Origin of the sequence: Halarchaeum grantii (genome assembly GCF_014647455.2) — an archaeon.
Classification (GTDB): Archaea; Halobacteriota; Halobacteria; order Halobacteriales; family Halobacteriaceae; genus Halarchaeum; species Halarchaeum grantii.
Genome location: NZ_BMPF01000001.1, coordinates 494,491 through 547,878, shown reverse-complemented (window position 1 = coordinate 547,878; position 53,388 = coordinate 494,491). Strand labels below are relative to the sequence as shown.

Annotated in this window: 60 protein-coding genes and 1 tRNA gene (2 of these 61 cut by a window edge); 34 read left to right on the top strand and 27 right to left on the bottom strand. The window is 70.7% G+C overall.

Annotated features, from left to right (window positions below; genetic code table 11):
- Positions 1-1,717: the 5' portion of an adenine deaminase C-terminal domain-containing protein gene (locus tag IEY12_RS02865; RefSeq protein WP_229870877.1), read on the bottom strand. 95 nt of this gene lie to the left of the window's left edge; only the first 1,717 of its 1,812 coding nucleotides appear in the window; the start codon lies at positions 1,715-1,717; the stop codon falls past the left edge of the window.
- A gap of 25 nt (positions 1,718-1,742) precedes the next feature.
- Here IEY12_RS02865 and IEY12_RS02860 point away from each other — a divergent pair, with 25 nt between their 5' ends.
- The 3 genes from IEY12_RS02860 to IEY12_RS02850 all read left to right on the top strand — a co-directional run bounded on the left by IEY12_RS02860 (position 1,743) and on the right by IEY12_RS02850 (position 4,185).
- Positions 1,743-1,982, top strand: a complete 240-nt coding sequence (locus IEY12_RS02860) for a DUF7553 family protein (RefSeq protein ID WP_188878480.1) — start codon at positions 1,743-1,745, stop codon at positions 1,980-1,982.
- A gap of 39 nt (positions 1,983-2,021) precedes the next feature.
- A tRNA-Val gene (locus IEY12_RS02855) sits at positions 2,022-2,096 on the top strand.
- Positions 2,097-2,328: 232 nt separating this feature from the next.
- Complete coding sequence (locus IEY12_RS02850) at positions 2,329-4,185, top strand: SLC13 family permease (protein ID WP_188878477.1); 1,857 nt, start codon at positions 2,329-2,331, stop codon at positions 4,183-4,185.
- Positions 4,186-4,215: 30 nt separating this feature from the next.
- On the opposite strand, the gene IEY12_RS02845 is transcribed toward IEY12_RS02850, so the two are convergent.
- The 4 genes from IEY12_RS02845 to sucC all read right to left on the bottom strand — a co-directional run bounded on the left by IEY12_RS02845 (position 4,216) and on the right by sucC (position 7,820).
- Complete coding sequence (locus tag IEY12_RS02845; protein WP_188878468.1) at positions 4,216-5,259, bottom strand: DNA-methyltransferase; 1,044 nt, start codon at positions 5,257-5,259, stop codon at positions 4,216-4,218.
- Positions 5,260-5,300: 41 nt separating this feature from the next.
- Positions 5,301-5,612, bottom strand: coding sequence for a hypothetical protein (locus IEY12_RS02840; protein WP_188878462.1), 312 nt, complete (start codon positions 5,610-5,612; stop codon positions 5,301-5,303).
- Between the two features lie 154 nt (positions 5,613-5,766).
- A complete protein-coding gene (gene sucD, locus IEY12_RS02835) occupies positions 5,767-6,636 on the bottom strand; it encodes a succinate--CoA ligase subunit alpha (RefSeq protein ID WP_188878459.1) in 870 nt (289 codons plus the stop codon).
- Entirely contained in the window at positions 6,633-7,820 is a 1,188-nt protein-coding gene (gene sucC, locus IEY12_RS02830; RefSeq protein WP_268246000.1) for an ADP-forming succinate--CoA ligase subunit beta, read from the bottom strand. The genes sucD and sucC overlap by 4 nt, the downstream gene beginning before the upstream one ends.
- A gap of 149 nt (positions 7,821-7,969) precedes the next feature.
- On the opposite strand from sucC, the gene IEY12_RS02825 reads away from it, so the two are divergent.
- The 7 genes from IEY12_RS02825 (at position 7,970) to IEY12_RS02795 (ending at position 15,629) form a co-directional block, all read left to right on the top strand.
- A complete protein-coding gene (locus IEY12_RS02825; RefSeq protein ID WP_188878451.1) occupies positions 7,970-8,347 on the top strand; it encodes a DUF8059 family membrane protein in 378 nt (125 codons plus the stop codon).
- A 42-nt stretch (positions 8,348-8,389) separates the two neighbouring features.
- Complete coding sequence (locus IEY12_RS02820; RefSeq protein ID WP_188878449.1) at positions 8,390-9,349, top strand: NADPH:quinone reductase; 960 nt, start codon at positions 8,390-8,392, stop codon at positions 9,347-9,349.
- Between the two features lie 89 nt (positions 9,350-9,438).
- Positions 9,439-10,767 carry a sodium-dependent transporter gene (locus IEY12_RS02815; protein ID WP_188878443.1) on the top strand — a complete coding sequence of 443 codons (1,329 nt, stop codon included), beginning with the start codon at positions 9,439-9,441 and terminating at the stop codon, positions 10,765-10,767.
- 134 nt (positions 10,768-10,901) lie between these two features.
- The gene (locus tag IEY12_RS02810) at positions 10,902-12,341 is read left to right on the top strand and encodes a sodium-dependent transporter (RefSeq protein ID WP_188878441.1); all 1,440 of its coding nucleotides are present in this window, start codon (positions 10,902-10,904) and stop codon (positions 12,339-12,341) included.
- 65 nt (positions 12,342-12,406) lie between these two features.
- Positions 12,407-13,951: an acyl-CoA carboxylase subunit beta gene (locus tag IEY12_RS02805; protein WP_188880337.1), complete on the top strand. Its 1,545-nt coding sequence runs from the start codon at positions 12,407-12,409 to the stop codon at positions 13,949-13,951.
- 1 nt (position 13,952) lies between these two features.
- A complete protein-coding gene (locus IEY12_RS02800; RefSeq protein ID WP_188878439.1) occupies positions 13,953-14,210 on the top strand; it encodes a DUF8022 family protein in 258 nt (85 codons plus the stop codon).
- Between the two features lie 81 nt (positions 14,211-14,291).
- Positions 14,292-15,629: an FAD-dependent oxidoreductase gene (locus IEY12_RS02795; RefSeq protein ID WP_188878437.1), complete on the top strand. Its 1,338-nt coding sequence runs from the start codon at positions 14,292-14,294 to the stop codon at positions 15,627-15,629.
- Positions 15,630-15,686: 57 nt separating this feature from the next.
- Here IEY12_RS02795 and IEY12_RS02790 read toward each other — a convergent pair whose 3' ends face one another.
- Positions 15,687-16,595: an alpha/beta fold hydrolase gene (locus tag IEY12_RS02790; protein ID WP_425433161.1), complete on the bottom strand. Its 909-nt coding sequence runs from the start codon at positions 16,593-16,595 to the stop codon at positions 15,687-15,689.
- Positions 16,596-16,669: 74 nt separating this feature from the next.
- Between IEY12_RS02790 and IEY12_RS02785 the strand changes: the two genes are divergently transcribed.
- The 3 genes from IEY12_RS02785 (at position 16,670) to IEY12_RS02775 (ending at position 19,997) form a co-directional block, all read left to right on the top strand.
- A complete protein-coding gene (locus IEY12_RS02785) occupies positions 16,670-16,981 on the top strand; it encodes an antibiotic biosynthesis monooxygenase (RefSeq protein ID WP_188878423.1) in 312 nt (103 codons plus the stop codon).
- Positions 16,982-17,077: 96 nt separating this feature from the next.
- Positions 17,078-18,880: an acetyl-CoA carboxylase biotin carboxylase subunit gene (locus IEY12_RS02780; protein ID WP_188878421.1), complete on the top strand. Its 1,803-nt coding sequence runs from the start codon at positions 17,078-17,080 to the stop codon at positions 18,878-18,880.
- A gap of 172 nt (positions 18,881-19,052) precedes the next feature.
- Complete coding sequence (locus IEY12_RS02775) at positions 19,053-19,997, top strand: biotin--[acetyl-CoA-carboxylase] ligase (protein ID WP_188878419.1); 945 nt, start codon at positions 19,053-19,055, stop codon at positions 19,995-19,997.
- Between the two features lie 26 nt (positions 19,998-20,023).
- Here IEY12_RS02775 and IEY12_RS02770 read toward each other — a convergent pair whose 3' ends face one another.
- Complete coding sequence (locus tag IEY12_RS02770; RefSeq protein ID WP_188878412.1) at positions 20,024-21,043, bottom strand: amidohydrolase family protein; 1,020 nt, start codon at positions 21,041-21,043, stop codon at positions 20,024-20,026.
- 24 nt (positions 21,044-21,067) lie between these two features.
- Positions 21,068-22,312 (bottom strand): HD domain-containing protein, encoded by a 1,245-nt coding sequence (locus IEY12_RS02765; protein ID WP_188878387.1) that lies wholly within the window; start codon positions 22,310-22,312, stop codon positions 21,068-21,070.
- A 94-nt stretch (positions 22,313-22,406) separates the two neighbouring features.
- Here IEY12_RS02765 and IEY12_RS02760 point away from each other — a divergent pair, with 94 nt between their 5' ends.
- The 7 genes from IEY12_RS02760 to asd all read left to right on the top strand — a co-directional run bounded on the left by IEY12_RS02760 (position 22,407) and on the right by asd (position 27,753).
- The gene (locus IEY12_RS02760; RefSeq protein ID WP_188878385.1) at positions 22,407-23,150 is read left to right on the top strand and encodes a DUF7537 family lipoprotein; all 744 of its coding nucleotides are present in this window, start codon (positions 22,407-22,409) and stop codon (positions 23,148-23,150) included.
- A 46-nt stretch (positions 23,151-23,196) separates the two neighbouring features.
- On the top strand, positions 23,197-24,189 hold the full coding sequence (cofD, locus tag IEY12_RS02755; RefSeq protein WP_188878384.1) for a 2-phospho-L-lactate transferase: 993 nt from the start codon (positions 23,197-23,199) through the stop codon (positions 24,187-24,189).
- The gene (locus IEY12_RS02750; protein WP_188878381.1) at positions 24,186-24,935 is read left to right on the top strand and encodes a tRNA-dihydrouridine synthase; all 750 of its coding nucleotides are present in this window, start codon (positions 24,186-24,188) and stop codon (positions 24,933-24,935) included. Before cofD ends, IEY12_RS02750 begins: the two co-directional genes overlap by 4 nt.
- Positions 24,925-25,818: a triphosphoribosyl-dephospho-CoA synthase gene (locus tag IEY12_RS02745; protein ID WP_188878378.1), complete on the top strand. Its 894-nt coding sequence runs from the start codon at positions 24,925-24,927 to the stop codon at positions 25,816-25,818. The genes IEY12_RS02750 and IEY12_RS02745 overlap by 11 nt, the downstream gene beginning before the upstream one ends.
- The gene (locus tag IEY12_RS02740) at positions 25,815-26,429 is read left to right on the top strand and encodes a DUF447 domain-containing protein (RefSeq protein WP_229870860.1); all 615 of its coding nucleotides are present in this window, start codon (positions 25,815-25,817) and stop codon (positions 26,427-26,429) included. The genes IEY12_RS02745 and IEY12_RS02740 overlap by 4 nt, the downstream gene beginning before the upstream one ends.
- A gap of 65 nt (positions 26,430-26,494) precedes the next feature.
- Positions 26,495-26,674, top strand: coding sequence for a 30S ribosomal protein S17e (locus IEY12_RS02735; protein ID WP_123075753.1), 180 nt, complete (start codon positions 26,495-26,497; stop codon positions 26,672-26,674).
- Between the two features lie 47 nt (positions 26,675-26,721).
- The gene (gene asd / locus IEY12_RS02730; protein WP_188878370.1) at positions 26,722-27,753 is read left to right on the top strand and encodes an aspartate-semialdehyde dehydrogenase; all 1,032 of its coding nucleotides are present in this window, start codon (positions 26,722-26,724) and stop codon (positions 27,751-27,753) included.
- Positions 27,754-27,757: 4 nt separating this feature from the next.
- Here the strand turns inward: asd and IEY12_RS02725 are convergent, their stop codons facing one another.
- Positions 27,758-28,000, bottom strand: a complete 243-nt coding sequence (locus tag IEY12_RS02725; RefSeq protein WP_188878367.1) for a hypothetical protein — start codon at positions 27,998-28,000, stop codon at positions 27,758-27,760.
- Positions 28,001-28,175: 175 nt separating this feature from the next.
- On the opposite strand from IEY12_RS02725, the gene IEY12_RS02720 reads away from it, so the two are divergent.
- The gene (locus tag IEY12_RS02720) at positions 28,176-28,352 is read left to right on the top strand and encodes a DUF7987 family protein (protein ID WP_188878365.1); all 177 of its coding nucleotides are present in this window, start codon (positions 28,176-28,178) and stop codon (positions 28,350-28,352) included.
- 67 nt (positions 28,353-28,419) lie between these two features.
- On the top strand, positions 28,420-28,671 hold the full coding sequence (locus tag IEY12_RS02715) for a hypothetical protein (protein WP_188878363.1): 252 nt from the start codon (positions 28,420-28,422) through the stop codon (positions 28,669-28,671).
- A 388-nt stretch (positions 28,672-29,059) separates the two neighbouring features.
- On the opposite strand, the gene IEY12_RS02710 is transcribed toward IEY12_RS02715, so the two are convergent.
- Both IEY12_RS02710 and IEY12_RS02705 read right to left on the bottom strand, forming a co-directional pair.
- Entirely contained in the window at positions 29,060-29,803 is a 744-nt protein-coding gene (locus IEY12_RS02710; RefSeq protein ID WP_188878360.1) for a universal stress protein, read from the bottom strand.
- A gap of 3 nt (positions 29,804-29,806) precedes the next feature.
- Positions 29,807-31,249, bottom strand: a complete 1,443-nt coding sequence (locus tag IEY12_RS02705) for an APC family permease (protein ID WP_188878356.1) — start codon at positions 31,247-31,249, stop codon at positions 29,807-29,809.
- 108 nt (positions 31,250-31,357) lie between these two features.
- Here IEY12_RS02705 and IEY12_RS02700 point away from each other — a divergent pair, with 108 nt between their 5' ends.
- The 6 genes from IEY12_RS02700 to IEY12_RS02675 all read left to right on the top strand — a co-directional run bounded on the left by IEY12_RS02700 (position 31,358) and on the right by IEY12_RS02675 (position 36,327).
- Entirely contained in the window at positions 31,358-32,233 is an 876-nt protein-coding gene (locus IEY12_RS02700) for an aldo/keto reductase (protein WP_188878352.1), read from the top strand.
- Entirely contained in the window at positions 32,234-32,944 is a 711-nt protein-coding gene (locus IEY12_RS02695; protein ID WP_188878348.1) for a class I SAM-dependent methyltransferase, read from the top strand.
- A gap of 43 nt (positions 32,945-32,987) precedes the next feature.
- Complete coding sequence (gene hisD / locus IEY12_RS02690) at positions 32,988-34,262, top strand: histidinol dehydrogenase (RefSeq protein ID WP_188880336.1); 1,275 nt, start codon at positions 32,988-32,990, stop codon at positions 34,260-34,262.
- 38 nt (positions 34,263-34,300) lie between these two features.
- Positions 34,301-35,221: a hypothetical protein gene (locus IEY12_RS02685; RefSeq protein ID WP_188878342.1), complete on the top strand. Its 921-nt coding sequence runs from the start codon at positions 34,301-34,303 to the stop codon at positions 35,219-35,221.
- Positions 35,222-35,295: 74 nt separating this feature from the next.
- On the top strand, positions 35,296-35,661 hold the full coding sequence (locus IEY12_RS02680) for a HesB/IscA family protein (protein ID WP_123075775.1): 366 nt from the start codon (positions 35,296-35,298) through the stop codon (positions 35,659-35,661).
- A 27-nt stretch (positions 35,662-35,688) separates the two neighbouring features.
- On the top strand, positions 35,689-36,327 hold the full coding sequence (locus IEY12_RS02675; protein ID WP_188878340.1) for a hypothetical protein: 639 nt from the start codon (positions 35,689-35,691) through the stop codon (positions 36,325-36,327).
- A 164-nt stretch (positions 36,328-36,491) separates the two neighbouring features.
- Here the strand turns inward: IEY12_RS02675 and IEY12_RS02670 are convergent, their stop codons facing one another.
- The 7 genes from IEY12_RS02670 to IEY12_RS02640 form a co-directional block, all read right to left on the bottom strand.
- Positions 36,492-36,701, bottom strand: a complete 210-nt coding sequence (locus IEY12_RS02670) for a dodecin (RefSeq protein ID WP_188878337.1) — start codon at positions 36,699-36,701, stop codon at positions 36,492-36,494.
- A gap of 195 nt (positions 36,702-36,896) precedes the next feature.
- A complete protein-coding gene (locus IEY12_RS02665; RefSeq protein ID WP_188878335.1) occupies positions 36,897-37,556 on the bottom strand; it encodes a DUF2238 domain-containing protein in 660 nt (219 codons plus the stop codon).
- The gene (locus tag IEY12_RS02660) at positions 37,553-38,188 is read right to left on the bottom strand and encodes a hypothetical protein (protein WP_188878333.1); all 636 of its coding nucleotides are present in this window, start codon (positions 38,186-38,188) and stop codon (positions 37,553-37,555) included. The genes IEY12_RS02665 and IEY12_RS02660 overlap by 4 nt, the downstream gene beginning before the upstream one ends.
- Before the next feature lie 48 nt (positions 38,189-38,236).
- Positions 38,237-39,154 (bottom strand): metal-dependent hydrolase, encoded by a 918-nt coding sequence (locus tag IEY12_RS02655; protein ID WP_188878328.1) that lies wholly within the window; start codon positions 39,152-39,154, stop codon positions 38,237-38,239.
- A gap of 60 nt (positions 39,155-39,214) precedes the next feature.
- Positions 39,215-39,757 (bottom strand): mechanosensitive ion channel domain-containing protein, encoded by a 543-nt coding sequence (locus tag IEY12_RS02650; protein ID WP_188878323.1) that lies wholly within the window; start codon positions 39,755-39,757, stop codon positions 39,215-39,217.
- 63 nt (positions 39,758-39,820) lie between these two features.
- Positions 39,821-40,132 carry a DUF7116 family protein gene (locus IEY12_RS02645; protein WP_123075789.1) on the bottom strand — a complete coding sequence of 104 codons (312 nt, stop codon included), beginning with the start codon at positions 40,130-40,132 and terminating at the stop codon, positions 39,821-39,823.
- Between the two features lie 380 nt (positions 40,133-40,512).
- Complete coding sequence (locus tag IEY12_RS02640) at positions 40,513-40,752, bottom strand: DUF5816 domain-containing protein (RefSeq protein ID WP_188878321.1); 240 nt, start codon at positions 40,750-40,752, stop codon at positions 40,513-40,515.
- A gap of 91 nt (positions 40,753-40,843) precedes the next feature.
- Between IEY12_RS02640 and IEY12_RS02635 the strand changes: the two genes are divergently transcribed.
- Positions 40,844-41,245, top strand: a complete 402-nt coding sequence (locus tag IEY12_RS02635) for a universal stress protein (RefSeq protein WP_188878317.1) — start codon at positions 40,844-40,846, stop codon at positions 41,243-41,245.
- Here the strand turns inward: IEY12_RS02635 and IEY12_RS02630 are convergent.
- The gene (locus IEY12_RS02630; RefSeq protein WP_188878315.1) at positions 41,229-42,134 is read right to left on the bottom strand and encodes a mechanosensitive ion channel family protein; all 906 of its coding nucleotides are present in this window, start codon (positions 42,132-42,134) and stop codon (positions 41,229-41,231) included. The genes IEY12_RS02635 and IEY12_RS02630 overlap by 17 nt on opposite strands.
- Before the next feature lie 107 nt (positions 42,135-42,241).
- Here IEY12_RS02630 and trmB point away from each other — a divergent pair, with 107 nt between their 5' ends.
- A complete protein-coding gene (gene trmB / locus IEY12_RS02625; protein ID WP_188878310.1) occupies positions 42,242-43,309 on the top strand; it encodes an HTH-type sugar sensing transcriptional regulator TrmB in 1,068 nt (355 codons plus the stop codon).
- 3 nt (positions 43,310-43,312) lie between these two features.
- Here trmB and IEY12_RS02620 read toward each other — a convergent pair whose 3' ends face one another.
- The gene (locus IEY12_RS02620) at positions 43,313-44,167 is read right to left on the bottom strand and encodes an eIF2B alpha/beta/delta subunit family protein (RefSeq protein WP_188878304.1); all 855 of its coding nucleotides are present in this window, start codon (positions 44,165-44,167) and stop codon (positions 43,313-43,315) included.
- Between the two features lie 115 nt (positions 44,168-44,282).
- Between IEY12_RS02620 and IEY12_RS02615 the strand changes: the two genes are divergently transcribed.
- Positions 44,283-44,675, top strand: a complete 393-nt coding sequence (locus IEY12_RS02615) for a DUF7969 family protein (protein WP_188878300.1) — start codon at positions 44,283-44,285, stop codon at positions 44,673-44,675.
- Between the two features lie 18 nt (positions 44,676-44,693).
- Here IEY12_RS02615 and IEY12_RS02610 read toward each other — a convergent pair whose 3' ends face one another.
- From IEY12_RS02610 to IEY12_RS02600, 3 genes are read right to left on the bottom strand one after another with little or no spacing between them, the layout of a single operon-like run.
- A complete protein-coding gene (locus tag IEY12_RS02610) occupies positions 44,694-46,154 on the bottom strand; it encodes an RtcB family protein (protein ID WP_188878296.1) in 1,461 nt (486 codons plus the stop codon).
- 48 nt (positions 46,155-46,202) lie between these two features.
- Positions 46,203-46,643 carry an archease gene (locus IEY12_RS02605; RefSeq protein WP_188878292.1) on the bottom strand — a complete coding sequence of 147 codons (441 nt, stop codon included), beginning with the start codon at positions 46,641-46,643 and terminating at the stop codon, positions 46,203-46,205.
- A complete protein-coding gene (locus IEY12_RS02600; protein WP_229870853.1) occupies positions 46,640-47,419 on the bottom strand; it encodes a DUF502 domain-containing protein in 780 nt (259 codons plus the stop codon). The genes IEY12_RS02605 and IEY12_RS02600 overlap by 4 nt, the downstream gene beginning before the upstream one ends.
- A gap of 94 nt (positions 47,420-47,513) precedes the next feature.
- Here IEY12_RS02600 and IEY12_RS02595 point away from each other — a divergent pair, with 94 nt between their 5' ends.
- Genes IEY12_RS02595 through IEY12_RS02585 form a run of 3 tightly spaced genes read left to right on the top strand, consistent with a single transcriptional unit; the run spans position 47,514 to position 50,103 of the window.
- Positions 47,514-47,993 carry a GNAT family N-acetyltransferase gene (locus IEY12_RS02595; RefSeq protein ID WP_188878284.1) on the top strand — a complete coding sequence of 160 codons (480 nt, stop codon included), beginning with the start codon at positions 47,514-47,516 and terminating at the stop codon, positions 47,991-47,993.
- Between the two features lie 51 nt (positions 47,994-48,044).
- Positions 48,045-49,220 carry a DNA primase small subunit PriS gene (gene priS / locus IEY12_RS02590; protein ID WP_188878282.1) on the top strand — a complete coding sequence of 392 codons (1,176 nt, stop codon included), beginning with the start codon at positions 48,045-48,047 and terminating at the stop codon, positions 49,218-49,220.
- Between the two features lie 7 nt (positions 49,221-49,227).
- On the top strand, positions 49,228-50,103 hold the full coding sequence (locus IEY12_RS02585) for a hypothetical protein (RefSeq protein ID WP_188878276.1): 876 nt from the start codon (positions 49,228-49,230) through the stop codon (positions 50,101-50,103).
- Here the strand turns inward: IEY12_RS02585 and IEY12_RS02580 are convergent.
- The 4 genes in view from IEY12_RS02580 to IEY12_RS02565 are tightly spaced (at most 47 nt apart) and all read right to left on the bottom strand, a layout consistent with a single transcriptional unit that may run on beyond the window.
- Positions 50,100-50,570: a GNAT family N-acetyltransferase gene (locus IEY12_RS02580; RefSeq protein WP_188878268.1), complete on the bottom strand. Its 471-nt coding sequence runs from the start codon at positions 50,568-50,570 to the stop codon at positions 50,100-50,102. The genes IEY12_RS02585 and IEY12_RS02580 overlap by 4 nt on opposite strands.
- Before the next feature lie 47 nt (positions 50,571-50,617).
- The gene (locus tag IEY12_RS02575) at positions 50,618-52,438 is read right to left on the bottom strand and encodes an FAD-binding protein (RefSeq protein WP_188878251.1); all 1,821 of its coding nucleotides are present in this window, start codon (positions 52,436-52,438) and stop codon (positions 50,618-50,620) included.
- Between the two features lie 7 nt (positions 52,439-52,445).
- Positions 52,446-53,291: a succinate dehydrogenase/fumarate reductase iron-sulfur subunit gene (locus tag IEY12_RS02570; protein WP_188878245.1), complete on the bottom strand. Its 846-nt coding sequence runs from the start codon at positions 53,289-53,291 to the stop codon at positions 52,446-52,448.
- Positions 53,292-53,293: 2 nt separating this feature from the next.
- A protein-coding gene (locus IEY12_RS02565; RefSeq protein WP_188878243.1) for a succinate dehydrogenase hydrophobic membrane anchor subunit crosses the window boundary here: on the bottom strand, positions 53,294-53,388 show its end. 268 nt of this gene lie beyond the right edge of the window; only the last 95 of its 363 coding nucleotides appear in the window; its start codon lies beyond the right edge, outside the window — the gene reads right to left on this strand; the stop codon is at positions 53,294-53,296.

Genomic DNA, 53,388 nt, shown 5'->3' with positions numbered 1-53,388 from the left:
TCTGCACGCCGAGGAGCGGGCGCGCCGCGTCGATACCGAGTCGCCGCGTCGCCTCCTCGACGGCGGACAGCAACTGCGCCGTCTCCTCGACGTCGCGCGCGCTCGCGACGCCGCCGATCGAGTATGGGAGATCGACGAGCACCTCGCCGTCGCGGACGACCGCCCACCCGCCACCGAGTTCACCGACGTGTGCGACGGCCTGCCGGAGGTCCGCGTCGTTGACGCCGAGGCCGAGCACGCCCGGCGTCTCCCACGTCCCCGTCGTCGCGAGCGCGCCGCCCTCGATCCCGAACCCGGTGCAGAAACCGACGAACCCCGATTCGCCGTCGCGCCGGTCGAATAAACCGATTTTCGCGATATCGTTCGCGGGGTCGGCGCGCAACTCGCCGTTCTCCCGCGTCGGTTCGACCGTCGTCGGCGCGGAGAAGAGCCCCTCGTCGTACGCGATGGCTTCGACGCTGCTCCCGTCGGTCGCGTCGACCGGCACGCGCCACGCGTCCGCGCTCGGCGTCCGCACCGCGTCGTAGAACTCGTCGGGGTAGTCGTGCGCGCGCGGCCCGACGCGCAGGTCGTGGTTGTGGACGACGACGTCGCCGTCGGCGACGACGGACGCGACGTCCACCGTTTCGAGGTCCTCGAGGATCACGACGTCCGCGTCGCTCCCGGGCGCGAGCGTCCCCTTCCCGCCGAGACCGAAGTGGCGCGCGGGGTTCAGCGTCGCCATCCGGAGGGCGTCCACCGGCGCGATTCCGGCGTCGATGGCGCGTTCGACGACGGCGTCCATGCAGCCGTCGAGGAGGTCGCGCGGCCACACCCCGTCCGTGCAGAGCGAGAGCTCGCTCGCGCCGAGCGTCTCGTAGGCCTCGGCGAACGCGTCGAGGTCGTCGCGAATCGAGCCACAGCGCCCGATAGCGTGCACGCCGTGCTCGACGCGCGCTTCGACACCCTCGGACGTGATGGCTTCGTGGTCGTCGGTCACGGTGCCGGCGAACGCCTGCAGCGTCGCGCCCGAACAGCCCGCGCCGTGCCCGGTGACGGTCTTCCCGCAATCGCGTGCGTGCTCGTAGAGCCGCTCGGCGGGTGGCTCCCGGCCGACGACGTGGACCCACGCGCTCTCCCCGACGCCGACCACGCGCGGGTCGTCGAGGAGGGCTTCGAACGCGTCACCGCGCGCCTCCTCGGCGGGCCCGAACGTGTCGAAGAGCGCCTGCGGCGGGACGGTGGCCCGAACCGTCACCGGGAGGTCGGCGAGCGCGTCGAGGAGCGCCTCGACGCCGGCCGCGCCGAACGCCGTGCCGATCCCCGACGCCTCGGTGACGAACGACGTCGTCCCGCCGCGCAGGGCGTAGTGGTAGGCGGTGTCGAAGGACTGGTGGAGGTCGAGGTGGGTGTGCGCGTCCACGAACCCCGGGACGACGACGCGGTCCGTCGCCTCCACCACCGTCGTCTCCGGGCCGGTCACCGACGCGGCGTCCTCGGGGAGCGCCGCCACCGTCCCGTCGACGACCGCGACGGCCACGTCGTCGAACGTTCGCGTCTCCGGGCGGAACACCCGCCCGCCGCGCACCACGAGGTCCGCCGGCGCCTCACCGAGCGCCACCGCCTCGCGCCGATTCACGGCCGACCCACCGCCGTTCGCGTCTCCGTCGTCATAGTCGAGGCCACAGCCGACACCGACAAACCGCTTGCGGGAGACGCGTGGCGGCGACAGAGCCATATACTTCTGTCGCCTACGAAAGGACATGAACCGACACCTCGACGACGCCCGCTATCACCTCGGCCGCACCGCCTACCACGTCGTCGCCGGCGTCCGCACCGAAGCGACGCCCTACGAGACGCGCGTTCGCCACCTCCTCGGCCGCGACCACGAGCGCGAGCCCACCCCGAGCGAACGCGTCCAGCACTACGCCGAGCGCGCCCGGGGCGACGTCGAGAGCTACGTCACCGACGCCCGCAGCGTCCTCGTCCGCCGCGCCGAATAAGACAGCCTTAAGTCGCCGCTCCCGCTATCCGGTGGTAGCGGGTCGGTGGTCTAGTCTGGTTATGACGGCTCCTTCACACGGAGCAGGCCGGCGGTTCGAATCCGCCCCGACCCACTTCTGACGAACCGCAACGACGAGCGACAGTGAGGAGTCCGTTCGTCGAAGTGGGTCGGCGGATTCGAAACAGAGAGGAGCTTTGCTCCGACCGTGGTTCCCGAATCCGCCCGGACCCGTTCACTCTCTTTGTTCGTGACGGAGCCGTCGGTTTCGAGCGGGCAGGCTGACGGCTCGCGGTCGTCGGTCGGCTTCCACATCTTTTTCGCGGCGGGGTGATTCACCCTCAATGATGGTTCTCGAGTCGGTCTCCGTGGGGATGCTCGTCGTCTTCGCGCTGATCGTGGCCGCGCTGGTGTTGTTCGTGACGGAGGCGATTCCCTCCGACTTCACGGCCATCGGCGTGTTGGTGGCGCTGGCGGTGCTGGAGCCCTACACGGGGGTGTCGTCGTCGGAGGCGATTTCGGGGTTCGCGAGTTCGGCGACGGTGACGATTCTGGCGATGTACATTCTGAGCGCGGGCGTCCAGGAGACCGGTGTCGTGGAGCGGCTCGGCGTCCATCTGGCGCGCGTGACGGGCGGCGACGAGCGCCGGCTGCTGGCGGCGACGGTGGGGACGACGGGGCTCTCCGCGGGGGTCGTGAACAACACGCCGGTGGTGGCGGTGTTCGTGCCGATGGTGACGGGGCTCGCCGAGCGGGCGGGCGTCTCGCCGTCGAAGCTCCTCCTTCCGCTCTCCTATGCGGCGATGCTCGGCGGGACGCTGACGCTCATCGGGACGTCGACGAACCTCCTCGTGAGCGATTTCGCGCGCGAACTCCCGGGTCGGGGCGCGATCGGGATGTTCGAGTTCACACCGCTCGGAATCGTGGTCTTCCTCGTCGGCGCGGCCTACCTCCTGACGGTGGGGCGTCGGCTGACGCCGGCGCGCGTGCCGGTTGAGGCGGCGCTGACGGCGGCCTTCGACGTGGAGCGCCATCTCGTCCGGGTGGACGTCCCGGCGGAGTCGTGGGTGGTGGGGCGGCGTATCGAGGAGGTGCGCGAGGAGTTCGCGGCGCGCGACGCGCTCGACGTGGACGTCCTCCTCGTGGAGCGCGACGGCGAGGCGTTTCACGCGCCGGCGTCGGATCAGACGCTCGCGGCGGGCGACGTGGTGACGGTGCGCGCGAACGAGGCGACGACGGAGCGCCTGCTGGACCGCTACGGGTTGCGGCGGCGGCGCGACGAGGACGTCTCGACGGCGGACTTGACGACGGAATCGAGCACGCTCGCGGAGGTGGTGGTGCTCGCGGGGTCGCGACTCGCGGGTGAGACGGCGGCGAGCGCCCGCCTCGACGAGCAGTACGACTCGACGGTGTTGGCGGTCCAGCGCGGTGACACCCTCCTCGACGACGTCGACGGCGTCGAGTTCCGCGCCGGCGACTCGCTCCTCCTCTACACGACGCTCGCGGACGTCGAGCAGCTGGAGGACCGAGAGGGCGTCGCGCTCGCACACCTCCCGGAGGGGATGCTGGACGTCATCGAGCCGGAGGCGGACGAGGCGGCGGTGGCGCCGCTCAGCCCGAAGACGCTGCTCGCGCTCGGCATCATGGGCGGCGTGGTCGCGCTCGCGGCGCTCGGTCTCGTCCCCATCGTCATCGCGGCGCTCGGCGGCGTCGTCGCGATGGTCGCCACGGACTGTCTCTCCCCGTCCGACGCCTACGACGCGGTGAGCTGGAACGTCGTCTTCCTGCTCGCGGGCGTCCTGCCGCTCGGTGTGGCGATGGAGCGCACGGGCGGGGCGGCGTTCCTCTCGAGCCTGCTCGTCGGGTCGGCGGACGTCCTCCCGGTGCTCGGCGTGCTCGCGCTCTTCTTCCTCCTCACGGGCGCGTTCGCGAGCGTCGTCACGCCGGTCGCGAGCGCCGTCCTGATGAGCCCGATCGCGGTCGACACCGCGACGCGGATCGACGCCGCGCCGTTCTCCTTCCTGCTCGCGGTGCTGTTCGCGGCGTCGGCGGCGTTCGCGACCCCCATCGGCTACCAGACGAACCTGATGGTGTACGGGCCGGGCGGCTACACGTTCACGGACTACGTCCGCGTGGGCGCGCCCCTCCAGCTCCTCCTCTGCGTCGTCGTCACGCTCGGTATCGGCGCGCTCTTCGGGGTCTGAGGCATAGGCCACGTGGGTGGCGACGCGCGCCTACCGCTCGGCGTCGACGGGCGCGTGGCGGGCGCGGTAGCCCCAGTCCTCGCGTTCGACATCGCTGACGCGGTAGAGGCGGATGTCGCGTTCGCGCTTCGTCTTCACGGGGACGTCGTAGTGCGTGGCGTCGTAGCCGAACTCGCCGTCGCTCTCCGCGACGAACTCGCGGTGGCGCGCGAGGCGCTCGCGGGCGACGCGGTCGGTGAACGCCTCGACGTCCGTGACGCGGTCGGCGAACGCCTCGACGAGGCCCGCATCGAGTTCGTAGCCGACGGAGGAGCGCCCGCCGGCGAGCGCGGCGAGCGTCGTCGTCCCCGTCCCCCAAAAGGGGTCGAGGACGGTGTCGCCGCGCACGCTGAACATGTTGACGAGTCGATGCGGTATCTCGAAGGGATAGGCGGCGGAGCGCTCGCGCGCGCCGCGAGCGGCCGGGAGGCCCTGCCGCTCGCCTCGGACATCCGTCCAGACGTCGCTGAACCAGCGATTGCGCTCCTCCCAGAAGTAGGCCGAGGCGTAGCGGTCGGGGTCGTTCGGCGGGAACGAGCGGCGCTCGGCGCCGTTGCGGAAGACGAGAACGTGCTCGTGTTCGAGCGTGACGTAGGCGTTCGGCGGGAGCGTCCCGGAGCCCATGAACTTCGCCGCGCTGTTCGTGGGTTTGCGCCAGAGCACCTCGGGGAGCGGGTCGAGGCCGCGCTCGCAGAGGGCGTCCGCGACGCGCGCGTGGTTGCGATAGACGCGGAAGGCGTCGTCGAGCGTGCGGGTGGCGTCGCCGACGTCGACGCAGGCGATGCCGCCGGGGACGAGCACGCGCGCGACTTCGTCCCAGACCGCGTCGAGGACGCCGTGCATGGCCTCGTAGGCTCGCTCGCCGTCGCCGTCGTCGAGGGCGTTGCGGACGGCGGGGGCGGCGTCGGCGAAGAGGTCGTCCCACATCTCCACCATCGGATAGGGGGGTGAGGTGACGACGAGTTCGACGCTGTCGTCGTCGAGGGCGGCGAGGTCCCGCGCGTCGCCGGTGACGACGCGGTGGGTTGTCTCCATGCTCGGGGAGTCGCGCGGCCGCGGGGTTAATCGTTCGGGAGTTATCGGCGCGCGCCCGGCTCCGGTTTCTCCCGGTCGAGCACGCCGAGGACGTCCCGAAGGAGCCACAGGCCGACGAGGTAGGCGACGACGGCGACGATGAGTGCGACGCCGACGAAGGTGACGACGCCGCTCCACGCGAACAGCCGATACGCGAACGTGGGGTCGCTCGCGCGGAGGCCGACGCCCGCGCCGGCGAGGCCGAAGCCGGCGAGCCAGAGGACGGCGCCGACCGTGCTGACGACGGCGAGCGCGGGGTGTGCGAACCGGTAGAAGAACCCGGGTAGGCGGCGATTCGCGGACGAGTCCGGCATACTCGAAACTGGGGAAGCGAACACCTTCAACGTCCCGGACGCGCCGTGACGACGGCCGGCGGTTCGGCGCGGTATACGGTGCCGACGGCGTGTGCGACCACGAGCGCGGCCGCTGAGCGCTCGCCTCGCGAAAGAAACGAGAGATCGAAACCCGTTACAGGAGGTCTTCGACGTGGTCGGCGACCTCTTCGGGGGTGTCCCCGACGGGGACGCCGGCGTCGTTGAGGGCGTCGATCTTGGACTCGGCGGTGCCCGTTCCGGAGCCGGAGACGATGGCGCCGGCGTGGCCCATGCGCTTGCCCGGGGGCGCGGTGCGGCCGGCGATGAAGCCGACGACGGGCGTGTCCATGTTCTCGGCGATGTACGCAGCGGCCTCCTCCTCGTCCTCGCCGCCGATCTCACCGCACATGGCGATGACGTCGGTCTCCTCGTCCTGCTCGAACTCCTCGAGGGCGTCGATGAACGAGGTCCCGATGATGGGGTCGCCGCCGATGCCGATGGCGGTGGTCTGGCCGATGCCGCGCTCGGTGAGCGAGTCGACGACCTGGTAGGTGAGAGTCCCGGAGCGGGAGACGAGGCCGACGTTCCCCTCGGAGAAGATGTTCCCCGGGAGGATGCCGAGCTTCGCCTCGCCGGGCGTGATGATGCCCGGGCAGTTCGGGCCCTGCAGGCGCGTGTCGACCTCCTTCAGGCGCTTGTTGACCTTCGCCATGTCCTGCGTCGGGATGCCTTCGGTGATGGCGACGACGAGGTCGAGGTCCGTGTCGAGGGCCTCGAAGATGGCGTCGGCGGCGAACGCCGGCGGGACGAACACGACGGACGCGTCGGCGTCCTCCTCGTCGACGGCCTCCTCGACCGTGTCGTAGACGGGGACGCCGGCGACTTCCTGCCCGCCCTTCCCGGGCGAGGTACCGGCGACGATGTTCGTGCCGTACTCGATCATCTGCTCGGTGTGGAACTTGCCCTCGCCGCCGGTGATGCCCTGCACGACGACGCGGGTGTCTTCGTCGACTAGAATGCTCATTCTGCGTCCTCCGCGTATTCGACGGCGCGCTGAACGGCGCCTTCGAGGGTTTCTTCGACCGTGACGAGTTCGTCGTTGAGGATCTCGCGCCCCTCCTCGGCGTTCGTCCCGGCGAGCCGAACGACGACCTCCTTCGGGATCTCGTCGAACTGTTCGAGGGCCTCGTTGATGCCCTTCGCGACTTCGTCGCCGCGCGTGATGCCGCCGAAGATGTTGAAGACGACGGCGTCGACGTTCTCGTCGGAGAAGACCATGTCGAGGGCGTTCGCGACGCGCTCGGCCTTCGCACCGCCGCCGATGTCGAGGAAGTTCGCGGGCTTCCCGCCGTAGTAGTCGACGAGGTCGAGCGTCGTCATGACGAGACCGGCGCCGTTGCCGATGATGCCGACGTTGCCGTCGAGGCGGACGTAGTCGAAGCCGTACTCGTTGGCCTTCGCTTCGAGGTCGTCACCGGCGGCCTCGTCCTCCATCTCCGCGAGGTCGGGGTGGCGGAAGAGGGCGTCCTCGTCGATGTTGAGGACGGCGTCGGCGGCGATGACCTCGTCGTCGCCCGTGATCATCAGCGGGTTGATCTCGGCGTCGGAGGCGTCCGTGTCCTCCCAGAGGTCGTAGAGCGTCGTGAGGATGCTCGCGACGTCGCGAGCGACTTCCGCGGGGACGCCGGCGTCGTAGACGACCTTCCGGGCCTGATAGGGATGCATGCCGAACGCGGGGTCGATGTGCTCCCGGGCGATGGCGTCGGGGTTCTCCTCGGCGACCTCCTCGATGTTGACGCCGCCCTGCGTGGAGACCATGGCGACGGGCTTGCCCTCGCCGCGGTCCATCGTGACGCCGACGTAGAGCTCGTTCACGAAGTCGACGGCGCCCTCGACGAGCACCTTGTCGACCGTGTAGCCCTTGAGGTCCATACCGAGGATGTCCTCGGCGGCCTCGCGCGCTTCCGTCGCGTCCTCGGCGAGTTTGATACCGCCGGCCTTTCCGCGCCCACCGACGTGGACCTGTGCCTTCACCGCAACCGGGTACCCGATTTCCTCGGCCTGCTCGACGACCTCGTCGACGGTGGTCGCGAGCGCGGACGGGGGCGTCGGGATGCCCGCGTCGGCGAAGACGTCCTTCGCCTGGTACTCGTGAAGCCTCATTTGTGACTCGTGCCGTAGGTTCCCGAGAGGGTGAGTTAGTAGTATCGGAACGTGCCGAGCGAACGCCTCCCATTCGCCTCACCCGGGGCGCGTGCTCGGGCGCGCACCACCCCGGCGCCGTCGCGGGAATACGCGCCGCCAAGTCGTGTCGGTGGGGAAACCATTATGGTCGATTAGGAGAGACGGCCGGCCGCATGTCACGCCTACTCAAGATATCGGGGTTCGTCGGACTGACCGTGCAGATGCTCTGGGGGATGGGGAACGTCGCCGGCCACATGGTCAGCGTCCCGCCCTACTGGGGCCAACTCGTCGGCGCGCACGCGCACTTCGGCGTCCTCGGCATCCTCGCCGTCGTCACCGGCCTCGCCATCGACCACTACGGGACGTCGGGAACGCGCCGGAGCGTCGCCGTCTACGGTTTCGTCGTCGGCCAGTGGCTCCTGCCGGGGACGCTCGTCGTGCAGGCGACGCTCGGACTGCCACAGCTCGGTCTGCTCGCCTTCCTCTGGGGTATCTGCCTCGTCGCCTCCATGGCCGTCATGTCGCTCGAAGCGCTCGCCGAACCCGCCTGACTCCCTCCTACACTTATCCTCTCGCGTCGCCATCCACACACCATGCGCGCTGTCCGCTACCACGAGACCGGCGGTCCCGACGTACTGCGAGTCGATGAGGGCGTCCCGATACCGGAGCCGAAGGCGGACGAGGTCCGCATCGACGTGCGGGCGGCGGGCGTCAACCCCGTAGACACCTACTTCCGCGAGGGCGCCTACGAGCCCGCGACCCTCCCGATGATTCCGGGCTCGGACTTCGCGGGCGTCGTGGACGCCGTCGGCGGCGACGTCACCGAGTGGGCGGTCGGCGACCGCGTCTTCGGCACCGGCCTCGGGAACTGGAATCAGGGGTCGTACGCGGAGTACGCCGTCGCCGGCGCCGACGCCCTCGCGCCGCTCCCCACCGGCGTCTCCTTCGCCGAGGGCGCGGCCGTCGCGCTCGTCGGCGTGACAGCGTGGCGCGCGCTCCTCGACCACGGCAACCTCGAACCCGCCGCGACCTGTCTCGTCCACGGCGGCTCCGGCGGGGTGGGTCACGTCGCCGTCCAGCTCGCGGACGCCACCGGCGCGACCGTGACGACGACCGCGCGCGAGGCGTACCACGACCGCCTGCGGACGCTCGGCGCGGACGCCGTTCTCGACTACCGGCGCGAGGACCTCGCCGACGCCATCGTCGAGGCGGGCGCGCCGGACGTGATACTCGACCACCGCGTCGACGACTACGTCGGCCTCGACGTCGAGGTCGCCGCGCCCGGCGCGACCGTCGTCGCCATCGGAAACACCGACGCGGCGGCGACGCTCCCGGACGTCCCGGGCGCTCGCGCGAAGGAGCTCACCGTCGCGCTCATGAGCATGTACAACACGCCGGACTTCGGCGACGTGCTCGGCCGCCTCGCGCGACTGCTCGCGGACGGTCGGCTCGCGCCGGACGTCGAGCGGAGCTACGCGCTCGAGGAGGCCGCCGACGCCCAGCGCGCGGTCGTCGAGGAGTCCTTCTTCGGGAAGCTCGTCGTCGAGCCCTGAGTCGGGTCCGACGGCCGACACGTCCACGCATCCCGTACGTGTGCGAAACGCACGCTTATTAGGCCGGGCCTCACAGGGATTGAGTGGATATGGCACAACGAGAGACCTGGACGAGCCGCGCGGGGTTCATCTTCGCCGCGGTCGGCAGCGCAGTGGGGCTGGGGAACATCTGGTCGTTCCCGTTCCAGACAGCATCGAACGGCGGGGCCGCCTTCCTGGTGGTCTATCTGCTCGCCGTCTTCCTCATCGGCTTCCCGACGATGCTCATCGAGTTCACCATCGGGCGGCGCTCGAAACAGAACGCCGTCTCCGCGTTCGCTGAACTCGGCTACGGGGACTGGACGTTCGCGGGCGCCATCGGCGTCTTCGCGTCGTTCATCACCCTCGCCTTCTACTCGGTCGTCGGCGGCTGGGTCATCAGCTACATCGTCGGCAGCGTGACCGGCGCCTACCTCGGTGACGCCGGGGCCTACTTCGGCAGCGTCTCCTCCGGCCTCGTCGCCGTCGGCGCGCACGCCGTCTTCATCGCGGTCACCATCGGCATCGTCGCGTTCGGCGTCGCGGACGGCATCGAGCGCGCGACCAAGTTCATGATCCCGGCGATCCTCGTGTTGCTCGTCGGCCTCGCGGCGTGGGCGTCGACCCTCCCCGGCGCGGGCGCGGGGTACAGCTACTACCTCTCCCCGGACTTCAGCGTCATCGCGAGCAACTTCGCCGACATCGTGCCGGCGGCGATGGGGCAGGCGTTCTTCACGCTCTCGCTCGGGTTCGGCGTGATGATCGCCTACGCCTCCTACCTCGGACGCGACGACAGCCTCCCCGGTGACAGCGCCATCATCGTCGTGCTCAACACGATCGTCGCGCTCCTCGCCGGCTTCGCCGTCTTCCCGATCCTCGCCGCGACGAGCGGCGTCGGGGACGCCTCCGGCGGTGCCGGCACGGCCTTCATCGCGCTCGCCGGCGCGTTCGGCCAGCTGCCGGCCGGCCAGATCATCGGCCTCGTCTTCTTCGTCGTCCTCCTGTTCGCCGCGCTCTCCTCCTCCATCAGCCTCCTCGAGGCGCCGACGTCCTACGTCGTCGACTCGCAGGGCATGGAGCGCCGGACGGTCGCCATCGGCATCGGCGCCGTCGCCTTCGTGCTCGGCATCGCCCCGGCGTACGGCTACGTCGGCCTCTTCAACGACCTCGTGTTCAACGTCCTCCTCCCGGTCGCGGTGCTGTTCATCGCGCTCTTCGTCGGCTGGGTCGCCAACCGCGAAGCCGTCGACGAGCTCGGGCGCGGGTCCTCCATCGGCGAGGGCGCGACGACTATCTGGCTCTGGTGGGTGCGCATCGTCGTCCCCATCGCGGTCATCGTCACCCTCTACCTCGGCGTCACCTCCTTCTACACGGGACTGACGACCGGCGCGTACTTCTGACGCGCTGACGCCGCTTTCTCGACGGTTCTTCCGTCACCGTATCGACAATACGGCCGTCTCGCGGCCGATACTGCCGCGTTTCGGCGTTCGCCGATACGAAACCCTCTTGAACGACAGCGTGTTACCGGCTCGCAATGACACGCGAGACGTGGAAGACGCGCGCGGGGTTCATCCTCGCCGCCGTCGGCTCCGCGGTCGGCCTCGGCAACATCTGGCGGTTCCCGTGGATGACCGCGAACAACGGCGGTAGCGCGTTCCTCCTCCTCTACCTCGGCATCGTTCTCCTCGTGGGCGTTCCCGGTCTCCTCGGCGCGTTCGTGATCGGCCGACGCTCGCAGCGAAACCCCGTCGGCGCGCTCCGCGACCTCTCCGGCGGCTCCCGGCTCTGGGGCGCGTTCGGCCTCTTCGCCGTCGCGACGACGCTCCTCCTCGTCTCCTTCTACTCGGTCGTCGGGGGCTGGTTCGTCCGGTACACCGCCGCCTCCGCCACCGCGAGCTACTTCGGCCAGTCGGGCGCGTACTTCTCCGCGATCAGCCACGGGCCCGGCGCACTCGCCTTCGGGTTCGCGTTCCTCGCGGCCAGCGCCGCCATCGTCTACGGCGGCGTCGAGAAGGGAATCGAGCGCGCGACGAAACTGATGATGCCCGCCATCGTCCTCCTCCTCGTCGCGCTCACCGCCTGGACGTTCACGCGACCCGGCGCCCTCGACGGCGCGGCGTTCCTCCTCTCCCCGGACGTCGCCTACCTCCGCGCGAACGCCCTCGACATCCTCCCGGCGGCCGTCGGGCAGGCGCTCTTCACGCTCTCGCTCGGCACCGGGACGATGATCACGTACGCCTCCTACCTCGGCGAGGAGCGCTCGCTCCCGAGCGACGCCACCACCATCGCCGTCCTCAACACCGGCGTCGGCGTCCTCGCCGGCCTGCTCGTCTTCCCGCTCCTCTTCAGCTTCGGCCTCGACGTCGGGAGCGGCGGCCCCGGCGCCATCTTCGTCTCCGTCGCGAGCGCGTTCGCCTCCCTCGGGGTCTTCGGGCGCGTCCTCGGCGTCGCGTTCTTCGGCGTCGTCCTGCTCGCCGCGCTCTCCTCCGCCATCAGCATGCTCGAAATCCCGGTCGCGTACCTCGTCGACGAGCACGATGTCCCGCGCTCGCGTGCGACCGTCGGCGTCGCCGGCCTCGTCGCCGTCGGCACCGCCGCGTGCGCGCTCGACGCCTCGGTCTTCGGCCTGCTCGCGAACACGCTCGTCAACCTCCTCATGACCGCCGGCCTCGCGGGCTTCCTCCTCTTCGTCGGCTGGGTGCTCGGCCGGCGCGCCCTCGCGGAGTACGAGGCGGGCGCGGGCGAGTTCGCGCGCTCGCTCGGGACGCCGTGGCTCCTCTTCGTCGGCGTCCTCATCCCGATCTTCCTCCTCTTCACGCTCATCACCGGCCTCCTGCCCGTCCTCGGCGTCTCCGTCACCGAACTCGACGTGATGGGCGTCCGCGTGGCGTCCTCGACGCTCTCGCTCGTCGGCGCCGTCGTGGTCACGCTCCTCGCCGTCGCCGGCCTCCGGCGGCCGGACTCGATGCTGTAGCGTCGCACTCCGCCATCCGGTGTCCTTTTGACGACGACCGGTGAAACGGGATTCAACAGATGACGATGGACGAGCGCATCGAGGAACTGCGCGAGCGCAAACGCCGCGCCGAGAAGGGCGGCGGCGAGTCCCGCATCGAGTCCCAGCACGAGAAGGGCAAGATGACGGCGCGCGAACGCATCGACTACTTCCTCGACGACGGCACCTTCACGGAGTTCGACGCGCTCCGCACGCATCGCTCGCACAACTTCGGGATGGAGGAGAACACCATCCCCGGCGACGGCGTCGTGACGGGGTACGGCGAAGTGAACGGGCGGAAGACGTTCGTCTTCGCGCACGACTTCACGGCCTTCGGCGGCAGCCTCGGCGAGGTCTTCTGCGAGAAGGTCTGTAAGGTCATGGACAAGGCGATGGAGGTCGGCGCGCCCGTCATCGGCCTCAACGACTCCGCCGGCGCGCGCATCCAGGAGGGCGTCGAGTCGCTCGGTGGGGTCGGCGAGATCTTCCACAAGAACCAGCAGGCGAGCGGCGTCGTTCCCCAAATTTCGGCCATTATGGGGCCGTGCGCGGGCGGCGCGGTCTACTCGCCCGCGCTCACCGACTTCGTCTTCATGGTGAAGGAGACGAGCCACATGTTCATCACCGGCCCGGACGTCATCGAGACGGTCACCGGCGAAGAGGTCGGCTTCGACGAGCTTGGGGGCGCGACCGCGCACACCTCGACGTCGGGCGTCGCGCACTTCGCCGAGGAGTCCGAGGAGGACGCCCTCGACGACATCCGTCGCCTCCTCTCCTACCTCCCGCAGAACAACGTCGAGGACCCGCCCAGAGTGGAGCCGTGGGACGACCCCGAGCGGCGCCCCGAAGAACTGGAGAGTATCGTCCCGGACGAACCGCGCAAGCCCTACGACGCCGTCGACGTCGTCGACGAGCTGATGGACGAGGGCTCATTCTTCGAGGTCCAACCCGACTACGCGAAGAACCTCGTGGTGGGGTTCGCGCGCCTCGACGGGCGCTCCGTCGGCGTGGTCGCGAACCAGCCGCGGGTGAACGCGGGCACGCTCGACATCGACGCCTCGGAGAAGGCGAGCCGGTTCGTGCGCTTCTGTGACTCCTTCAACGTCCCCATCGTCTCCCTCGTGGACGTCCCGGGCTTCCTCCCCGGCACCGACCAAGAGCACGAGGGCATCATCCGCCACGGCGCGAAACTCCTCTACGCCTACTCGGAGGCGAGCGTCCCGCTCCTCACCGTCATCACGCGCAAGGCCTACGGCGGCGCGTACGACGTCATGGCCTCCAAGCACCTCGGCGCGGACGTCAACTACGCGTGGCCCACGGCCGAAATCGCCGTGATGGGGCCGCGCGGCGCCGTCAACGTCCTCTACCGGAAGGAGCTCTCGGAGGCCGAGGACCCGGACGAGCTCCGGGACGCGCTCGTCGAGGAATACAGAGAAGAGTTCGCGAACCCCTACACGGCCGCCGACCGGGGGTTCCTCGACGACGTCATCGAACCCGCAGAGACGCGCCAGCGGCTCATCTCCGACCTCGAGATGCTCGCGTCGAAGCGCGAGGACGGCCCGTCGAAGAAGCACGGGAACATCCCGCTCTGAGATGGACCTCACGATACCCGAGTCGGCGAGTGAGGCGGAGGCGGCCGCGATCGTCGCGGCCATCACCGCGCACCTGAGCGAGCGCCGCGCGCTCGCGGTCGCGGCGGCGCGCGACGCCGCGGACGAGTCGGCGTCGTGGGACGGCGAGAAGTGGCGCTTCGCCGGGCGCCTCGACGCCATCGGCGACACCGGGAAGCGCGTGCCGGACGGCGCGCCGACGGACGCGTGGAGCGCGGCCGGACGCGCCGAGCGCTTCTGATGGGATCCGTCCGCGAGTGGCGAGCGCGCGGCGATCTGCCACCTATTTCTGTCGCTGACGCGAACTGATCGCGTATAGAGAATGACGCTGGCCAGCATCGAGCGCTACGATCCCGAGCGGGTCGCGACCGTCGGCGAGCGAGCGGTCGTCGCGGGCGGCAGCGTCGCGGGCCTCTGTGCGGCCCGCGTGCTCGCCGACGCCTTCGAGGACGTCGTCGTGTTCGAGCGCGACGCGCTCTCCGAGGGGCCGGCCGCGCGCGACGGCGCCCCGCAGACCCACCACCCGCACGCGCTCCTCGAGGCGGGTCGGGCGACGCTCGCGGACGTCTTCCCCGGTTTCGGCGAGGACCTGCTGTCGGCGGGCGGCCTCCTCATCGACTCCGGGAGCGACATGACGTGGTACGACCGCGGCGGGACGCTCGCCGGGACGGACGCGCGCCTCCCGACCTACTGCGCGTCGCGCCCGCTCTTCGAGCACGTCGTCCGCGAACGCGTTCGCGCCGTCGAGAACGTCACGCTCCGGGGCGGCCACCGCGTCCTCGACTACGACCACGCCGACGGGCGCGTGAGCGGCGTCGCGGTCCGCGACGACGCGGGCGAGACGCGACACGTCGAGGCGTCGCTCGTCGTCGACGCGACCGGGCGCGCCAGCCACACGCCCGACTGGCTCGCCGAACACGGCTACCCGGCGCCGGAGAGCGAGGAGGTGACGGTGGACGTCGTCTACGGCTCCACGCGGATCGACCGGCCGGCCGACGACCGCCGGATGCTCCTCTGTGCGCCCCAGCCGGAGCGCCCGCGCGGCGCCGCGCTCATCCCGATCGAGGACGGCCAGTGGGAGGTCATCTTCCAGGGCGTCCACGGCGAACCCGTCCCGACCGAGCGCGACGCGTTCGTCGAGTGGGCGGCGTCCATCCCGGTCGACGACATCGGCCGTCTCGTCCGCGAGCGCCCGTGGACGGCCGACGGCGTGCGGCGCTACCCGTTCCCCGCGAACGTGCGCCGGCGCTACGACGCGCTCGACCGCTTCCCCGAGGGGCTGGTGGTGACCGGGGACGCCATCGCGAGCTTCAACCCCATCTACGGACAGGGGATGTCGGTCGCGGCGCTCGACGCGCTCTGCCTCCACCACGAACTCGCGGCCGGCCTTGAGGGCATCGGGCCGCGCGTCTTCGAGCGGGCGAGCGATATCGTCGAGGCGACGTGGCGCCTCGCCGTCGGCAACGACTTCACGTTCGCGGAGACGACCGGGCCGAAGCCGCTCGGGACGAACGCCCTCAACGCCTACGTCGGCCGCCTCGTCGAGCGCGCGCAGACCGACCCGTTCCTCTCCGAGACGTTCCTTCGCGTCTATCGACTCGAACGCCCCGCGACGGACCTGTTCCGCCCGCGCGTCCTGTGGCGCGCGCTCCGACCGTAGGACCCCCGCCCGCGCGACTCGCGTCGCCGCCTTTCGACACCGCGCCGTTCTGACACCTCAGCCGTCGAAGTGCTCGACGAACGAGTCGGCGACGCGCTCCGGGTACTCGTGGGGGAGCCAGTGCGTGGCCTCGGGGAACCGTTCGAGGCGGCCGTCCCGACAGTAGTCGAGGCTCGCGGCGGCGAGTTCGGGGAGGAGCGCCCGGTCGCGGTCGCCCCACGCGACCAGCGTCGGCGCGGTCACCGTCTCCCGCGGCGGGTCGTCGCGGTGGCGGAGGAGGGCGCGATACCAGTCGAGCATCGCGGTGAGCGCGCCCTCGCGCGACCACGCGCGGCGATAGCGGTCCACGTCCCCCGCCTCGAAGGCGCCCGGCCGTGCGTCCTCGACCATCGCGCGCTCGAAGAACGCGAAGCCGTCGCGGCGCGCGTACCACTCGGGGAGTCGCGGGAGTTGGAAGAAGAACACGTACCAGCTCCGCCGCATCTGCGCGGGGTTCGAGCGCAGGGCGGCCTCGAACGCCGAGGGATGGGGCACGTTGACGATTCCGAGCCTGTCGACGGCGTCGGGGTGTCGAAGCGCGACCTCCCACGCGACCGCCGCGCCCCAGTCGTGGCCGAGCAGGTGGGCGGACGTGCGGTCCTCGCTCTCGACGAGTCCGAGCACGTCGCGCGCGAGCGCGCTGGTGCGGTAGGCGCGGGCGCCGTCCGGTTTCTCGCTCAGGTTGTAGCCGCGCTGGTCGGGGACGAGCACGCGGTAGCCGGCGTCGACGAACCGGCCGACGTAGTCGCGCCACTCGTACCAGAACTCGGGGAAGCCGTGGAGGAGGACGACGAGCGGGTCGGCCGGGTCGCCGGCGGCGACGCAGTGCAGCGAGACGTCGCCGACGTCCCGAACGTCCGCGCTCGCCGACGGGACGCCCACCTCCGCGAGGTGGGCGGTGGTCTCGGTCGGTGGCACGACGATCAGTCGGGTGTCGACCACCAAAGGCGTTCGGCCGGGCACCGGTGAGGTTTTCCCGTCCGGCGGCCCTCCATCGCCGTATGATCGAGCGCATCTGGTACGCGCGAGCGACGCCCGAGAACGCCGACGAGTACGCACACCTCCTCGAGCACGAGATCGTCCCGGAGTTCGAGGCGAACGTCGACGGGCTCACGGGCTTCCGACTCGGGCGACGCGAGACCGCCGACGAGATGGTGGAGCTGGTGACGACGATGACGTTCGAGGACTGGGACGCCGTCGAGACGTTCGCGGGCGAGGACTACGAGGCCGCCCACGTTCCCGAAATCGCGCGCGACGTGCTCGCGGACTGGGAGCCGACGGTGCGCCACTACGAGTACGAGGAGTTCCTCTAGCGGCGGAGGCCGCGTCGCCCGCGTGGCGGGCGGATTCGACGACTGTCGCCCTCCCGGATCGACAGTATAACGTGCGCGGTCGCCGAATCCGGCGATATGTTCGAGACGGTTCTCGTCGCGAACCGGGGCGAGATCGCCGTTCGCGTGATGCGGGCGTGCGAGGACCTCGGTATCGAGACGGTCGCGGTCTACTCTGAGGCGGACAAGCACGCCGGCCACGTCCGATACGCGGACGAGGCCTACCGCGTCGGCCCGGCGCGCGCCGCCGAGTCCTACCTCGACCAGGAAGCCATCGTGGACGCCGCACTGGAGGCGGGCGCGGACGCCATCCACCCGGGGTACGGCTTCCTCGCGGAGAACGCCGAGTTCGCCGAGCGCGTCGAAGCGACCGACGGCGTGACGTGGGTCGGGCCGTCGAGCGACGCGATGGAGCAACTCGGCGAGAAGACGGGTGCCCGACGAGTGATGGACGGCGCGGACGTCCCCATCGTCCCCGGCACCACGGACCCCGTTGCGGACGCGGAGACGGTTCGCGAGTTCGGCGACAAGCACGGCTACCCCATCGCCGTCAAGGCCGAGGGCGGCGGCGGCGGGCGCGGGATGAAGGTCGTCACCGAGGAGAGCGAGGTCGACGAGCAACTCGAGGCCGCGAAACGCGAGGGCGAGGCCTACTTCGGGAACGACTCCGTCTACCTCGAGCGCTATCTCGCCGACCCGAAGCACATCGAGGTCCAGGTCATCGCGGACGAACACGGGAACGTCCGCCACCTCGGCGAGCGCGACTGCTCCCTGCAGCGCCGCCACCAGAAGGTCATCGAGGAGGGTCCGAGTCCGAGCCTCGACCCCGAGATGCAGGCTGAGATCCGCGAAGCCGCCCGTCGCGGCGTCGAGGCCGCCGACTACGTGAACGCCGGCACCGTCGAGTTCCTCGTCTCCGGCGACGAGTTCTACTTCCTCGAAGTGAACACCCGCATTCAGGTCGAGCACACCGTCACGGAGGCGCTCACGGGCGTCGACATCGTGAAGTGGCAGCTCCGCGTCGCCGCCGGCGAGGAGCTCGACTTCGCACAGGACGACGTCGAACTCGAGGGGCACGCGATGGAGTTCCGCATCAACGCCGAGAACGCCGCCGACGACTTCGCGCCCGCGACCGGCGGGAGGTTGGAGGTGTACGACCCGCCGGGCGGCATCGGCGTGCGCGTCGACGACGCCCTCCGCCAGGGCGACGACTTGGTCACCGATTACGACTCGATGGTCGCGAAACTCGTCGTCCACGGGAGCGACCGCGAGGAGTGCATCGCGCGCTCGCAGCGCGCGCTCGCCGAGTACGACGTCGAGGGCATCGTCACCATCGTCCCCTTCCATCGCCTGATGCTCGAGGACGAGACGTTCGTCGCCGGCGAGCACACCACGACGTACCTCGACGAGGCGTTCGACGAGACGCGCCTCTACGACGCACAGGAGCGCTGGGGGTCGACGGCGAGCGAGAGCGAGGACGGGGAGGAGACGCGCGAGCGCGAGTTCACCGTCGAGGTGAACGGGAAGCGCTTCGAGGTGAACCTCGAGGAGCACGGGGACGCGCCCGCGATTCCCGACCTCGACGTCGATACCGATACGTCGGCGAGCGCGCCCGGCCCCGCCGGCCCGGACGACGGCGACGACTCCGAGACGGTCGTCGAGGGCGGCGGCGAGACGGTCGAAGCGGAGATGCAGGGCACCATCCTCTCCGTCGACGTCGAGGAAGGCGACGTCGTCGAACCCGGCGACGTCCTCGTCGTCCTCGAGGCGATGAAGATGGAGAACGACGTCGTCGCCTCCCACGGCGGCACCGTCTCGCAGGTCGCCGTCGAGGAGGGCGACAGCGTCGACATGGGCGACGTCCTCGTCGTGGTGGAGTAACGCGCGACGTCAGGAGCGCGGAAAGACGAGCGGGGAGGGACGACCCGCGAGTAACGCGGCAACCGAAGGGCGCCGCGACACCACGAGCGGAGAGGAACGATCCGCGAGTAACGCGCTCTCGAGAGAGCGCGCGGAGGGAGGCGTTCTTATCGCTGGGTTCCGTACCCCGGGTATGAACGAGACGCGCCGCGCCGTCCTCGAACGCGTCGCCGACGGCCCCGTCTCCGGGCCGGCGCTCGCCGACGCGCTCGACGTCTCGCGGGCCGCCGTCTGGAAGCACGTCGAAGCGCTCCGCGACGCCGGCTTCGGCATCGAGAGCGACGGGGCGGGTTACGTCCTCGACTCGATTCCGGAGTACGGCGGGCCCGCCGTCGAGTACGGCTGCGAGGCGCCCTTCGAGGTCGAGTACCACGACAGCATCGCGAGCACGAACGACCGGGCGCGCGAGCTCGCGGCGTCGGGCGCGAGCGACGTCGTCGTCCTCGCGGACGAGCAGACCGGGGGGCGCGGCCGCCTCGAGCGCGCGTGGTCCTCGCCGCCCGGCGGCGTCTGGCTGAGCGTCGTCTGCCGTCCGGACCTCTCGCCGGCGCGCGCGACCCTCGTCACGATGGCGATGAGCGCGGCGGCCTGCGCGGCCGTCCGCGAGACGGGGGTCGACGCCGCGATCAAGTGGCCGAACGACCTGCTCGTCCCCGACGACGCCTACGCGCGCGGCGGTCGGAAACTCGCCGGCATCCTCACCGAGATGGAGGGCGAAGCCGGGCGCGTCGCGTGGGTGATCCCCGGCCTCGGGCTGAACGCGAACGTCCCGGCGGACGCGCTCCCGGACGACGCCACGAGCCTCCTCGTGGAGCTCGGCGAGGCCGTCGAGCGCCGCGTGCTCGTCCAGCGGATACTCGAGCGCTTCGACGCGCTCCGGGGCGACCCCGAGGCGACGCGCGAGGCGTGGCGCGCGCACGCCGCGACGCTCGACACCCGCGTCCGCGTCACGCTTCCCGAGGAGACGGTCGTGGGTGAGGCGGTGGACGTCACGGACGCCGGCGCGCTCGTCGTCGACACCGGACGCGAGGAGCGCGTCGTCCACGCCGGGGACTGCGAGCACCTCCGGCCCGTCTAGGCCGAACGCCGGTCGCGCGGGCGCGTTCAGGTCGAGTGGACGACGCGCTTCACGTCGCTGGTACTCGCGCGCCGGACGGCCGCCCGCACGGGGTCCCGGTAGCCCGCGAGGTTGTGCGAGTCGCCGTCGAGGACGAGGAGGTTCGCGTCCCGACCCGCCTCGACGAGGCCGTCGTTCCGGCCGGCGATTTCCGCGCCCGCCGTCGTCGCCATCCGCAGCACCTCGACGGCGGTCACGTCGTAGGTCTTCGCGGTGTACGCCATCTCGCGGAACATCGACGGCGAGTTCAGCATCACGTTGTCCGTGCCGAGCGCGACGGTGGTTCGCTCGAGGAGTTCGGGGACGTCCGGGAGGCCGACGTCCGTCACGAGGTTCGAGCGCGGGCAGACCGCGACCGGGATCTCGGCGTCCGCGACGCGGTCGAGGTGGACATCGTCCGCGTGCACCATGTGGACGAGCAGGTCGGGGTCGAGGTCGAGCGCGGGGTGGATGTCGCTGTCGTCGACCTCGCCGGCGTGGATGGCGAAGCACTTCCCGGCGTCGCGGGCGGCCCGTCGCTCGCGCGAGAACTCCGCGTCGTTCGCGCCGCTCGCGCCGTACCCCTCAGACACGTCGAGGACGTCCGGGTCGTCGCGCCCGAGGACGAACGCGTCGACGTCGACGCCGGCGGCGGCCTCGCGGAGCGCCTCGACGCCCGCGACGCCGCCCTCGCGGAACTCGAGCGTCGCCGCCGTGCCCGACTCCGCCATGTACTGGAGGGAGCGACGCATCCCCGCGACGAGTTCGTCGCGGTCGGCCTGCCGGAGGAGGCGGTGCTTGAGGCCGTCCGGCGGCGCGACGAGCTCCTCGAGTGAGAGGCCGCGTCCGGCGTCCTTCGCGATGGAGTCCCCGAGGTGGGTGTGCGCGTTCACGAACGCCGGGAGGACGATGTCGTCGCTCTCGACGCTCGCCTCCTCGAGGGCGGCGATCTCACCGTCCTCGACGACGACTCTCCCTTCGACGGCCTCGAAGTCGCGGCCCGCGAGTATCGTGCCCGCTAGTTCCATACCGACACTCGGGGGCGAATTGATTTAATTCTCCCCGAAGTCGTCGAGCGCGTACTGGCTCTGCGTCGTCTCGGTGACGAGCGCGCCGTCGATGTCGAGGCCGAGGACGTCGACGGCGGCGCGACCGACCGACTGGGTGTGGTCGGCGGGCGCGTAGACGCCGAGGCGCCACTGCTCGCGCTGCGTCATCTGGAGGGCCCTGACGAGCGTTGACTGCTCGTCGAGCGGCCGGACGTCGCCGTTGACGAGGACGCGCGAGTCGGATTCGCGCATCCGGGGGCGCGACTGGACGTCGAGGAGGACGGCGTCGCGGTCGACACTCGCGCGGTCGGCGATTTCGCGCTCGTAGTCGCGCAGCTCGTCGTCGTCGGCGTCGAGGACGGTGTCGTCCGCGAAGACGTCACCGGTGACGTCCGCCATCTCCGCCCAGACGGCGCGCTTGTAGAGGTCGCGCCGGTCGAGGCGGCGGGCGAAGTCGGCGCTCGCGTCGCACTCGCGGAGCGCAACTTGGAGCGCGGGGTCGTCCATCCGCCGGAGGTCGCCCGGCGTGGTGTCGCTCGCTTCGAGGAGGCGCTCGGCGGCCCGGCGGAGCATCGCCTTCGAGATGCGCGCGACGTGGTGGTTGTAGACGGTGGGGTTCATGAGTGCGCGCGCGAGGAGGAGCGATTCGGCGGTCTGGACGTTCCCCTCGTCGAGGACGAGTTCGCCGTCGTGGATGGTGAGCTCGCGCACGAGGCGGCCGTGGTCGATGGTGCCGTACGGGACGCCGGTGTGGTGAGCGTCGCGCACGAGGTAGTCCATCCGGTCGACGTCGAGTTCGCCCGCGACGACCTGCCCGAGTTCGCCCTCGCCGCGAACCATGCGGGCGACGCGCTCGGGGTCGAGGCCGTGCTCGGTGAGGACGCGGGCGACGTCGCCGTCGGTGAGGAGGTCGGTGACGTCGTCGTGGTACTTCCCGGTGTGCTCGTGGATGAGGTCCTCGATGGTGTGGCTGAACGGGCCGTGGCCGACGTCGTGGAGGAGGGCGGCGGCGCGCGTGCGCTTCGCGCGCGTCCCGTCCTCGCCGAGGCCGTCGAGCGCCTCGCAGGCGAGGTGGTAGACGCCGAGGCTGTGCTCGAAGCGCGTGTGGTTCGCGGAGGGGTAGACGAGGTTCGCGGTGCCGAGCTGGTGGATTCGCCGCAGGCGCTGGACGGGCGGCGTGTCGAGGAGGGCGTCGGCGACGCCCGTCACCTCGATGTGGTCGTGGACGCTGTCCTTGATGGTCGTCATACGCGACGTTGGCGCGCGCCCCTACAAAAACGGCCGGGGGCTCGACGCGCGCGGAAGCCGTCAGCTACTACCCGTCGCCCCACCGAGGGGGAGTGTGCAGAAGAACGCGCTCGCCGCGCTCGCCGTCGTCGCGCTCGTCGCCCTCGCGGGCTGTAGCGCGATGTCGGGCGGAGGCGGCCAACCGTACGAGACGCCGGTGAACGGCTCGCAGATGGAGGCACAGCACGCGAGCGCCCTCGAGGAAGCGGGGAGCTTCACGTATCATCTCACGGTGAACGCGTCGTCGGCCGAGACGACGTCGACGACGCAGGACCTCACCGCGAAGGTCGACCTCGATTCGGGGGCGTACGCGCTCTCGACGTCGAGCGCCTTCGGTGACGCCACCGTCTACGCGGACGGGAACGGCACGGCGTACACGCGCATCAACTCCTCGACGGGCGTGCTCTACCGGCAGGGGAGCGCGTTCGACGTCGACGCGACGCAGTTCAGTCGCCTCGGCGCCGAGAACCTCACCGAGCGCGCGAACGTCACCTACGAGGGGACGAGCACCCTCGACGGCGAGACGGTCCACACGTACGTCGCGCACGTGAACGCGTCCGCCGGCGCGGACGCCTCGGGCACGGTCGGCGGGCTCTCGGCGGAGGCGAGCGCGAACGCCACCGCGCGCTTCGACGTCCGCCCGGACGGCCTCGTGAAGCGCGTCCACTACACCGTGAACGCGTCGCAGAGATCGGTCGACGTGACGATGCGCTACACGGACGTCGGCTCGACCGACCCGACGCCGCCGTGGCTCGACGCGGCCCGGGCGAACACCACCGCAGAGACCGCCACGAACTAGCGCCGGGACGGTAAGCGTTTACACGTCTGCGGTCGTTTCTCGGGATATGCCGACGTTCCTCTCCGGGGGGACCGGAACCCCGAAGCTCCTCGCGGGCGCCGCCGACGTCTTCGACCCCGCCGACACCACCGTCGTCGGGAACACGGGCGACGACGTCGAGCTCGGCGGCTCGCTCGTCTGCCCGGACGTCGATACGGTGCTCTTCGAGCAGGGCGGCGTCCTCGACCGGGAGTTCTGGTGGGGTATCGACGACGACACACACGAGACGCACGACGAGCTGGAGCGCCTCGCTGACCGCGCGGGCCTCGACGATGGCCCTCGGTATCTCGACGCCGAGGCGCAGACGGCGGGCCGCGACATCGCGCGCTGGCGGCGGTTCTCGGCGGCGCGCGAGTTCATGACCATCGGCGACCGGGACCGCGCCGTCCACGTCCTCCGGACGAGCCTCCTCGACGAGGGGCGCACGCTCACCGAGGTGACGCGCACGCTCGCGGACGCCTTCGACCTGACCGTCGACCTCCTGCCGATGAGCGACGACCCCGTCGCGACAGTCGTCCACACGCCCGAGGGCGTGATGCACTTCCAGGAGTTCTGGGTGGGACGGCGCGGGGACGTCGACATCGAGGACGTGGAGTTTCGCGGTGCGAGCGACGCCGAGCCCACCGATGCCGTGCTCGACGCCCTCTCGGAGGACGTGATCGTCGGCCCGTCGAACCCCGTGACGAGCCTCGGGCCGATGCTCGCCCTCGACGGGGTGCGCGAGGCGCTGCGCGAGACGACGGTGGTCGCCGTCTCGCCGTTCGTCGAGGACGAGGTGTTCAGCGGGCCGGCGGACGACCTGATGCGCGCGACGGGGCGCGAGCCGAGCACGGCGGGCGTCGCGGCGGCCTACGAGTTCGCGGACGCGTTCGTCCTCGACACGGCGGACTCGACGTCGCTCGACCGCCCCGTCGTTCGGACTGACACGCGGATGGACGACGACGCGGACGCCGCGCGCGTCGCGGAGGCGTGCGCGGCGGCGCTGGAGGCCGCACGATGAGCGTCGACTTCCGCCCCCGCGTCGCGCTCGCGAGCCTCTCCGGGCAGTCGGACGCGGCGTGGGCGCGCGAGGCGAGCGGCGACGTCGGCCTCGCATTCTTGGGTGGCGTCGCGCTCGACGACCCGACGCGGAACGCGGCCGAGCGGATGGTCGCCGACCGCAACCGCGACGAGTTCCTGCCCGCCGACCCCGTGGCGTTCGTCGCCGACGAACTGGACGCGCTCGCGGACGCGCCGCTCGAGGCGGGCGTGAACGTCCGCGCGACGACGCCCGCGCCCGTCCGCCCGGTCGCCGAGGTCTGCGCCGACCGCGGCGCGCTCTGCGAGGTGAACGCGCACTGCCGGCAGTCCGAGATGTGCGCGGCGGGCGCGGGCGAGACGCTCCTCCGGGACACGGAGCGCCTCTGCGACATCGTCTCGGCGGCGAGCGACGCGGGCGCGACCACGAGCGTGAAGGTCCGCGCCGACGTGCCGGACGTCGACCTCCCCGACCTCGCGCGCGCCCTCGAGGACGCGGGCGCGTCCGTCCTCCACGTCGACGCGATGGACTCCGAGGGGGTTGTCGCGGGTGTTCGGGACGCCTTCGGCGGCTTCATCATCGCGAACAACGGCGTGCGCGACCGCGAGACGACGCGCGAGTACCTCGCGTACGGCGCGGACGCCGTCTCCATCGGCCGCCCGAGCGACAACCCGCGAGTGCGGGCGCGGGTCCGCGACGCCGTCGTGGAGTGGTTCGATGCCGCGTAGCCCGGCCGCGAACGCCGAGCTCGCGCTCCTCTTGGAGGTCGCTGGAACGCCGAAGCCCGGGAACGTCGACCGCGAGCGCGACGTCGCCGACCTGCGCTTCGAGCACTTCCTCGCGGGCGCGGTCGGCGCGCGCCCCGGGCTCGAACGCGCTGCAGCCGGTGCGCCGGTGGGCGAGGCGTTCGAGGACGCGGTCGCGGGGATGGCCGAGCACGGGCGAAACACCCAGTTCGGCTGTCTGCTCCTGCTCGTCCCGCTCGTTCGCGCGGCGGCACGCGACGACTGTACGCCCGAGGGCGTCGCGGACGTGGTCGCGGACACCACCGTCGCGGACGCGGCGGGCTTCTACCGGGCGTTCGAGCACGCCGACGTCGCCGTCTCCGACCCGCCCGAGGAGATGGCCGCCCTCGACGTGCGGCGGGGCGCGGACGCGATTCCCGCCCTCGAATCCCGGGGGACGACGCTCGCGGACGTCCTCGCGGCGGGCGCGCCCGACGACGGCGTCGCGACGCTGCGCGGCGACCCCGACTCGCTCGCCGAACTCGGCGACGGGAACGCGGCGGAGTGGTGCGGGGGGTTCGCGCGCTCCTTCGACGCCGCCGAGCGCATCGCGGCCGGCGAGGGACCGATACTTGAGCGGACGGCGGACGTCTTCCTCGCGCTGTTGGGCGAGGGCCTCGACACGCTCCTCGCGAAACAGCACGGCCTCGAGGCCGCGTTCGAGGTGCGCGAGCGCGCCCGCGACCTCCACGAATCCGGCGCGAGTCGCGAGGCGGTGAGCGCGTTCGGGGACGAGCTCGTCGCGAGGGGGTGGAACCCGGGGACGACGGCGGACGCGGTCGCGGCGGGGCTCTTCGTCGCGCTCGAACGCGGGGTGTCGGTGTGAGCGAGTGGCCGACCCCCCTGCGCGGCGTGACCGAGACGGTGGTGACGACCCGGGGGCCGAACGGGCTGTGGAACCTCGCCGCGCTGGGGGTCCATGCGCCTGAGCGAAGTGAAGGCGCAGACAGAGCGAGCGGGGAGGGACGACCCGCGAGCACCGCGCCGGCCACCGCGCGGACGTTCGGGCGGACGCGGACGTGGCGGAACTTCCGTGAGCGCGGCGGGGGGTACGTCCAGTTCGTGGACGACGCCGTGACGTTCGTCGAGGCGGCGCTCTCCGTGGTCGAGCGCGAGGAACCCGTCCTCCCGGGGGCGGCGGCGTGGGCGCGCGTGGACGTCGAGCGGACGGGCGTCGAGGAGCGCGAGGGGACGCGGGTCGCGACGTGGGCGCTCTCGCCGGTCGAATCGCGCGTGGTGCGCGAGGCGGTGCCGACGACGAACCGGGGGTACGCGGCGGTGATCGAGGCGACGGTGGCGGCGTCGCGTCTCGATGTCCCGGGTTACGACACCGAGGTGCTCCGCGAGCGCCTCGACTACTTCGAGTCGGTCTGCGAGCGCTGTGGCGGGCCGCGCGAGCGCGAGGCGTTCGAGCGCCTCCGCGCGCTCTCGGGCTGACGCGGCGTGCGCGCGGGCGGGTCCAATACAGAACGTTTTAACGCCCACCGGCCGAACGCGCACCCATGGCCATCAAGCCCGACTACGTCAAGAAGACGGGGAACATCCTCCTCGAACGCTACCCGGACGCCTTCAGCCGCAAGGACTTCGAGCACAACAAGGAGGCCGTTCAGGAGCTCACGAACATCGAGTCGAAGGAAGTCCGCAACCGCATCGCGGGCTACATCACGCACAAGCGCAACTAGCGCCCGAACCGAAGCCACTTTGTCCTCCTCGCACCTGTGGCGAGGTAATGACTCGCGTAGCCGTACTCGGAGCGACTGGTGCCGTCGGCCAGCGTTTCATCCAACTGCTCTCCGAGCATCCGGAGTTCGACATCGCCGCACTGACCGCCTCCAGTTCCTCGGCCGGGAAGCCGTATCACGAGGCCGCGAAGTGGCGCGTCGACACGCCGATTCCGGAGGCCGTTCGGGACGTCGAGGTCGTCGAGACGGACCCGGACGCCATCCCGAACGACGTCGACCTCGTCTTCTCCTCGCTCCCCTCTTCGGTCGCCGAACGCGTCGAGCACGGCTTCTGTGAGGCGGGCTACGTCGTCTCCTCGAACTCCTCGAACGAGCGCGCCGCCGAGGACGTGCCGCTCGTCATCCCCGAGGTGAACGCCGAGCACCTCGACCTCATCGAGGTCCAGCGCGATAATCGGGGATGGGACGGCGCGCTCGTGAAGAACCCGAACTGCTCGACGATCACGATGGTCCCGACGCTGGCGGCGCTCACCGACTTCGGCCTCGAGCGCGTCCACGTCTCGACGCTCCAGGCGGTCTCGGGTGCGGGCTACTCGGGCGTGACGTCGATGGAGATCCTCGACAACGTCATCCCCTACATCGGCGGCGAGGAGGAGAAGATGGAGACGGAGAGCCGCAAGCTCCTCGGCGAGTTCGACGGGAGCGAGATCCGGTGGCACGACGTCGACGTCTCCGCGTCGTGTAACCGCGTCGCGACGCTCGACGGCCACCTCGAGAACGTCTGGGCGGAGCTCTCGGAGAACCCGACCATCGCCGACATCTACGAGGCCTTCGAAGCCTACCCGTCGCAGGAGCTCCACTCGGCGCCCGACCCGCTCATCGAGACGTTCGACGAGCCGGACCGACCGCAGCCTCGCCTCGACCGGTTCCTCGGCGACGGGATGGCGGTGGCGGCGGGCGGCGTGCAGGAGACGCCGGCCGGTATCCAGTACAACTGCCTCGCGCACAACACGATTCGCGGTGCGGCGGGCGCGTCCGTGCTGAACGGCGAGCTGCTCGCGCGCGACGGCTGGCTCTAGGGCCCTACGCCACGCGCTCGAAGAAGTGGACGACGGCGTTCCCGTCCTCGTCGGGGACGTCGAGGTCGGCCGCGTCACGTACTTCTACGGCGGTTATCTCGAAGGTCGCGCCGTGTACCTCGAAGGTGTCCCCGGGGTCGGCGACGCGCTCGTGGAGCGTCAGCGTCTCGATGTCCCCGGAGAGCAGCTGGCGCTTGAGGTACTCGCTCGGGACGTACCGGTCGACGTCGAGCTGCGTCTGTGGCATACCGTATCATTGTGTGCCAATGACTATCAACCTTTGTGCCGGCGCGCGACCGTGGACGAACGTCTACTTCGCGTGTGTCGCTCGCGCCCCCGCCCGCTGTGCGCTCGGGTCCGGTCGCCTCGCCGGCCGAGAGCGCGAGCGTGGGAGTTACGGGCCTCCCCCGTCACGTCGCGGTATGGAGCGAGATTCGCTCGTCACCGCCGTCTGCGTCGCGCTCGCCGTCGGCGCGTGGCTCGTCGCCGCCCAACTCACCGACAGCGACCTCGTCCTCTGGGCGGTCCTCTTCGGTATCGGCCTCGGCGGCCCCGCCCTCTACCGGTACGCCGCACGGGGGACGGAGAACGCGGCGTAGCCGGTCGACAGACGCCGTCCTCGCCGGTAAGGCAAGGGTTTTTGGCAGGCATCGGTAAGGTCGCGGTATGAGCGGTACCGTCACCCTCTCGTGCCACGCGAAGCTCGCCCGCGTGGTCCTCGACAACCGGGGGCCACTCTCCCCCGCCGAAGTCGCGAGCGAAGCGCGTATCGACGAGGACGAAGCGCGCGACGCGCTCGCCGAACTCGCGGAGGTCGGCCTCGCCGAATGCGTCTGCGGGGTCTGTGCCACCCGCGAGCAGGTTTATCAGCTCCGCGAGGACGCGGCCGAGAGCGAGAGCGCGGGCGACGTCGCATAGCGTAGCCCTCAAGCGCGTGGCCGCCGTACCGTGCGCTGCGTGCCTTTAGTCCCCGCCCGAGCACACCCACTCCGGGCGCGATGACGCGCGGAGAACCCGGGCACGCGACAGCCGGCGGACCTCACGGAACGCCGATGAGGCGGCGTCAGCCGCCGACCCCGAGGATCAGCGATCCTCCGGCCGAGACACGTCACGTCTCGCGCGGGACCAACTGACCCCGCGCCGATCCTGCCCGGCACGAGGGTTTCCCGGCCGACACGGCACGCAGCCCAGGGATGAGGCCGGTCGTTAGTGTTCCGGGCAGAACATACGACTCTCCTGTGAGCCGTCGCTCCGCGAGCGCTCGTCGCCGTGTGTCGCCCCTCTTCGCAGCGGAAGCTCTACATCGCTAGTCGCCTACGGCTTCTCGGTCGCGCACGACGAGCACGGGCGCGACGGCGCCCTCGGCGACGCGCTCGGACTCCCCGCCGAAGAGCACGGACCAGAGCGACCCCTCGCCCGCGCCCATGACGATGACGTCGAAGTCGGCCGAGCGCGAGACGATGTCGTGGACCGGCGAGTCGGCGGGACTCGTCTCGGTGGTGATGCGGGCGGTGTCGAGGCCGCGCTCGGCGAGGCTCTCGCGTGCGGCCTCGACGGCGGCCTCGGCGTCGTACTCGTCGCTCCCGAGCCCCCAGAGCGTCACTTCGCCGTCGCCGTCCGCGAGGAGGGTAGCGACGAGGTCGGCGAGGCGCTCGCGGTCGACGACGCCGCGGATCGGGACGAGGACGTCCGAGACGTCGCCGACGGGGTTCGGGAGGAGGACGGCGGTCGCACCGACGTCGGCGGCGACGCGCTCGACGGTCTGGTCGCGGTCGTGCGTGAACGCGACGCGCGTCTCGACGGTGACGCCGACGTCGCGGAAGACGGCGGCGAGGTCATCGACGGCGGTCTGTGCGCGCTCCTCGAACTGCATGCTCGCCTGTTCGGTCGGTGTTTGCTCCGGGAGGACGTGGTAGCCGAGCACGACCACGTCGGCGGGCGCGAGGAACGCGGCGAGCGACTCCGAGACGGATTCGCCCTCGAGCACTTCGACGGGCACGAGCACCTTCGGCGGTTCGCGGATCGCGAGGTCGTCTGTGGTCTGAGTCATCGCTTAGAGCACCCCTTTGAGGCTGACGTCGCTCGCGTAGTACTTGTACCATCCGGCGGCCGCGACCATGACCACGAGGCCGATGATCTGGGAGGCGCGCTGCATGAAGAAGATGAGCCCGAAGCTCGCGAGCGCGCCGAGGCCGGCGACGACGCGGTAGGCGGGCACGCGGAAGTCCGGGTCGTACCACTCGGGTTCGTCGCGGCGCAGCGCGATGAGCGCGACGCACATCAGGCCGTACATGATGAGGTGGAGGAAGGACGCGACTTCGGCGAGCACCTCGGTTTCGCCGAGCGCGACGAGGACGAGGACGGGCCCGCCAGCCATCGCGAGCGCGACGTGTGGCGTCCCGTACTTGAGGTTCATGCGGCTGGCCTGCTGGGGGATGAGCGCGTCCTTGCTGACGGCGAACACCGCGCGCGAGGTGGAGAGGATGGAGGCGTTCGCGGAGGAGACGGTGGCGAGGAGGCCGGCGACGAGGATGGCGAAGACGCCCGCGACGCCGAACAGTTCGGCCGCGACGTCGACGATGGCGGTCTCGCCGGCGCGTCCGAGCGCGAGCGACCCCATCGCGCTCGTCGCGACGAAGATGGTGCCGACGTAGAGGACGCCGACGATGAGGACGCTCCCGACCATCGCGAGCGGGAGGTTCCGCCCGGGGTTCTTGATGTCGCCGGCGACGGTGGCGACCTGCGCGAAGCCGAGGTAGGAGGTGAAGACGAGCGCGGCCGTCGTGAAGACGGGCGCGACGCCGAACGGAAGGAACGTCTCCGGGGTGGTGGCGCGCCCGAAGACGCCGACGGCGTCGAGGCCACCGTAGCCGAGGAAGAGGACGAGGATGGTGAGGAGGAGGCCGACGACGTAGTTCTGGAGCTTCGCGGCGTTCTCGGTACCGAAGAGGTTGAGACCGGTGAGGAGCACGCCGAAGACGAGCGCGAGCGGTGTGACGACGCCGAGGCCGCCGATGGAGGCCCCGATGCCGGCCTGCACGAGCAGCTCGGCGGCGTAGTTCCCGAAGCCGACGAGGTAGAACGCGGTCGCGAAGACGAGGCCGAGCCAGATGCTGATGCCGACCACCGCGCCGGGGAGCGCGCCGAGCGCGCGCGAGATGAAGTAGTAGCCCCCGCCGGATTTCGGCATCGCGGTGGCGAGCTCGGACGCGGGAAGCGCCACGAGGAGGGCGATGACGGCGCCGATGGCGAACGAGCCGGCGGCCGCCGGGCCCGCTTGACCGGCGGCGAGCCCGGGGAAGACGAAGATGCCGGCGCCGATCATCGTCCCGACGCCGATGGCGACGCCGCCGACGAGGCCGATGGAGCGTTCGAGCTCGGTCCCCTCCTCGGTGACGGACGCCTCCGCCTCGGCGTCCGCCGGGTGCCCTACCTGCGTCGGCGATTCACCCGCCTCGTTCGTTCCGCTCCGTTCTGGTTCGTGTGGCCCTTCCATGTTCGCGTGGGCACGCGGCTGTCGGAATAATGTAGCGGCCGGACGCCGGCCCTCGGTCGGCGGGACTCGTCCGGCCATATTTATAACGGTCCTGCACGTCATCCCGCTATGGAGACTCGTCCGCTCGGCGGGACCGGCCACGACAGCACCGTGATGACGTTCGGCGCGATCGCGCTGAACTGGCTCGAACAGGAGGGCGCGAACCAGATGGTCGAGCACGTGCTCGACGCCGGCGTCAACCACTTCGACGTCGCGCCGACGTACGGCGACGCCGAACTCAAGCTCGGCCCGAAGCTCCGCCAGCACCGCGATGAGATCTTCCTCGGCTGCAAGACACAGGAGCGCGACTACGAGGGCGCGCGCCGCAAGCTCGAGCGCTCGCTCGACCGCCTCGGTGTCGAGACCATCGACCTCTATCAGGTCCACGGCCTCGAGTACGAGCACGAACTCGAGGAGATAACGAGCGAGGACGGCGCGCTCGCGGCGATCCGCGACGCGAAGGCGGAGGGGCTCATCGACCACATCGGGCTGACGAGCCACGCCGACCCCGGACTCATCCTCGACGCCGTCGAGCGCATCGACGACCTCGAGACGCTGATGTTCCCGATGAACTCCGTCGTCGTCGGGAAGGACGACGACGAGCACGACTACGCGGGCGTGCTCGAGCGCGCCGCTGAGGAGGACATCGGAACGCTCGGCATCAAGGCGTTCGCGCGCGGGCCGTGGGACAACCGCCCCGAGCACGACCGGCCGTTCTCGAACTGGTACGAGCCGGTGGACACGCCCGCCGAAATCGAGGAGCGATTCGACTTCGCGGCCTCGCAGGGGCTGACGAGCGTCATCAACCCCGGTGACCCGAAGCTCGTCGCGATGGTGCTGGCGGCCGCCCGGAACTACGACGGGATGGACGACGCCGCCCAGCGCTCGCTCGTCGAGCGACTCCGCCACGAGGACAGCCCGGTCCCCGAGCAACTCCACCACTAGATGGTGCCCTCGACGGTGCGCGCGGCGCTCGCCGACCAGCCCGTTTCGGGTGCGGTCTGTCTGGAGGCGGGCGCGGGCGTCGGCAACACCACCGTCGGCCTGCTCGACGCCGGCGCCGAGCGCGTCTACGCCATCACGGACGACGCCGCGCACGCCCGAACGACGCGCGAGCGCGTCGGCGTCGACGAGCGCGCCGCGGTTCTGGAGGCCGACCTGTGCGCGACGCCGCTCCCCGCCGACTCGGTGGACCTCGTGACGGCGCACGGTCTCTGTAACGTGCTCGCGCCCGCCGCGCTCGACGCCGTGCTCGCCGAGTTCGCGCGCGTCGCCGCGCCCGGCGCGCGCCTCCTCGTGAACGACTACGACCCGCTCCCAACGGGCGCGCGGATGCGCGACGTCGTCGCCGTCGAGAACGCCGCCCACGAACTCGCGTTCGGTGAGGCGGCGCTGACGTTCTACCCGGCGCGCCACCTGCGACGGCTCTGCGAGGGCTGGGGGTGGGCGTTCGAGCGCGAGCGCACGCTCCTGGAGCCGGTGCCGTGGACGAGCCAGCACGTTCGGGCGCACCTCGGCGCGGCGCGCGACGCCGCGCGCGCGCTCGACGGCGGCGTCGCCGCCGGCCTGCGCGAGGACGTCGCCCGACTCGACGCCGACGTCGAGAGCGAGGACGCCGGGCGGATGTACGGGCTCGCATTTCGCCGCCCCGCTTAGCGTAACGGTTTACCGCGACGCTCCCGACGTATCGAGTATGCCTATCGAGCCAGCGGCGCTCGCGGACCTCGGTCCGGCGCGTCGACGCGCGCTCTTCGAGCGCGACGCCGGCATCGACGCCGTCCGCGACGACGTCCGCGACATCGTCTCGCGCGTCCGCGAGGAGGGCGACGCCGCGCTCCGCGAGTTCGCGAGCGAGTTCGACGGCGTCGAGGTCGGGAACCTCGACGTGAGCGATCAGGCCGAGCGCGCCTACGACGAGATCGACGACGACGTGCGCGACGCCATCGAGACCGCCGTCGAGAACGTCCGGGCGTTCCACGAGGCCCAGCTCCCCGAGGACTGGACGCGCGAGTTCGACGGCCGCGAATTGGGGAGGCGGTTCCGGCCCGTCGAGCGCGTCGGCGCGTACGTCCCGGGCGGGGCCGCCACCTACCCCTCCAGCGTCGTGATGACCGTCGTCCCGGCGACGGTCGCGGGCGTCGAGCAGGTCGCGGTCGCGACCCCACCCGCGGAGGAGCTGAACCCCGTGACGCTCGCCGCCTGCCACGCCGCGGGCGCGGACCGCGTGTACGCCGCCGGCGGCGCGCAGGCCATCGCCGCGCTCGCGTACGGCACGGAGACGGTCGACCGAACCCAACTCGTCGTCGGCCCCGGGAACAAGTGGGTGACCGCCGCGAAGGCCGAGGTGCGCGGCGACGTCGAAATCGACTTCTTGGCGGGCCCCTCCGAGGTCTGCGTCGTCGCCGACGACACCTGCACGCCCGAGTTCGTCGCCGCCGACCTGCTCGCGCAGGCCGAGCACGACCCGAACGCCTCCGTCGTCGCCGTGACGGACGACGAGGCGACCGCCGACGCCATCTGCGACGCCGTCGCGGCGGGTCTCGCGGGCCGCGAGCGCGCGGACGTCATCGAGGCCGCGCTCGACTCGGACGCGAGCGGCGTCTTCCACGCGCGCTCGATGAGCGAGGCCGTGCTGTTCGCCGAGGAGTACGCCGCCGAGCACCTCTCCGTTCAGGCCGCCGACGACGAGGCGATCCTCGAGCGAATCGACAACGCGGGGAGCGTCTTCCTCGGGCCGTACACGCCCGTCGCCGCCGGCGACTACGCGACCGGGACGAACCACGTCCTCCCGACGAACGCCGGCGCGAAGGTACAGGGCGGCCTCTCTGTCGACACTTTCCTCCGCGCGAGCACCGTCCAGCGCCTCGATGAGGGCGCGCTCGCCGACCTCCGCGACACCGTCACGACGCTCGCGGACGCGGAGGGCCTCGAAGCCCACGAGCGAAGCGTCGACGTCCGCTTCGACGACGACTGAGCCTCCAGCCTTTACTACTCGGGCGTCGAACGGCCGGCGTGTCCCTCTACGCACTCGTCCGTGCCCTCCCCGACCGTGCCGCCGCCCGGCAGACCGCCGTCGCCGTCGCCCTCCTCGCCGGCGTCCTCGCGTGGGAGCGCGTCGTCCGCGCGACGGCGCACGCGCTCGCCGCCGCCGTGCCCGGCATCGGTCTCCTCGCTCGCGGGCTTCTCTCGACCGCGCTGTTCGTCGGCGGCGTCGCGCTCCTCGCCGCCGGATACGCCGCGTCCCGCCCCGTCGACGTCGGCCTGCGGTGGCCGTCACGGGACGACGCCTCGGCCGTGGCGCTCGCCCTCGTCGGTCCCGTCGCGCTCGTCGGTGCGACCGCCGCGCTCGCTCGCGTCGTCTCCGTGCCGTACGGCGCGCTCGCGAAGGCGCATTACGGGGCGACGGACGCGCTCGTGCCGATACTCGCCGTCGCGGGACTCGGCCTGCTCGTCAGCGTCCCCGCCCTCCTCCTCGTCTGTCAGCTCCTCGTCCAGACGCCGCTCCGCGTGGCGCTCGACGCACGCGAAGCGGTCGCGGCGACGACGCTCCTCGCCGGCGTCGCGGTCGTGAGCGACACCGGCGGGTTCGCGCTCGTGCCCGACCTCGGCCGCCTCGCCGCCGCCGTCGTCCTCGCTGTCCTCGCCGTCCTCGGGTCCCTCGCGAACGCGCGCCTCGACGACGAGCGCGCGCGTGCGCTCACCGCGGGCCTCCTCGCGGTCCTCGCGGCGGCGGTCGGCGCGTCGGCACTCCACCTGCTCGCCTCGCTCGTGGCCGGCGCGTACGTCCTCGCCCGCGTCTGCGTGCTCGCCGTCGCCGCCGTCGCCTACGAGCGAAGCGACTCGCTCCTCGCGCCCGCGCTCGCCTACACCGCGTTCGCGCTCGCGGAGGTCGCCGTCCTCCTCGCCGGTGCCGGCGGTCCGGCGCCGTTCTGAGCGCCGTCTCACAGGAACCGGCGGGCGCGTGAACCGACGCCACAGTTAACCCTCTGGGCGACGTGGTTCCGACCATGAGCACGACCGCCGACGGTGGCGCGGAGACCCGGACGGTCACCGTCACCGAGGACGCCGCCGAGCAGGCGCTCGCCCTACTGGAGAGCGAGGAACTGGACACGGACGTCGCGGGCCTGCGCCTCTTCGTCCAGCAGGGGGGCTGTGCCGGCCTCTCCTACGGGATGCGCTTCGACGACGCCCCCGAGGACGACGACACCATCGTCGAGGCCCACGGCCTCCGCGTCTTCGTCGACCCCTCCAGCGAGAAGTACATCGCCGGCAGCAAGCTCGACTACGAGAACGGCCTGCAGGCCGCCGGTTTCAACGTCGAGAACCCGAACGTCGAGGCCGAGTGCGGCTGTGGCGAGTCCTTCCGGACCTGATTTAGGCGTCCCCTCCCTTCTCGCGGTATGCCCACGTCGCGAGCGGCCGCCCTCGGCACCGTCGCCGGCTACGCCGAGGCCGCCCGCCACACGCACGACGGCACCTTGGAGTCGTTCACGGACCGCCACGGCACGACCTGTCGCGGCTACCGGTTCACGACGGCGGACGACGAGCCATACTTGGTCTACGGCCCGGAGAGCGCCGAGTACCTCTACGTCACGTCGCATCACGCGCCCGTGCAGGCGCTCACGTTCGAACTCGGGGAGGCGGACGTCGAGGAGTACGCGTCGCGCGACGTCGCCTACGAGGACGGCGACGAGCCCGAGTCGCGCGTCGCCGCGCGCGCCGCCCTCGACGAAGCGGACGGGATGCGCGAAGCCATCGAGGAACTCGAGGCGGAGTGCGACACGAGCGCCGTCACCTACGAACCCCACTACACGCGACACGGCGCGCTCAGCGAGTTCTACTTCCACCGTCGCCTCTTCCCGGACGGGCGCTTCGCCCCCGAGGACTTCGACGACGCGGTGCGCGCCGTCACGAGCGCGGTCTCGCGCGCCTACCGCGCCTACTACCGCCTCCTCGACCTGCCGGTTCTCGAGGGCGACGTCGAGCAGGAGCCGCCGACGGGCCGCGACTACGTGAGCGGCGGCCGCGGGTTCGAGTAACCGTCGGGCCGAGCGACAGCGAGGGCCGACGAGAACACGAGCGGGGAGCGGGAGCGACCCGCGAGTAACGCGGTAACCGAAGGGCGCCGCGATGGGGCGAGCGGCGTGAGCCGCGAGTAACCGTCGGGCCGAACGACGGCGAGGGCCGACGAGAAGGGGGCGCGTCAGTCCTCGCTGTCGCCGAGGCCGAAGGCGACTTCGACTTCCACCTGATACTGTCGTTCGTCGCGGCCCTCGATGCCGACGCGCTGTTCGACGACTTCCGCCCACGAGACGTTGTCGAGCGTCTCATCGGCGCGGTCGAGCGCGTCGTCGACGGCGTCCTCGAAGCTCTCCGTGCTGGTGCCGACGAGGTCGATCTTCTTGTAGACCATACCTACCCGTTCACCGGGCGCTCTGTTAAAGGTGGTCGCCGGGCACGTGGAACCGAGCGAAGCGAGGGTCAACGGGACGGCGAGCGCTGAGCCATGCGGAACCGGGGGGTCCGCGTGTCCGTGCGGGCGACCCACGAGTCGCCCGCACGGCGAAAGCGAGGCGCGAGCGCGGGAGGGCGAAGCGCGGCAAACGCGTCACTCGCCGTCGCGCGCTTCGAGGCGCTCGGCGAGGACGTCGACGACCCCGGAGAGGTAGGCGGTGCCCCAGACGGCGACGACGAGCGCGCCGGCGGTGTCGAAGACGAGGTCGAGCATCGTGTCGGTGACGCCGTACTGGGTGAGGACGCTGGTGACACCGGCGAGCGCGGCGACTTCGGAGATGGCGAACTCGATGACCTCCCAGAAGACGCCGAAGGCGAGCGTGATGACGAAGAGGAGCACGAAGAGGAACGGCGGCGGGAAGTCGACGTGCTCGGTGTGTTCGTCGATGGCGCGGACGGCGGCGTAGCCGACGGCGGCGACGACGGAGGAGGAGAGCGTGTGCGTGAGGTGGTCCCACCACCAGACGTTCTTGTAGAACGAGCCGGTGCCGGGGACGCCGACGGTGCCGAGGGCGTGGAGGAAGACGGCGAGCGTCACCCAGAGGACGAGCGCGGGGTCCATGGGGACGCCGTAGTCGCGTTCGAGGATCGCGGGGAGAGAGGAGACGCCGAGGCCGACGGCGGCGTTCACGACGACGCCGGGTTGGCCCTCGTAGAGGCCGACGAAGCAGAAGCCGACGAGGCACAGCTGGAGGACGTGCACGAGTTGCCGCTGGCGGCGCTTCGAGACGCCGAGGCGCTCCCGAATCCTCATGGGAGCACCTCCTCCGCGAGGCGGTCCTCGGCGCGGACGCGCCGGCGGAAGTAGAGGACGAAGAGGGCGGCCCCCGCGACGCCGCAGACGGTCGCGGCGATGAAGTCCCACATGAGTGCGTCGAGGGAGGCGGCGTCGACGGCGGGCGTGATGGGGCGTGAGACGTAGACGAGCGTCGTGTGCAGGTAGATGTCGCTGAGCCACTGGACGACGGCCCACAGGCCCGCGACGGCCATCGTGGTGACGACGACGACGAACCCGGCGACGCCGTCGGTCATGCGGACGCTCGTGAAGACGTCGAGCTCGACGACGGCGACGAGCGCGAGCGCGGCGACAGAGAGGTAGGTGGCGAGCGCGGTGGTGAGCCACCACGTCGCGAGGGCGTGGCCGAGGACGGGGAGGAACGCGACGAGCAACACCTCCCACGGGAGCATCACGCGCGGGGCGCGGTAGACGACGGGGGGGACGACCGCGAGGGCGGCGACGCCCGTACAGAACGCCGCCCACGCGAAATCGCCGTCGACGACGCTCGCGAGCGCGACGCCCGCGACGAGGGCGAGGAGCGCCCAGCCGAGTGCCGCGTTCGTCCGCTCCGTTTCGAGGACGCGCCCGAGTCGCCGCTCGTCTCTCATTCACTCGGGGTTCGCTCCGGGGTGATACAAAAGCACCGGGCGATGGCGCTACAGGAGGAGGTAGGCGAGGGTGTAGCCGACGCCGGCGGCCGTGACGGCGGCGAGGCCCGTGACGAGCGCCGTCGGCGCGTCGGGGAGGCGGCGCTTCAGCGGTTGGACGAGGCCGACGACGCCGACGGCGGCGACGCTGAAGACGAAGTGGTACGACACTTGCAGGGTGGGTGGGGTGATGACGAGGGCGGCGAGCGCGTACGCGCCGCCGGCGGCCGCGCGGCCGTGGAGGTGACGGCGCATCGGGACGCCGGAGACGCGGTGGTACGCGTAGACGCCCGCCCAGATGCACGCGAGCTCGAGCGCGAACGCGGCGAGGAGGTCGAGCGTGGGGTCCGCGAAGAGCACGGGGCGCGCGGTGAGCAGGTGCTCGGCGAACGGGTAGAGGAAGTGCGGTGGCTCCCCGGTGAGCAGGTCGCCGAACGGGTGCGTGACGAGGCCGGCGAGCGCCGTCGCGGCGAGCGCGCCGACGCCGAGGTCGAGGAAGCGCGCGACGAGGACGGCGACGGCGATGCCGGTGGCGCAGTAGACGGCGATGACGGCGGCGCCGAGGCCGCCGGAGACGACCGCCGCGGTGCCGACGAGTGCGAGCGTGCCGACGCCGGCGAGGACGCGGTAGCGGCGGCTGGCGGCGAGCGCGAACGTCGCGGCGGCGAGCGGTGCGAGCACCAGCGAGTGCGTGACCGCGCGGTGGACGGCGGTGCTCGCGCTCCAGAAGGCGTCGGCGGCGGCGAGCGGGGACGACGCGTCGGCGGCGAGGAGGCCGAGGGGCGCGTACGCCATGTCGACGTCGGGCACGGCGGCGAAGAGGCCGGCGGCGACGCCGAGCGCGAGCGCGCGTTCACGCCCGAGGCCGTACCGGTACGCGAGGAGGGCGACCAGCGCGAACGCGATGGTTTCGTGGCCGACGAACATACGCACTCGAACGCGCCCGACGTATGAAAACCTTCCACTGGCGCGCCACGCCGTGGCGTGCTACTCGCTCGCGCTCGGCTCGCCCTTCTTCGTCCACTTCTTCTCGACGTCCGCGTTGGCGCGCACGACGACGTCGTCGCCGACGTCGAAGCGCGTCTTGCGGAGTTCGATCTCGGCCACGGTGCCGTCGGTGTCGCCGGCGACGACGCGGTCGCCCGGGTTGAAGTCGGGGTCGCGCAGGAGGTAGATGCCGGCGACGGCGTCCGCGAGCATCCCGCTGAGCGCGTAGGAGACGCCGAGCGCGAGGAAGCCGGAGGCGGTGCCGAGCGCGGCGGCGATGCTCGGGAGGCCGACGAGGGTGAGGAAGGCGAGGATCGCGCCGAACCAGAGGAAGACGCCGATGAGCGTGCGCGCGAACTGGACGTATATCTCCTGGTCGGTGGTGCGCGAGACGACGACGCCGACGCCCCAGAGGACGGTTCTGATGACGGCGTAGGCGATGACGAGGAAGACGACGCCGGTGAGTATCTTCGGGAGCGCGCTGACGATGCCGTCGACGAACCCCTGCACGGTGTCGTTGACGACGGTGCTCACGGTGGGCATGCTCGGGGCGTCGAACGGGTCGGACAAATAGCTACGGCCCGAGCGGGCCGCATCGAGTCACGCCTACGGCGTCGGCGGGGCGCGTGCGACCTGATACTCCCCGTCCTCGGCGACGCCGATGACCGCCCACTCGTAGTCGTGGTCGTCGGCGTCGAGCGCGCGTTCGAGTCGCTCGACGTGGTCGTTCCACGTCACGAAACAGCGCATGCGGTCGCCATCGCCGGTGCTCACGTCGTCGGTCACCGCGAGGACGTCGACCTCCTTCCACTCGCGCGCGGCGCGGAAGCTGTTGCCGGCGTCGCCGGTGACCTCGTAGCCGAGGTCGGTGAAGATCTCGCGCGCTTCGTCCACCGGAGGCGTGTTACTCGGTACCATCCATCACACTGTTGACGCCGATGGGTAATAACTGTTGTTGCGCACCCGCTAGATGTTTCCACCCGCCGTCGTCGCGCCGAACCGGCTCCGCGCGTTCGCTCGCGGCGTCGTCGTTCGTCGCTGCTCCGCCGGAATTACGGTCGCTCGCGGCTATCACCGCTCTCCTTTCCGCGGGTTCTGCGAAACCGCGTTCACTCACGCCTCGCTATCGCTCAGCGTTCGTCTCTTCGCGGTTCCTCCCACCGTCGGAGCCGCGTTCACTCACGCCTCACTCCGTTCAGCGTTCGCCTCTCCGTCGAACTTCACTGGCGTTCAGTTCGACGTTCACTCGCGGGTCGTCCCTCCCCGCTCGCTTCCTCGTGGTTCCTGTGGAACCACGATTACTCGTGCGCGGCGTCCCACTCGTCCGGCTTGCGCCAGTTCCCGCAGACGTTGCACTCGATGCGCCCCATCGCGTCCATCGCGTTGTCGATCGACTCGCAGTTCGTGCAGTACCACCCGTAGCGGACCTCCCGGTCGGGCGTCCGATAGACGGCCATGAACGGCCCCTCGTCGCCGCGCTCGCCATCGTCCTCGGCGACGTAGACCGTCTCGCCGTCGCCGGTCTCGAACTCGAACATACGACGTACTCGGAGCGACGGGGCCTTTACCCCTTCCGTCACCGACCGCAGTGGGGAACGCTTAGGCCACCGGCACCCCTCCCGTGGAGTAATGACCACCGTCGTCGTGCCGGTCCGCTACCCGCTCACCCGACACTCGCGCGCGACGCTCCGTGCCGCCATCGACCTCGCGGAGGAGCGCGACGCCGGCCTCACCGTCCTCCACGTCGACCTCTACCAGAACGACCACCGCGTCACGTGGAGCGACCTCAAGCACGCCGTCGAGCGCTCCTTCGGCCAACTGGACAACGCCCGCTACGTCGTCCGGCGTTCCTTCCTCGTCGAGGAGACCATCCTCGACGAAGTCGCCGCCGAGGACGCCGACGTCGTCGTCATCGGGAGCGCGCAGGCCTCGCGCTGGCGGCGCGCGCTCCGCTCGCTCCTCGGCGAACCCGACATCGAGGCCTACCTCCGCGAGCAACTCGACTGCGAACTCGTCACGGCCGCCGTCTGAGCGCCACGTTCGCCTCCCCGCTCTCCTCGTCGAAGACGTGCTGGACGTGCGGGTAGGCGAACGCGACGTCCTCGCGCGCCTCGAACTCCTCGCGGATCGCACGCTGGACGTTCGAGCGGATGCCGGGGAGTCGATACGGCTGTTTCGCCCAGTAGCGCAGCGTCAGGTCGATCCCGCTGTCCGCGTACTCATCGAGGTAGCACGTCGGTTTCGCCGGGTAGCGCGCGCTCCCGATACGGATGTCCGGGCCGCCCTCGATGACCTCCTCACAGCGCGCCGCCGCGCGCTCCATCGCCTCGCGCGCCGCCTCCACGTCGCTCTCGTAGGTCACCTGCACCGTCAGCGAGAGGCGCGTGCGCTCGTCCTCCGCCGAGTAGTTCACGATGTTCGCCTCGCGCATCTCCCCGTTCGGCATCACGAGGAAGGTGTTGTCGAGCGTGAACACCTTCGTGTACCGCAGGGTGATGTCCTCGACGAACCCGCGTTGGCCGGTCTCCGTGAACTCGATCATGTCGCCGATCTCGTAGGGCTGGTCGGCGAGCACGAAGATCCCGTTGATGACGCTCCCGACGATCGGCGCGAGCACGATGCCGAGCACCGCCGAGAACACCGTCACGGAGACGAAGAGGTTCCCGAGACCGAGCCCGACCGTCCAGAGCGCGACGACGACGCCCACGAAGAGCACGCCCGTCCGGATGAGGCGCAGGACGGTGCGCGTCACCGACGGCCGCATGAAGCGTCGCGCGACCCGGCGGCCGAGCACGCCCGTGAGCACGCGCCCGGCGTACCAGCTGACGACGATGGCGAGGACGGCGAAGACGACGCCGAAGTCGTGGACGAACCGCGTGGCCTGCACGACGAACTCCTGAATCTCGGGCGGCCACGGCATACCCGAAACCGTCGGTGGCCCCGGCGAAAAGGGTTGTCCTCTCGGCGCCCACGAGAATTCCCGCCGAAGCGAGTGGTTTTTAGCTCCCACGTCTCCCACGTTCGACCATGAGCGAGTCCGACCTCCGCGACGTCCTCGAGCACGTTGGGGAGGGATTCGACCTCGGCGAGTACGAGATCGCGGCCTACCTCGCCGTCCTCGAGCACGGCGAGATGACGGCGAGCGAGATAGCCGACGAGACGGACGTCCCACAGCCCCGCGTCTACGACACCGTGCGGAGCCTCTCCGACCGCGGGCTGGTCGAACTCCGCGAGTCCCGTCCGATGGTCGTCGTCGCCGTCGACCCCGACGAGGCGTTCTCCTCGCTCCGCTCCTCGCTCGTCGACCTCGTCGACGACCTCGAATCCCTCTACACCGCGCCGTCGCGCGAGACCGAAGCCGTCTCGCTCGTGAAGAGCCGCACCACCATCCTCCGCTACTTCCGCGAGACCATCGAAGCCGCCGAGTACGAACTCGCGCTCTCGCTCACGCCGTCGCTCGTCGGGCGCTTCGAGGAGGAACTCCGCGCGGCGCGCGAGCGCGACGTCGACATCGAACTCGTCGTCACGCCCGCCGCCGACGCCCCCGACCGGCGCACCTACGACTACGACAGGATCGCCACCGCCGCGCGCGCCCGACGCGGCATCACGACGCCGCTCCTCGCCGTCGCGGACGGCGACTACTCCGTCTACGCCACGCAGGACGCCATCACCTCCAATCCGGATCGCTACGCCGTCATCTTCAACCGCTCCGCGCTCGGATTTCTGGTCCTCGGCTTCTTCGGCACCGTCGTCTGGACGACCGCCGAGACCGAACTCCTCGAACACACGACCGAGATCGACCTCCCACGGCGCTACGCCTCCATCCGGCGCTGCGTGAAGGACCTCCGCGAACTCGAGGGCGACCTCTACGCGACCGTCGAGGGCCGCGACGTCGAGTCCGGCGACTCGCGCGTCGTCAGCGGGCGCGTCGTCCAGACCGAGTTCTCCGAGTCCGAGGAGGTGGCGACGCTCGTCCTCGAGACCGGCGAGGGCGACGACGTCGTCTCCATCGGCGGACGCGTCGCCGCCTACGAGGACGTGGAGGCCTACGAGATAACGGTCGCGCGCGGCGACGCCCCGCCGACGGCGGACTGAGACTCAGTACTCGCGGACGCCTTCGTCGGTGACGACCCGGTCGAGGAGACGGGTGGGCGTCGCGTCGTACGCCGGGTTACCGACGTCGAAGCCCTCCGGTGGTTCGAGGACGACCTCGCTCGGCGACCGGAAGTCGTTCTCGAAGCGAAAGCCCCCGCTATCGACGAGTTTCGCCGACGACCCGGTCGCGACCACGGGGACGCCCGCGTCGTTCGCGACGGTGGCGACCGGATAGGTGCCGACGCGGTTGTAGAGGTGCTCGTCGACGATGCAGTCCATCCCGACGAGCACTTCGTCCACCTCGCTCATGTAGTGGCCGGCCGCGCCGTCGACGATGAGCGTCGCGTTCACGCGGTCGATGCCGGCGAGCGTGCGCGCGGTCTTCCGCCCGAGATAGCGGGGGCGGGCCTCCGTGACGTAGACGTCGAGGTAGGCGCCGCGCTCGGCCGCGGACTCGATCGCCTCCAGCACCGTCGTCGAGTAGTCGTGCGTGAGGAGTGCCATCCCGTCCGCGAGGCGCTCGGCGACGCGCTCGGCGGCCTCGTGTTTCGCCGTCTCCACGCGCTCGACGACGTCCTCGATGGCGTCCGCCGTGACCGCCTTCGCCGCCTCCACGGTGTCGGGGTTCGCGTCCTCGACGGCGCTCACGATCTCGTGCTGCGTCGTCACGAGCGAGGCGTGCGAGGGGTTCGCGCGCCGGAGCGCCGAACTGTTGCGTTCGAGCGCCCGAACGTACTCCTCGACGGTCGGGAACGCCTCGTCGTCGAGGTCGGCGAGCGCGCGCGCGGCCTTCACGGCGACGGCCGAGGAGGAGTGGGTCTGCATCTCGGCGATCTCCTCGACGGTCTCGTCTATCATATCCGAGCAAGCGACCCGCGGTACCCTGAAGCTTGCGACGGCAGCCGAGGCGCGCCGTCCCACCGGGTACGGGGGCGGAAGTAGAGCTATCCGTCCGCGGGCCCTCGCCACGCCCATGGTCGCCGTTCGCTACTACTGCCCGCGCTGCGGGACGCTCGCCGTCCTCGAACGCGACGCCTACCTCAGTGACAAGTCCGTCACACCCTACCCCCTCGAGGGCTGGACGTACGCCGCGCCCGCCGACGACTACGAGGGCGACGCGTTCGACGGCGTCCGTTTCGTCTGCGGCGAGAGCGACTGCGAGTGGGAACCGCCCGTCGAGGGCGAGAACGAGGGCGACGCCACAGGCTGTGGCGAGCCCTTCTACCTCAACTTCGTGCGCTACGAGGACGGGACGGAGGTCGCCGCCGAGGGCGAGCGCGAGAGCGAGTACGTCGAACTCGCGGAGGGCCGCGTGCCGCGCGGACCGTCCGGTCCGAGCGGTCCGGGCGGGCCGACGAACCGCTGACGGCGAGCGCGTGCCCCCTCAGCCCTTGATGTTCACGACGGGGTAGGTGCGCGCGACCTTGTCGCCGATGCCGAGTTCGTCGCTCACGCGCACGACCTCGTCGACGTCCTTGTAGACGCCGGGGGCTTCCTCCGCGACCGTCGCGCCCGACTCGGCCTTCACGTAGACGTGCTCGTGCTCCTGCAGGTCGGACTGGACGTCCTCGCCGCGGTACTCGCGCTTCGCCTGCGTCCGACTCATCAGGCGGCCCGCGCCGTGCGCCGTCGAGCCGAACGTTCGGGCCATCGACTCCTCGCCGCCCCGGAGGACGTAGCTCCCCGCGCCCATGCTCCCGGGGATGATGACGGGCTGCCCGACGTCGCGGTACGCGCTCGGCACCTCGGGGTGGCCGGCGGGGAACGCCCGCGTCGCGCCCTTCCGGTGGACGTAGAGCTCCTTCTGTTCGCCGTCCACCTCGTGGACCTCCTTCTTCGCGATGTTGTGCGCGACGTCGTAGAGCAGCTCCATCCCCAGCTCCTCCCACGGCGTCTCGAAGACGTCCGCGAACGTCTCGCGCACCTGGTGGGTGATGAGCTGGCGGTTCACCCACGCGAAGTTGATCGCCGCGCACATCGCGCCGTAGTAGTCCTCGGCGAGGTCGCTCCCGGCGGGCGCGGCCGCGAGGTTGTCGTCCGGCAGGTCGGCCAAGAACTCCTCGTACTCCTCCTCGATGCGCCGGAGGTAATCCGAGCAGACCTGGTGGCCGAGCCCGCGAGAGCCACAGTGGATGAGCACGACGAGCTGGTCGGCCTCGAGGCCGAACGAGTCGGCGACGTCCGTCCGGTAGACGTCGGTGACGCGCTGGACTTCGAGGAAGTGGTTGCCCGACCCGAGGCTCCCGAGCTGGTTGCGCCCCCTGTCCTTGGCCTTCTGCGAGACCTTCGCAGGCTCGGCGTCCGGGCGCATCCCCTCGTCCTCGCAGTGCTTCAGGTCGTCGCGCGTCGCGTAGCCCGCTTCGTGCGCCCAGTCGAGGCCGCGCGAGAGCGCGCCCGACATCGTCTCCGCGTCGCCGTTCACGACGCCGCCGCCGCCGAGGCCCGTGGGAACGGCGTCGAAGAGCGCGTCCACGAGTTCCTCCTCGCGGCCGCGCACGTCGTCGTACGTCAGGTTCGTTTTCACCATTCGCACGCCGCAATTGATGTCGAACCCGACGCCGCCGGGACTGATGCAGCCGTCCTCGGCGTCGATGGCGGCGACGCCGCCGACGGGGAAGCCGTAGCCCTGGTGGCCGTCGGGCATGCAGAGGGCGTGTCGCTGCACGCCGGGGAGGTGCGTGACGTTCCGAATCTGCCGGAGCGTGTCGTCGTCGGCGATTTCCTCCAAGAGGGCTTCGCTCGCGAGGACGCGCGCCGGCGTGTTCATGCCGTCCTCGCGGGCGATCTCCCAGACGTGCTCCTCGACTTCCTCGAGGGTGACGTCGTCGGCGTCGAACGTGGTCATACCCCTCTCTGTGACTGCCGGAGTCGTAAAAGGACCGTTCGCGTCCGCTCAGACGTCGAAGACGACGTACACCTCCCACCCGCCGTCGCGCTCCTCGATCCGCATCTCCGAGAACGTCACCGCCTTCAGGTCGCGCGCCGCGACCTCGATCAGGGGGACGCCGGCCGCCGACGCGTCGAGCACCCACGGCTCGTTCCCGTGCCCGCCGTCGTCGCCGCCGTACGCCACCGTCGCCTCGTTCGCCACGGGGAGGACGCCCCGGACGTCGCGCTCGTAGATGAGCGCGTCGAGGTAGTCGAAGAGGAGGCGCTTCTTCGTGGAGGCGCGCACCTCGACGGTGAAGCGCTCGGCGTCCGTCTCCGGGACGTCGTCGCACATCGCGGCCGCCATCCCGTCCGCGACCGCTGCGAAGACGTCGCCGAGCGTCGCACCGTGCGCCTCGACGGCCACGTCCGCCGTGTGCTCGCGCAGCTCGAACGACCGACTCATCGCTCCTCGCCCTCGCGCTCGCTCTCGCTCGGGAAGTTCTCCGCGACGTTCACGCCGCCGAGCTGTTCGAGCTGCTCGCGGGAGAGGCCCGCCGCCTCCTCGGAGTCAGCGACCGCGACACCGGTCGTGATGACGGTGCGCATCCCCTCCTCGACGGTCATGTCCACGTCCATGATGCGGCTCTCCGGGACGTGCGCGAGAAAGCCGCCCATCACGGGGTTTGGCGCGAGCGGCAGGAAGAGCGTCCGCAGGCCCTCCTCGCCCGCGGCGTCCCGTATCGCCTCCGGCGTCCGGACGGTCTCGAAGCCGAGCGTGTACGCGCCGTCGTGCGGGTACTCGACGAGGACGACCTTCCGGAAGTTCTCCGCGTCCGACTCCAACATCACGTCGCTCATCTGCCGGAAGCTCGTGTAGACGGAGCCCACACCGGGGATGCGCTCGATGAGGAGGTCGAAATACTCGAGGGCGCGCTCGCCCGAGCTGAACGTCGCCATGAAGCCGACGGCGAGCGTCACCGTGACGAGGAGTATCGCGGCGGTGGCCTCGACGATGATGAAGCGGCTCTGCGCCGCGACGTCGAGCTGCTGGAGGGCGCGCGCCAGCGGATCGAGGATGTCGGTGAAGATACCGAACGCCGTGCTGAGAACGTAGAGCGTGATGAGAAGGGGGACCATCACGGCGATACCGGTCAGGAACGCCTCCCTGATCCGTGCGACGACCGACTCGCCCGCGGCCTGCATCCGCTTGCGGCCCGCGCGGGACCCGTCCATGGACATTGCGTACGACTCCGCGAGCGGCGACCGAAAGGGTTGTGGCATCACGCCGGGAGTGACGGTGGAACTATATTCCGTGACGGGCTACGGGGTCACAGTGAGCGTCACGGTCGAGAAACGGGTGGTTCCACGGGGTAGCGACGACCTCCTCGAGCAGGCGTGGGACCTCAAGGAGCGCATCCGCGCCGAGCACGGCCTGCTCCGCCAGCGTCACGGCTTCTTCGCGAACGCCTACCGGCGCGCAACCGTCTACGCCTACGTCACCCCCGACGACGACCTCGTCGGCTTCGCCGCCGCCCGCCACGACGGCTACATCCTCTTCCTCGCCGTCGACCCCGCGTATCAGGGCGAGGGGTTCGGCGAGCGCCTCGTCGCCGCCGTCGCCGAGGACGCCGACTCCGTCTCCTGTCACGCCCGCGTCTCCAACGCGAACGCCCTCGACTTCTACCGGCATCTCGGCTTCGAGATCGTCCGCGAGATCGAGAACTACTACGAGGACGGCGAGACCGCCTACTACCTCCGGATCGGCGAGCGCGAAGGCATCCGCGAGAAGCTCTCCGAGTACCTCCGTCGCTGACGGCGAGACCGACACGTCTTTTTCCGCTACGCGTCCTACGCTTCGAGAGCTATGGAGGAGCGAACGCGAGCGTACCTGCGCGGGCGGTTCCGCGACCACTACCGCCGCGCCGACGTCGCGCTCCCGCCCGACGCGGACGCGCGCGAGTGGGGTTACATCCCGTGGACGGACGGCCCGGACGAGACGATGGTCCGCCACCGCGACCTCCTCGACCTCGGGAACGTCGAGGATTTCCTCCGGCGCAAGCGCCCGCGTCACGTCTACTTCTCCGCCGGCCACTACGAGACGCCGGGCGCCTCGACGATGGCGGAGAAGGACTGGCTCGGCTCCGACCTCGTCTTCGACATCGACGCCGACCACTTACCGACTGTTACGCTCGGCGAGGACACGTACGCGGAGATGCTCGCGAAGAGCAAGGACGCGCTCGTGAAGCTCCTCGACTTCCTCGAACGCGACTTCGGCTTTGAGGACCTTACGGTCGTCTTCTCCGGCGGGCGCGGCTACCACGTCCACGTTCGGGACGAGTCCGTCTTCCCGCTGGAGCGCGACCACCGCCGCGAAATCGTCGACTACGTTCGCGGGAACGGCATCGAGTTCGAGGAGCTCATCACGGAGGAGGCGGTCGGCGGCCTCGGCCTCCAGAACCCGACGACGCGGCGCACGCTCCCGACCGAGGGCGGGTGGGGCCGCCGCGTCGTCGAGCACGTCGACGCGTTCGTCGACGACCTGCTCGCGATGGACGAGGAGGACGCCATCCTCCACCTCCGGACGTTCGACGGCGTCGGCGAGGGCCGCGCGGAGAGCGTCCTGAACGTCGTGCAGAACAACACGGAGGCGGTGCGCTCGGGGAACGTCGACGTCCACCCGGCGTTCCTCACGGTCGCGCGCCAGCTCGTCGCGGAGGCCGTTGACGCCGAGGAGGCGCCCATCGACGAGCCGGTGACGACGGACACCCACCGCCTCATCCGTCTCCCCGGGTCGCTGCACGGCGGGAGCGGCCTCGAAGTCGTCCCCATCGAGCGCGACGACCTCGCGGCCTTCGACCCGCTCGACGACGCGGTGCCCGAGACGTTCGTCGGCCACGACATCCGCGTCGACGTCGAGCGCGAGTACGAACTCGGGTTCCGCGGCGAAACGATTACGGTCACGCCGGGCGAGCAGACACTACCGGAGTACGCGGGCGTCTTCCTGATGGCTCGCGGCTGGGCGGAGAAGGCGACGGAATGAGTACCCGATGAACATCGAAGAACTCCGCGCGGCACAGACGCGCGAACGGACGTCGGACGGACTGCAGGACCTCCGGGACTCCTTCTACCAGGAGGTCGCGGACTACATCGGCGAGTTGCGCGAGCGGCGTCGGCAGGCCGCCGAGGCCGCCGACGACCCGTTCGGCGACGACGAGGTCCAGTCGCTCACGGACGAGATCGAGACCGCAGAGCAGGTCGCCGAAGCCATCTACGAGCGCCGCATGGGCAAGATCGTCAAGCAGGCGAGTCTCGCGGCCGCCGGCATGGGGTCGGACGCCGAGGGGCTCACCGAGGAGGAGCGCGCCCTCTACACCGACCTCGTCGAGCGGATCGAGGAGAACAAATCGCACGTCCTCGACGTGCTCGCGGGCGACGCGGACGCCGCGACGTCGTCCGGCCCGGACGCGCACGCGCCACCCGAGGGCGACGCCTCGCCGGACCCCGCGGACGTCGTGAACGACCGCGCGTCGGGCATGGACGCGCCCTCACCGCCGCCCGAGGAACCCACCACCGGCTCCGAGGACGCGGGCGACGTCGACGCGACCGAGAGCGACCCGTCGACGGCGGCCGCGGCGATGGGTGGCGGCGAGGAGTTCGCGGACGCAGACCCGGAGGCCGATGCTGGCGCCGGTCCCCCTCCGGACGCGAGTGGTGACGCCGGCGACGAGGCGGCCGGCGACGCGGACGACGACACCGAGGCGCCGCGAATCGAGCGCGCGACCGTCCGGATCACGCGCGACATCGGCGAGATATACGGCGTCGACGACCGCACGTACACGCTCGAAGCCGACGACGTCGTCACCCTCCCCGAGGAGAACGTCGACCCGCTCGTCGAGCGTGACGCCGCCGAGCGCCTCGACTAGTCGTCCAGCGGCTTCTTCATGTTCTGCCGTTCGACGCGGTAGCCGACGTCCTCGTAGAGCGCGCGCGCCGCCTCGTTCTGGACGTCGACGTTCAGGTCGAGGCGCTCGCAGTCCATCGCGCGCCCCCACTGCTCTGCGGCGTCGAGGAGCGCCCGCGCGGCGCCACGTCGCCGGATCGAGCCGTCGACGTAGAGCTCGCCGACGTGGCACTCGTGGATCTGCTCGTAGACCGGTGACGGCGTCTGCACGGCCGCGCTCACGTGCGCGACGAGGTCGTCACCGAGCGAGCCGACGTACGTGATGGCGTCGTCGCTGTCGAGTCGCTTGCGGTGGTACGAGACGCCGCCCGCGCGGATGTCGTCCGCGAGCGTGTACGACGTCATCGCCGCGAGCTCGCGCTGGGCGGGCAGCCACAGCTCGTCGACGAAGGCGTCGAGGTCGACGTCGCGCAGCGGCGTGATCTCCATGCGCTCGCTACGGGCGGCGCGGAAAAACGGCTTGCGGAACCCGAGCGCTAGTAGTGGCGCTCTTTGGGCTCGTACGTCTGGTTCTCGCCCTCGAGGAGGACGGGGCGGTACCAGAGGTCGGGCGTCCCGTTGCTCCACGAGATGCAGGTGTGCTTGAGCCACTCGTCGTCCTTGCGCTCCTGGTGCTCCTTGCGCCAGTGCGCGCCACGGAACTCCTCGCGTGCGAGCGCGCCCATCGCGATGGTCTCCGCGACGTCGATGACGTTCCGGGTCTCGATGGTGTGCTGGAGGTCGGTGTTGAAGGTGCGGGACTTGTCGGCGACGTAGACGTCGTCGTACTCCTCGCGGGCCTCCCGGATGACTTCGAGGGCCTCCTCGATGCCCTCCTCGGTGCGGAAGACGTTGACGTTGTCCGTCATCGTCCGCTGGATCTTCGAGCGGACCTCGGCGTGGTTGACGCCCTCCTCCTTCTCGAGGAGGCCGTCGATGCGCTCGGTCTCCGCTTCGACGGCGTTGGCGATGACGTCGTCGGCGCCCTCGCCGGAGACGACGGCGGAGGACGCGCTGAGCGCGCCGGGTTCGACCGGGAAGTCGACGTCGCTCTCCTCGATGCCCTCACCGCGCTTCCCGACGGGAATCTCGGGTTCGCCGACGTCCTCGCCGGCGGCGTGCTGTCCCGCGCGTGCGCCGAAGACGATGAGTTCGGGGAGGGCGTTCCCGCCGAGACGGTTCGAACCGTGGACGGAGACGCAGGCGGCCTCGCCGACCGCGTAGAGGCCGTCGACGACGGTCTCGCCGTTCTCGTTCGTCTCGATGCCGCCCATCTCGTAGTGATGGCCGGGCTTGACCGGCATCGGCTTCTCGAGGCCGTCGACGCCCTCGAAGTCCTCGGCGAGGTGGAGGATGTTCTCGAGGCGGTCCATGATGCGCTCCTCGCCGAGGTGGCGCATGTCGAGGTGGACGTACTCGTCCTCGACGCCGCGCCCGGCGTTGATCTCGGTGAGCTCGGCGCGCGAGACGACGTCCCGACTGGCGAGTTCGCCGTCGTTCGTCGCGTAGCCGTACTCGAACATGAGGCGCTCGCCCTCGTCGTTGTAGAGGATGCCGCCCTCGCCGCGCGTCCCCTCGGAGATGAGCACCCCCGTGGAGGGGAGCGTCGTCGGGTGGAACTGGACGAACTCCATGTCCTCGATGGGGACGCCGACGCGATACGCCATCGCGACGCCGTCGGCGGTGTTCGCGACGGCGTTCGTCGTGTGGTCGAAGACCTGCCCGTCGCCGCCGGTCGCGAGGATGACGCCGTCGCGCCCGCGGAAGCCCGCGATTTCGCCGGTCTGGATGTCCCACGCGACGCAGCCGTAACACTCGCGGTCGGCGGGGTCGTCCTCGTCCGTCACCGCGAGGCGGGTGACGTACCACTCGTCGTAGACCGTGATGCCGCGCTTGACGACCTGCTCGTAGAGCGTGTGGAGGAGGTGGTGACCGGTCTCGGCGCCCGCGTACGTCGTGCGGGGGAAGGAGAGCCCACCGAAGGGGCGCTGGCTCATCCGGCCGTCCTCCTCGCGACTGAAGGGCATCCCCCAGTTCTCGAGCTGGACGACGTTGTCGGGGGCGTCCTGCGCGAGCGTTTCGGCGGCGGGCGCGTCCGTGAGGTAGTCGCCGCCCTTGACGGTGTCGTAGGCGTGCAGCTCCCAGTCGTCGCCCTCGCGGAGCGCCGCGTTGATGCCGCCCTCGGCGGCGCCCGTGTGCGAGCGCACCGGGTGGAGTTTCGTGACGATTGCCACGTCCGCGCCGGCCTCGTGTGCGCCGATGGCCGCGCGGAGTCCCGCGCCGCCGCCACCGACGACGATGACGTCGTGTTCGTGCATTAGTATATCACCAGAATTTGAGATTTTGCTTGACGGCTTCGCGCTTCAGTTCCTGAATGTGCTCCGTGAGCGGGATGTCCTTCGGGCAGACGGTCGTGCAGGAGAACTGGGTCTGACAGCGCCAGACGCCGTGCTCCTGCTCGATGATCTTCAGGCGCTCCTCCTGGCGCTCGTCGTCCTCGCGCTCGTCGAAGTAGAAGCGATACGCCTTGTTGATGGCCGCCGGGCCGAGATACTCGTTGTCACCGGCGGCGATGTTGCACGAGGACATGCAGGCGCCACACCAGATGCAGCGCGTGCTCATCTTGATCTTCTCGCGGTTCTCGCGCGACTGCAGCTGCTCGCCCTCGGGCTCCTCGGTGGGGCTGAAGTAGGGCTCGACGGCGTGCATCTGGTCGTAGAAGTGGTCCATGTCCACGACGAGGTCCTTGACGACGTCGCGGTGCGGGAGCGGCTCGACGCGCACCGTCTCGGAGTCATCGAGGTCGGCGACCTGCGTCTGACAGCCGAGGCGCTGCGTGCCGTTGATGAACAGCGCGTCGCTCCCGCAGACCGCCTGCCGGCAGGAGTGCCGGAAGGTCAGACTGGAGTCGTACGTGTCGCGGGCGTAGATGAGCGCGTCGAGGACGGTGATGCCGGGTTCGCGGGGGACGTGGAACGTGTCGAAACGGGGTTCCTGCTTCTCCGCGACCTCCGGGTCGTAGCGGAAGACCTTCAGCGTGATCGCGTCCTCGCCCACGTCGGGCGCGGAGGACGCGTCATCGCGCTCCTCGGCGCGGGCTTCCTTGCGAGCCATCCGTTCGGCCTGCGGGTCCGTGTCGTCGGTGTCGGTGTCTGGTGTCTGTGTGCTCATTGTTAGGCTCCCATGAGGACGAGTGCGACGCGCACGCCCTGCACGAAGAGGAGGACGCCCGCGATACCCAGTACCCACTTCGCGGCGCGCTTCGGCG

What these genes read in the sequence shown, in the direction of transcription:
- IEY12_RS02570 (WP_188878245.1), bottom strand. Translation starts at nt 53,291, where the DNA reads ATGAGCACACAGACACCAGACACCGACACCGACGACACGGACCCGCAG.
- IEY12_RS02735 (WP_123075753.1), top strand. Translation starts at nt 26,495, where the DNA reads ATGGCCATCAAGCCCGACTACGTCAAGAAGACGGGGAACATCCTCCTC.
- IEY12_RS02620 (WP_188878304.1), bottom strand. Translation starts at nt 44,167, where the DNA reads ATGATAGACGAGACCGTCGAGGAGATCGCCGAGATGCAGACCCACTCC.
- IEY12_RS02845 (WP_188878468.1), bottom strand. Translation starts at nt 5,259, where the DNA reads ATGGAGACAACCCACCGCGTCGTCACCGGCGACGCGCGGGACCTCGCC.
- IEY12_RS02665 (WP_188878335.1), bottom strand. Translation starts at nt 37,556, where the DNA reads ATGAGGATTCGGGAGCGCCTCGGCGTCTCGAAGCGCCGCCAGCGGCAA.
- priS (WP_188878282.1), top strand. Translation starts at nt 48,045, where the DNA reads ATGGAGGAGCGAACGCGAGCGTACCTGCGCGGGCGGTTCCGCGACCAC.
- IEY12_RS02575 (WP_188878251.1), bottom strand. Translation starts at nt 52,438, where the DNA reads ATGCACGAACACGACGTCATCGTCGTCGGTGGCGGCGGCGCGGGACTC.
- IEY12_RS02720 (WP_188878365.1), top strand. Translation starts at nt 28,176, where the DNA reads ATGGAGCGAGATTCGCTCGTCACCGCCGTCTGCGTCGCGCTCGCCGTC.
- IEY12_RS02765 (WP_188878387.1), bottom strand. Translation starts at nt 22,312, where the DNA reads ATGACGACCATCAAGGACAGCGTCCACGACCACATCGAGGTGACGGGC.
- IEY12_RS02785 (WP_188878423.1), top strand. Translation starts at nt 16,670, where the DNA reads ATGATCGAGCGCATCTGGTACGCGCGAGCGACGCCCGAGAACGCCGAC.
- IEY12_RS02795 (WP_188878437.1), top strand. Translation starts at nt 14,292, where the DNA reads ATGACGCTGGCCAGCATCGAGCGCTACGATCCCGAGCGGGTCGCGACC.
- IEY12_RS02660 (WP_188878333.1), bottom strand. Translation starts at nt 38,188, where the DNA reads ATGAGAGACGAGCGGCGACTCGGGCGCGTCCTCGAAACGGAGCGGACG.
- IEY12_RS02615 (WP_188878300.1), top strand. Translation starts at nt 44,283, where the DNA reads ATGGTCGCCGTTCGCTACTACTGCCCGCGCTGCGGGACGCTCGCCGTC.
- IEY12_RS02605 (WP_188878292.1), bottom strand. Translation starts at nt 46,643, where the DNA reads ATGAGTCGGTCGTTCGAGCTGCGCGAGCACACGGCGGACGTGGCCGTC.
- IEY12_RS02640 (WP_188878321.1), bottom strand. Translation starts at nt 40,752, where the DNA reads ATGTTCGAGTTCGAGACCGGCGACGGCGAGACGGTCTACGTCGCCGAG.
- IEY12_RS02780 (WP_188878421.1), top strand. Translation starts at nt 17,078, where the DNA reads ATGTTCGAGACGGTTCTCGTCGCGAACCGGGGCGAGATCGCCGTTCGC.
- IEY12_RS02630 (WP_188878315.1), bottom strand. Translation starts at nt 42,134, where the DNA reads ATGCCGTGGCCGCCCGAGATTCAGGAGTTCGTCGTGCAGGCCACGCGG.
- cofD (WP_188878384.1), top strand. Translation starts at nt 23,197, where the DNA reads ATGCCGACGTTCCTCTCCGGGGGGACCGGAACCCCGAAGCTCCTCGCG.
- IEY12_RS02750 (WP_188878381.1), top strand. Translation starts at nt 24,186, where the DNA reads ATGAGCGTCGACTTCCGCCCCCGCGTCGCGCTCGCGAGCCTCTCCGGG.
- IEY12_RS02580 (WP_188878268.1), bottom strand. Translation starts at nt 50,570, where the DNA reads ATGGAGATCACGCCGCTGCGCGACGTCGACCTCGACGCCTTCGTCGAC.
- IEY12_RS02725 (WP_188878367.1), bottom strand. Translation starts at nt 28,000, where the DNA reads ATGCCACAGACGCAGCTCGACGTCGACCGGTACGTCCCGAGCGAGTAC.
- asd (WP_188878370.1), top strand. Translation starts at nt 26,722, where the DNA reads ATGACTCGCGTAGCCGTACTCGGAGCGACTGGTGCCGTCGGCCAGCGT.
- IEY12_RS02850 (WP_188878477.1), top strand. Translation starts at nt 2,329, where the DNA reads ATGGTTCTCGAGTCGGTCTCCGTGGGGATGCTCGTCGTCTTCGCGCTG.
- IEY12_RS02610 (WP_188878296.1), bottom strand. Translation starts at nt 46,154, where the DNA reads ATGACCACGTTCGACGCCGACGACGTCACCCTCGAGGAAGTCGAGGAG.
- IEY12_RS02700 (WP_188878352.1), top strand. Translation starts at nt 31,358, where the DNA reads ATGGAGACTCGTCCGCTCGGCGGGACCGGCCACGACAGCACCGTGATG.
- sucD (WP_188878459.1), bottom strand. Translation starts at nt 6,636, where the DNA reads ATGAGCATTCTAGTCGACGAAGACACCCGCGTCGTCGTGCAGGGCATC.
- IEY12_RS02745 (WP_188878378.1), top strand. Translation starts at nt 24,925, where the DNA reads ATGCCGCGTAGCCCGGCCGCGAACGCCGAGCTCGCGCTCCTCTTGGAG.
- IEY12_RS02585 (WP_188878276.1), top strand. Translation starts at nt 49,228, where the DNA reads ATGAACATCGAAGAACTCCGCGCGGCACAGACGCGCGAACGGACGTCG.
- IEY12_RS02635 (WP_188878317.1), top strand. Translation starts at nt 40,844, where the DNA reads ATGACCACCGTCGTCGTGCCGGTCCGCTACCCGCTCACCCGACACTCG.
- IEY12_RS02810 (WP_188878441.1), top strand. Translation starts at nt 10,902, where the DNA reads ATGACACGCGAGACGTGGAAGACGCGCGCGGGGTTCATCCTCGCCGCC.
- IEY12_RS02655 (WP_188878328.1), bottom strand. Translation starts at nt 39,154, where the DNA reads ATGTTCGTCGGCCACGAAACCATCGCGTTCGCGCTGGTCGCCCTCCTC.
- IEY12_RS02860 (WP_188878480.1), top strand. Translation starts at nt 1,743, where the DNA reads ATGAACCGACACCTCGACGACGCCCGCTATCACCTCGGCCGCACCGCC.
- IEY12_RS02840 (WP_188878462.1), bottom strand. Translation starts at nt 5,612, where the DNA reads ATGCCGGACTCGTCCGCGAATCGCCGCCTACCCGGGTTCTTCTACCGG.
- IEY12_RS02670 (WP_188878337.1), bottom strand. Translation starts at nt 36,701, where the DNA reads ATGGTCTACAAGAAGATCGACCTCGTCGGCACCAGCACGGAGAGCTTC.
- IEY12_RS02600 (WP_229870853.1), bottom strand. Translation starts at nt 47,419, where the DNA reads ATGTCCATGGACGGGTCCCGCGCGGGCCGCAAGCGGATGCAGGCCGCG.
- IEY12_RS02800 (WP_188878439.1), top strand. Translation starts at nt 13,953, where the DNA reads ATGGACCTCACGATACCCGAGTCGGCGAGTGAGGCGGAGGCGGCCGCG.
- IEY12_RS02825 (WP_188878451.1), top strand. Translation starts at nt 7,970, where the DNA reads ATGTCACGCCTACTCAAGATATCGGGGTTCGTCGGACTGACCGTGCAG.
- IEY12_RS02770 (WP_188878412.1), bottom strand. Translation starts at nt 21,043, where the DNA reads ATGGAACTAGCGGGCACGATACTCGCGGGCCGCGACTTCGAGGCCGTC.
- IEY12_RS02710 (WP_188878360.1), bottom strand. Translation starts at nt 29,803, where the DNA reads ATGACTCAGACCACAGACGACCTCGCGATCCGCGAACCGCCGAAGGTG.
- IEY12_RS02715 (WP_188878363.1), top strand. Translation starts at nt 28,420, where the DNA reads ATGAGCGGTACCGTCACCCTCTCGTGCCACGCGAAGCTCGCCCGCGTG.
- IEY12_RS02680 (WP_123075775.1), top strand. Translation starts at nt 35,296, where the DNA reads ATGAGCACGACCGCCGACGGTGGCGCGGAGACCCGGACGGTCACCGTC.
- IEY12_RS02820 (WP_188878449.1), top strand. Translation starts at nt 8,390, where the DNA reads ATGCGCGCTGTCCGCTACCACGAGACCGGCGGTCCCGACGTACTGCGA.
- IEY12_RS02705 (WP_188878356.1), bottom strand. Translation starts at nt 31,249, where the DNA reads ATGGAAGGGCCACACGAACCAGAACGGAGCGGAACGAACGAGGCGGGT.
- IEY12_RS02675 (WP_188878340.1), top strand. Translation starts at nt 35,689, where the DNA reads ATGCCCACGTCGCGAGCGGCCGCCCTCGGCACCGTCGCCGGCTACGCC.
- IEY12_RS02645 (WP_123075789.1), bottom strand. Translation starts at nt 40,132, where the DNA reads ATGGTACCGAGTAACACGCCTCCGGTGGACGAAGCGCGCGAGATCTTC.
- IEY12_RS02815 (WP_188878443.1), top strand. Translation starts at nt 9,439, where the DNA reads ATGGCACAACGAGAGACCTGGACGAGCCGCGCGGGGTTCATCTTCGCC.
- trmB (WP_188878310.1), top strand. Translation starts at nt 42,242, where the DNA reads ATGAGCGAGTCCGACCTCCGCGACGTCCTCGAGCACGTTGGGGAGGGA.
- IEY12_RS02695 (WP_188878348.1), top strand. Translation starts at nt 32,234, where the DNA reads ATGGTGCCCTCGACGGTGCGCGCGGCGCTCGCCGACCAGCCCGTTTCG.
- IEY12_RS02805 (WP_188880337.1), top strand. Translation starts at nt 12,407, where the DNA reads ATGGACGAGCGCATCGAGGAACTGCGCGAGCGCAAACGCCGCGCCGAG.
- IEY12_RS02650 (WP_188878323.1), bottom strand. Translation starts at nt 39,757, where the DNA reads ATGCCCACCGTGAGCACCGTCGTCAACGACACCGTGCAGGGGTTCGTC.
- IEY12_RS02775 (WP_188878419.1), top strand. Translation starts at nt 19,053, where the DNA reads ATGAACGAGACGCGCCGCGCCGTCCTCGAACGCGTCGCCGACGGCCCC.